Source organism: Streptomyces gottesmaniae (genome assembly GCF_031845845.1).
GTDB classification, from domain to species: Bacteria; Actinomycetota; Actinomycetes; order Streptomycetales; family Streptomycetaceae; genus Streptomyces; species Streptomyces akebiae.
The window spans coordinates 1-56,299 of sequence record NZ_JAVRFJ010000027.1 but is presented as its reverse complement, the minus strand read 5'-3'; the positions used below and the strand labels follow the sequence as shown (position 1 = coordinate 56,299).

Annotated in this window: 51 protein-coding genes, 1 other RNA gene and 2 pseudogenes (1 of these 54 cut by a window edge); 25 read left to right on the top strand and 29 right to left on the bottom strand. The window is 71.8% G+C overall.

Annotated elements, in window-relative coordinates; translation table 11 throughout:
• Nucleotides 1–422: the 5' portion of a MerR family transcriptional regulator gene (locus RM704_RS27825; RefSeq protein WP_033527357.1), read on the bottom strand. Its footprint begins 364 nt before the window's first position; the window shows 422 of its 786 coding nt (coding positions 1–422); it begins with the start codon at nt 420–422; the stop codon falls past the left edge of the window.
• A gap of 146 nt (nt 423–568) precedes the next feature.
• Here RM704_RS27825 and RM704_RS27820 point away from each other — a divergent pair, with 146 nt between their 5' ends.
• From RM704_RS27820 to RM704_RS27805, 4 genes and pseudogenes are all read left to right on the top strand, one after another.
• Entirely contained in the window at nt 569–1,393 is an 825-nt protein-coding gene (locus RM704_RS27820; RefSeq protein WP_033527358.1) for a helix-turn-helix domain-containing protein, read from the top strand.
• A gap of 19 nt (nt 1,394–1,412) precedes the next feature.
• Nucleotides 1,413–2,192, top strand: a pseudogene (locus RM704_RS45205) (DMT family transporter); the annotation flags it as partial.
• Nucleotides 2,193–2,319: 127 nt separating this feature from the next.
• An RNA gene (gene rnpB, locus RM704_RS27810) (RNase P RNA component class A) lies at nt 2,320–2,734 on the top strand.
• A 468-nt stretch (nt 2,735–3,202) separates the two neighbouring features.
• Nucleotides 3,203–4,453 carry a hypothetical protein gene (locus RM704_RS27805; protein ID WP_033527360.1) on the top strand — a complete coding sequence of 417 codons (1,251 nt, stop codon included), beginning with the start codon at nt 3,203–3,205 and terminating at the stop codon, nt 4,451–4,453.
• Between the two features lie 358 nt (nt 4,454–4,811).
• Here the strand turns inward: RM704_RS27805 and RM704_RS27800 are convergent, their stop codons facing one another.
• From RM704_RS27800 to RM704_RS45640, 3 genes are all read right to left on the bottom strand, one after another.
• The gene (locus tag RM704_RS27800; RefSeq protein WP_078937116.1) at nt 4,812–6,764 is read right to left on the bottom strand and encodes a DUF2075 domain-containing protein; all 1,953 of its coding nucleotides are present in this window, start codon (nt 6,762–6,764) and stop codon (nt 4,812–4,814) included.
• Nucleotides 6,765–6,896: 132 nt separating this feature from the next.
• On the bottom strand, nt 6,897–7,127 hold the full coding sequence (locus RM704_RS27795) for a hypothetical protein (protein WP_033527362.1): 231 nt from the start codon (nt 7,125–7,127) through the stop codon (nt 6,897–6,899).
• On the bottom strand, nt 7,124–7,270 hold the full coding sequence (locus RM704_RS45640) for a hypothetical protein (RefSeq protein WP_438828957.1): 147 nt from the start codon (nt 7,268–7,270) through the stop codon (nt 7,124–7,126). Before RM704_RS45640 ends, RM704_RS27795 begins: the two co-directional genes overlap by 4 nt.
• A gap of 294 nt (nt 7,271–7,564) precedes the next feature.
• On the opposite strand from RM704_RS45640, the gene RM704_RS27785 reads away from it, so the two are divergent.
• A complete protein-coding gene (locus RM704_RS27785; RefSeq protein ID WP_157856694.1) occupies nt 7,565–7,777 on the top strand; it encodes a hypothetical protein in 213 nt (70 codons plus the stop codon).
• A gap of 16 nt (nt 7,778–7,793) precedes the next feature.
• Here RM704_RS27785 and RM704_RS27780 read toward each other — a convergent pair whose 3' ends face one another.
• Nucleotides 7,794–8,453 (bottom strand): maleylpyruvate isomerase N-terminal domain-containing protein, encoded by a 660-nt coding sequence (locus tag RM704_RS27780; RefSeq protein WP_033527501.1) that lies wholly within the window; start codon nt 8,451–8,453, stop codon nt 7,794–7,796.
• 183 nt (nt 8,454–8,636) lie between these two features.
• On the opposite strand from RM704_RS27780, the gene RM704_RS27775 reads away from it, so the two are divergent.
• Entirely contained in the window at nt 8,637–9,944 is a 1,308-nt protein-coding gene (locus tag RM704_RS27775; protein WP_311591344.1) for a TolB family protein, read from the top strand.
• A 207-nt stretch (nt 9,945–10,151) separates the two neighbouring features.
• Nucleotides 10,152–10,757, top strand: a complete 606-nt coding sequence (locus RM704_RS27770; protein WP_033527503.1) for a response regulator transcription factor — start codon at nt 10,152–10,154, stop codon at nt 10,755–10,757.
• Between the two features lie 40 nt (nt 10,758–10,797).
• On the opposite strand, the gene RM704_RS27765 is transcribed toward RM704_RS27770, so the two are convergent.
• From RM704_RS27765 to lanKC, 4 genes are all read right to left on the bottom strand, one after another.
• Entirely contained in the window at nt 10,798–12,957 is a 2,160-nt protein-coding gene (locus RM704_RS27765; protein WP_078937122.1) for an ATP-binding cassette domain-containing protein, read from the bottom strand.
• Complete coding sequence (locus tag RM704_RS27760) at nt 12,954–15,068, bottom strand: ABC transporter ATP-binding protein (RefSeq protein ID WP_311591343.1); 2,115 nt, start codon at nt 15,066–15,068, stop codon at nt 12,954–12,956. The genes RM704_RS27765 and RM704_RS27760 overlap by 4 nt, the downstream gene beginning before the upstream one ends.
• Before the next feature lie 84 nt (nt 15,069–15,152).
• Nucleotides 15,153–15,284, bottom strand: coding sequence for a SapB/AmfS family lanthipeptide (locus RM704_RS27755; protein WP_086799122.1), 132 nt, complete (start codon nt 15,282–15,284; stop codon nt 15,153–15,155).
• Nucleotides 15,285–15,290: 6 nt separating this feature from the next.
• Complete coding sequence (lanKC, locus tag RM704_RS27750) at nt 15,291–17,930, bottom strand: class III lanthionine synthetase LanKC (protein ID WP_033527365.1); 2,640 nt, start codon at nt 17,928–17,930, stop codon at nt 15,291–15,293.
• Nucleotides 17,931–18,318: 388 nt separating this feature from the next.
• Between lanKC and RM704_RS27745 the strand changes: the two genes are divergently transcribed.
• On the top strand, nt 18,319–19,800 hold the full coding sequence (locus RM704_RS27745; protein WP_052146024.1) for a family 43 glycosylhydrolase: 1,482 nt from the start codon (nt 18,319–18,321) through the stop codon (nt 19,798–19,800).
• A 22-nt stretch (nt 19,801–19,822) separates the two neighbouring features.
• Nucleotides 19,823–21,271, top strand: coding sequence for a family 43 glycosylhydrolase (locus tag RM704_RS27740; protein WP_033527367.1), 1,449 nt, complete (start codon nt 19,823–19,825; stop codon nt 21,269–21,271).
• Nucleotides 21,272–21,332: 61 nt separating this feature from the next.
• On the opposite strand, the gene RM704_RS27735 is transcribed toward RM704_RS27740, so the two are convergent.
• From RM704_RS27735 to RM704_RS27710, 6 genes are all read right to left on the bottom strand, one after another.
• Nucleotides 21,333–22,010 (bottom strand): response regulator transcription factor, encoded by a 678-nt coding sequence (locus RM704_RS27735; protein WP_033527368.1) that lies wholly within the window; start codon nt 22,008–22,010, stop codon nt 21,333–21,335.
• Nucleotides 22,011–22,019: 9 nt separating this feature from the next.
• Nucleotides 22,020–23,300: a histidine kinase gene (locus tag RM704_RS27730; RefSeq protein WP_033527369.1), complete on the bottom strand. Its 1,281-nt coding sequence runs from the start codon at nt 23,298–23,300 to the stop codon at nt 22,020–22,022.
• Between the two features lie 118 nt (nt 23,301–23,418).
• Nucleotides 23,419–25,629: an MMPL family transporter gene (locus RM704_RS27725; protein ID WP_033527370.1), complete on the bottom strand. Its 2,211-nt coding sequence runs from the start codon at nt 25,627–25,629 to the stop codon at nt 23,419–23,421.
• Nucleotides 25,630–25,818: 189 nt separating this feature from the next.
• Nucleotides 25,819–26,352, bottom strand: coding sequence for a hypothetical protein (locus tag RM704_RS27720; protein WP_033527371.1), 534 nt, complete (start codon nt 26,350–26,352; stop codon nt 25,819–25,821).
• Nucleotides 26,345–26,689 carry a MazG-like family protein gene (locus RM704_RS27715; protein WP_033527372.1) on the bottom strand — a complete coding sequence of 115 codons (345 nt, stop codon included), beginning with the start codon at nt 26,687–26,689 and terminating at the stop codon, nt 26,345–26,347. Before RM704_RS27715 ends, RM704_RS27720 begins: the two co-directional genes overlap by 8 nt.
• A gap of 58 nt (nt 26,690–26,747) precedes the next feature.
• Nucleotides 26,748–27,293, bottom strand: a complete 546-nt coding sequence (locus RM704_RS27710; RefSeq protein ID WP_033527373.1) for a DoxX family membrane protein — start codon at nt 27,291–27,293, stop codon at nt 26,748–26,750.
• 160 nt (nt 27,294–27,453) lie between these two features.
• Between RM704_RS27710 and RM704_RS27705 the strand changes: the two genes are divergently transcribed.
• Together RM704_RS27705 and RM704_RS27700 are read left to right on the top strand one after the other, a co-directional pair.
• On the top strand, nt 27,454–27,780 hold the full coding sequence (locus RM704_RS27705; RefSeq protein WP_033527505.1) for a nuclear transport factor 2-like protein: 327 nt from the start codon (nt 27,454–27,456) through the stop codon (nt 27,778–27,780).
• A gap of 61 nt (nt 27,781–27,841) precedes the next feature.
• Nucleotides 27,842–28,855, top strand: coding sequence for an aldo/keto reductase (locus tag RM704_RS27700; RefSeq protein ID WP_033527374.1), 1,014 nt, complete (start codon nt 27,842–27,844; stop codon nt 28,853–28,855).
• Between the two features lie 1,002 nt (nt 28,856–29,857).
• On the opposite strand, the gene RM704_RS27695 is transcribed toward RM704_RS27700, so the two are convergent.
• Nucleotides 29,858–30,610, bottom strand: a complete 753-nt coding sequence (locus RM704_RS27695) for an SDR family oxidoreductase (RefSeq protein ID WP_033527376.1) — start codon at nt 30,608–30,610, stop codon at nt 29,858–29,860.
• 159 nt (nt 30,611–30,769) lie between these two features.
• Here RM704_RS27695 and RM704_RS27690 point away from each other — a divergent pair, with 159 nt between their 5' ends.
• On the top strand, nt 30,770–32,449 hold the full coding sequence (locus RM704_RS27690) for an alkaline phosphatase D family protein (protein ID WP_033527377.1): 1,680 nt from the start codon (nt 30,770–30,772) through the stop codon (nt 32,447–32,449).
• Here RM704_RS27690 and RM704_RS27685 read toward each other — a convergent pair.
• Nucleotides 32,436–33,473, bottom strand: coding sequence for a Gfo/Idh/MocA family protein (locus RM704_RS27685; RefSeq protein WP_033527378.1), 1,038 nt, complete (start codon nt 33,471–33,473; stop codon nt 32,436–32,438). The two genes, RM704_RS27690 and RM704_RS27685, sit on opposite strands and share 14 nt — an antisense overlap.
• Nucleotides 33,474–33,572: 99 nt before the next feature.
• Between RM704_RS27685 and RM704_RS27680 the strand changes: the two genes are divergently transcribed.
• Both RM704_RS27680 and RM704_RS27675 read left to right on the top strand, forming a co-directional pair.
• Nucleotides 33,573–35,045 carry a multidrug effflux MFS transporter gene (locus RM704_RS27680; protein WP_033527379.1) on the top strand — a complete coding sequence of 491 codons (1,473 nt, stop codon included), beginning with the start codon at nt 33,573–33,575 and terminating at the stop codon, nt 35,043–35,045.
• On the top strand, nt 34,973–36,175 hold the full coding sequence (locus RM704_RS27675) for a serine hydrolase domain-containing protein (protein ID WP_438828956.1): 1,203 nt from the start codon (nt 34,973–34,975) through the stop codon (nt 36,173–36,175). Before RM704_RS27680 ends, RM704_RS27675 begins: the two co-directional genes overlap by 73 nt.
• 59 nt (nt 36,176–36,234) lie before the next feature.
• Here the strand turns inward: RM704_RS27675 and RM704_RS27670 are convergent, their stop codons facing one another.
• On the bottom strand, nt 36,235–37,176 hold the full coding sequence (locus tag RM704_RS27670; protein ID WP_033527380.1) for an aminoglycoside phosphotransferase family protein: 942 nt from the start codon (nt 37,174–37,176) through the stop codon (nt 36,235–36,237).
• A gap of 83 nt (nt 37,177–37,259) precedes the next feature.
• On the opposite strand from RM704_RS27670, the gene RM704_RS27665 reads away from it, so the two are divergent.
• From RM704_RS27665 to RM704_RS27655, 3 genes are all read left to right on the top strand, one after another.
• Nucleotides 37,260–38,276 carry a small ribosomal subunit Rsm22 family protein gene (locus RM704_RS27665; protein ID WP_033527381.1) on the top strand — a complete coding sequence of 339 codons (1,017 nt, stop codon included), beginning with the start codon at nt 37,260–37,262 and terminating at the stop codon, nt 38,274–38,276.
• Nucleotides 38,277–38,538: 262 nt separating this feature from the next.
• A complete protein-coding gene (locus tag RM704_RS27660; RefSeq protein ID WP_033527382.1) occupies nt 38,539–39,027 on the top strand; it encodes a GNAT family N-acetyltransferase in 489 nt (162 codons plus the stop codon).
• Nucleotides 39,024–39,758, top strand: a complete 735-nt coding sequence (locus RM704_RS27655; protein WP_033527383.1) for a VOC family protein — start codon at nt 39,024–39,026, stop codon at nt 39,756–39,758. Before RM704_RS27660 ends, RM704_RS27655 begins: the two co-directional genes overlap by 4 nt.
• Before the next feature lie 22 nt (nt 39,759–39,780).
• Here the strand turns inward: RM704_RS27655 and RM704_RS27650 are convergent, their stop codons facing one another.
• Nucleotides 39,781–39,981 (bottom strand): DUF6243 family protein, encoded by a 201-nt coding sequence (locus RM704_RS27650; protein WP_033527384.1) that lies wholly within the window; start codon nt 39,979–39,981, stop codon nt 39,781–39,783.
• Between the two features lie 132 nt (nt 39,982–40,113).
• Between RM704_RS27650 and RM704_RS27645 the strand changes: the two genes are divergently transcribed.
• The gene (locus tag RM704_RS27645; protein ID WP_033527385.1) at nt 40,114–40,749 is read left to right on the top strand and encodes a TetR/AcrR family transcriptional regulator; all 636 of its coding nucleotides are present in this window, start codon (nt 40,114–40,116) and stop codon (nt 40,747–40,749) included.
• Nucleotides 40,750–40,979: 230 nt separating this feature from the next.
• Nucleotides 40,980–41,732 carry a bifunctional DNA primase/polymerase gene (locus RM704_RS27640; RefSeq protein WP_033527386.1) on the top strand — a complete coding sequence of 251 codons (753 nt, stop codon included), beginning with the start codon at nt 40,980–40,982 and terminating at the stop codon, nt 41,730–41,732.
• A 37-nt stretch (nt 41,733–41,769) separates the two neighbouring features.
• Here the strand turns inward: RM704_RS27640 and RM704_RS27635 are convergent, their stop codons facing one another.
• The 6 genes from RM704_RS27635 to RM704_RS27610 form a co-directional block, all read right to left on the bottom strand.
• Nucleotides 41,770–42,846, bottom strand: coding sequence for an SCO2278 family lipoprotein (locus tag RM704_RS27635; protein WP_033527387.1), 1,077 nt, complete (start codon nt 42,844–42,846; stop codon nt 41,770–41,772).
• On the bottom strand, nt 42,803–43,678 hold the full coding sequence (efeU, locus tag RM704_RS27630; RefSeq protein ID WP_033527388.1) for an iron uptake transporter permease EfeU: 876 nt from the start codon (nt 43,676–43,678) through the stop codon (nt 42,803–42,805). The genes RM704_RS27635 and efeU overlap by 44 nt, the downstream gene beginning before the upstream one ends.
• A 3-nt stretch (nt 43,679–43,681) precedes the next feature.
• Nucleotides 43,682–44,959, bottom strand: coding sequence for an iron uptake transporter deferrochelatase/peroxidase subunit (efeB, locus tag RM704_RS27625; protein ID WP_033527389.1), 1,278 nt, complete (start codon nt 44,957–44,959; stop codon nt 43,682–43,684).
• A gap of 24 nt (nt 44,960–44,983) precedes the next feature.
• Nucleotides 44,984–46,147 carry an iron uptake system protein EfeO gene (gene efeO, locus RM704_RS27620; RefSeq protein WP_033527390.1) on the bottom strand — a complete coding sequence of 388 codons (1,164 nt, stop codon included), beginning with the start codon at nt 46,145–46,147 and terminating at the stop codon, nt 44,984–44,986.
• Nucleotides 46,148–46,343: 196 nt separating this feature from the next.
• Nucleotides 46,344–47,261 (bottom strand): heme ABC transporter ATP-binding protein, encoded by a 918-nt coding sequence (locus RM704_RS27615; RefSeq protein WP_311591341.1) that lies wholly within the window; start codon nt 47,259–47,261, stop codon nt 46,344–46,346.
• Nucleotides 47,258–48,274: a FecCD family ABC transporter permease gene (locus tag RM704_RS27610; RefSeq protein WP_033527508.1), complete on the bottom strand. Its 1,017-nt coding sequence runs from the start codon at nt 48,272–48,274 to the stop codon at nt 47,258–47,260. Before RM704_RS27610 ends, RM704_RS27615 begins: the two co-directional genes overlap by 4 nt.
• Before the next feature lie 260 nt (nt 48,275–48,534).
• Here RM704_RS27610 and RM704_RS27605 point away from each other — a divergent pair, with 260 nt between their 5' ends.
• Nucleotides 48,535–49,179: a PhzF family phenazine biosynthesis protein gene (locus RM704_RS27605; RefSeq protein WP_033527391.1), complete on the top strand. Its 645-nt coding sequence runs from the start codon at nt 48,535–48,537 to the stop codon at nt 49,177–49,179.
• A 135-nt stretch (nt 49,180–49,314) separates the two neighbouring features.
• Here the strand turns inward: RM704_RS27605 and RM704_RS27600 are convergent, their stop codons facing one another.
• Nucleotides 49,315–49,983 (bottom strand): biliverdin-producing heme oxygenase, encoded by a 669-nt coding sequence (locus RM704_RS27600; RefSeq protein ID WP_033527392.1) that lies wholly within the window; start codon nt 49,981–49,983, stop codon nt 49,315–49,317.
• A 218-nt stretch (nt 49,984–50,201) separates the two neighbouring features.
• Nucleotides 50,202–51,059, bottom strand: a complete 858-nt coding sequence (map, locus tag RM704_RS27595) for a type I methionyl aminopeptidase (protein WP_033527393.1) — start codon at nt 51,057–51,059, stop codon at nt 50,202–50,204.
• 67 nt (nt 51,060–51,126) lie between these two features.
• Here map and RM704_RS27590 point away from each other — a divergent pair, with 67 nt between their 5' ends.
• Nucleotides 51,127–51,357, top strand: coding sequence for a hypothetical protein (locus tag RM704_RS27590; protein ID WP_033527394.1), 231 nt, complete (start codon nt 51,127–51,129; stop codon nt 51,355–51,357).
• Nucleotides 51,358–51,449: 92 nt separating this feature from the next.
• On the opposite strand, the pseudogene RM704_RS27585 reads toward RM704_RS27590, so the two are convergent.
• Nucleotides 51,450–52,015 (bottom strand): annotated as a pseudogene (locus RM704_RS27585) (hypothetical protein).
• Nucleotides 52,016–52,182: 167 nt separating this feature from the next.
• On the opposite strand from RM704_RS27585, the gene RM704_RS27580 reads away from it, so the two are divergent.
• The 3 genes from RM704_RS27580 to RM704_RS27570 all read left to right on the top strand — a co-directional run bounded on the left by RM704_RS27580 (nt 52,183) and on the right by RM704_RS27570 (nt 54,320).
• Complete coding sequence (locus RM704_RS27580) at nt 52,183–53,265, top strand: sialidase family protein (protein WP_033527395.1); 1,083 nt, start codon at nt 52,183–52,185, stop codon at nt 53,263–53,265.
• 51 nt (nt 53,266–53,316) lie between these two features.
• Nucleotides 53,317–54,045: an NADPH-dependent F420 reductase gene (npdG, locus tag RM704_RS27575; RefSeq protein WP_033527396.1), complete on the top strand. Its 729-nt coding sequence runs from the start codon at nt 53,317–53,319 to the stop codon at nt 54,043–54,045.
• A 95-nt stretch (nt 54,046–54,140) separates the two neighbouring features.
• Nucleotides 54,141–54,320, top strand: a complete 180-nt coding sequence (locus RM704_RS27570) for a hypothetical protein (RefSeq protein WP_033527397.1) — start codon at nt 54,141–54,143, stop codon at nt 54,318–54,320.
• 11 nt (nt 54,321–54,331) lie between these two features.
• Here the strand turns inward: RM704_RS27570 and RM704_RS27565 are convergent, their stop codons facing one another.
• Complete coding sequence (locus tag RM704_RS27565; RefSeq protein WP_033527398.1) at nt 54,332–55,132, bottom strand: site-2 protease family protein; 801 nt, start codon at nt 55,130–55,132, stop codon at nt 54,332–54,334.
• Nucleotides 55,133–55,388: 256 nt separating this feature from the next.
• Here RM704_RS27565 and RM704_RS27560 point away from each other — a divergent pair.
• Nucleotides 55,389–56,299 (top strand): AfsR/SARP family transcriptional regulator (locus RM704_RS27560; protein ID WP_311591340.1); only part of this gene is annotated, 911 nt, incomplete at its 3' end.

Here is a 56,299-nt window from a genome sequence, read left to right as displayed (position 1 = left end):
TCCTTGGCGGCCATGGGAGAGTGCGGCGCGGGCCCGAACTTGCCGAAGAGAGCGGCGAGTTCAGGTGAGACGGGCCCCTCGGCAGGCAGCCGCCCGGCGCGCGCCTCCTCCATCAGGACACGCAACCGCCCCCGCCGCTCCCGGATCTCGTCCTCCTGCCGGGCCAGATCCTCGTCCAACTCGCCCAACACCTCGACGAGTTCACGCCCGGCGTCGTCCGCCAGCACGTCTCGTACCTCGGCCAGCCCGAGCCCCAGCTCCGTCAGCCGCCGGATCCGCGCGAGCACGACCATGTGCCGCAACGTGTAGTCCCGATACCCGTTGGCCCGCCGTTCCGGCTCCGGCAACAGGCCGAGGTGGTGGTAGTGCCGCACGGCACGCGGCGTGACACCGACGGCCGCGGCGAGTTCTCCGATCCGCATACGACCAGTAGAAACGTTGACGCTGCGGCAGGGTCAAGCCTCGGGCCGGGTGACTGACGGTGACCGGGATCATGTGCCCTGGAGACCTCGGACTTCCTCTGACCCCGCCGGGCGTAGCCTGGGGGCCGACGACGGGGGAGGCCGAGGTGAGCACACACGGTGAGACTCGCTGGACCCGCACCACCCTCGGCCGCCCCGACCACCCCTTGGACCTCCTCACCGCCCGCTTCGACCGCCACCGCTACGCCCCGCACACCCACGAGGAATTCAGCATCGGCATCTGCGTCCAGGGCGCCTCGTGCATCGACTACCGGGGCGGTGCCCTCACGGTGGGGGAGGGATCGATCGTCGTCCTGGCCCCAGGCGAGGTCCACACCGGCGAATCGGCATTCGGCACCTACGCCTACCGCGCCCTCTACCCGGCCCCCGCACTCCTCGCCGACGGCATCCTCGGCGGCACCCCGCACTTCCGCGACCCCCTCCTGCACGACCCCGAACTCGCCGCCGCCCTGCGCACCGCCCACACCGAGCTGAGCACCTGCCCCGACCCGCTGGAGTCCGAGTCCCGCCTCCCCTGGCTGCTCACGGCCCTGGCGCGCCGGCACTCGACGTCCCGCCTCACCTCGGACAGACTCCCCGGCGCCCACAAGATCGCCCTCGCCGTACGCGACCGCCTGGCGGACGAACTCCTCGCCCCGCCCTCCCTCGCCGACCTGGCCACCGACCTGGGGCTCTCCCGCTACCAGCTCCTGAGAGCCTTCCGCACGACGATGGGCATGCCCCCGTACGCGTGGCTGGCCCAGCACCGGGTGAGCCGGGCCCGAGGCCTGCTGGAGGCGGGCGCCCGCCCGGCGGACGTGGCGGGGCAGGTGGGCTTCGCGGACCAGGCGCACATGACGCGGTGGTTCAGGAAGGTGCTGGGGGTCACCCCGGCGGCGTACCGCAACAGCGTTCAAGACGCACACCGCTGACCTGCCCGAGACTCACCGCATGACTGCACGCGGCTGGTTCCTCTTCTCCCTGATGGGAGTCCTCTGGGGCATCCCCTACCTGATGATCAAAGTGGCTGTGGACGAGGTCTCCCCGTCCACGGTCGTCTTCGTACGCTGTGCCCTGGGCGCGGCCCTCCTGCTCCCGTTCGCCATCCGCCAGGGAGACCTGACCCGCGTAGTCCGACAGCACTGGCGCCCGATGCTCGCCTTCGCCGTGATCGAGGTCATCGGCCCCTGGTGGACCCTGACCGACGCGGAGCGCCACCTCTCCAGCTCCACGGCCGGCCTCCTGATCGCGGGCGTCCCGATCGTGAGCGTGCTGCTGGCCCGCTTCTTCGGCGACGCGGAACGGCTGGGAGCCCGCCGGATGACGGGCCTGGGCCTCGGCCTGGGAGGCGTGGCGGTCCTCACGGTCCCCCACCTCACCGGCGGGAACGTCCTCTCCCTCACCGAGGTCCTGATCACGGTGATCGGCTACGCGACCGCTCCCCTGATCATGGCCCGCCACCTGAAGCAGGTCCCGACGCTCCAGCTGATAGCCCCGGTCCTGCTCCTGGCGGCGCTGGTCTACGCCCCCGCGGCGGCCGTGACCCGCCCGCCCACCCTCCCGTCGACCCCGGCCCTGATCTCCCTGGCCGCCCTGGGAGTGATCTGCACGGCCCTGGCCTTCGTGGCGTTCCTGGAACTGATCCGGGAGGTGGGCCCGACCCGGGCGACGGTCTTCACGTACGTCAACCCGGCGGTGGCGGTGGCGGCGGGAGCGCTGTTCCTGGACGAGCGCCTCACTCCCGCGATCGCCGTCTCCTTCGCCCTGATCCTGGCGGGCTCGTTCCTGGCGACGGCGGCGTCGGGGCCATCGGGACCGAGGACCGGCGGGCGCCCGGTAGCATGGTCCACACGGCAGACGAGCCGGGCGGACGGCCGCGTGGAGTCCCCCTAGGGGGCTTCCCGAGGAACGTCCGGGCTCCACAGGGCAGGGTGGTGGCTAACGGCCACCCGGGGTGACCCGCGGGACAGTGCCACAGAAAACAAACCGCCGGGGACCGTATCCGTACGGGCCTCGGTAAGGGTGAAACGGTGGTGTAAGAGACCACCAGTGCCCAGGGTGACCTGGGCAGCTAGGTAAACCCCACCCGGAGCAAGGTCAAGAGGGGCCGCCGTAAGAAGCGACCCTGCGCGGACGTTCGAGGGCTGCCCGCCCGAGTCCGCGGGTAGACCGCACGAGGCCGGTGGCAACGCCGGCCCTAGATGGATGGCCGTCTCCCGGCCGACCGCGAGGTCGACCGGCGACAGAACCCGGCGTACAGCCCGACTCGTCTGCCGCTGCTTGCGGCTGTGGAAAGGGCCTCTCGTCTGGGAGGTCCCGTTCCAGTCTTGAGGGGACTTGCCGTGTCAGGCGGCGAAACGGCCCTCAGGCAGAGCGAAGAGTCCCTGACGTCCTGCTGGTGCAGTGTCTCCTTGGCGCCGGGCCGGTGCGCTCGCGATGCGTAGGCCTCGGGCTCGAATCCCGAAGGCGGCTCTTTTTCGACCCAAGTCGAAACAGTCGTTGACCTGGGTCTATCGCTTTGCGAGAACGGGTCTCGCTGCGTCTGACCGGGCCGAGGGCGCCGCTCAGGGGAGTCGGTGGACAACCGGTGGACGAGTGCTCTCACGGAAACCGGCCCTTCGCGCCGAAGGCGCGGGGCAGTGGGTCTGTGTCTCGCCGGGGGAGGGACTGTCGGCAGCAACGCTGCTGGGGCTTCCGCAAATCGGTCGGGCTGAGCCAGCGACTGGTGAAGAATCGGCCGGGTGGACAACGAGATTCAGCTGATCAGCGACGGTGACGGACTGACGGTCATCGGGCATGAGACGGATGTCGAACGTTTCCTCGTCTCGGAAGGGCTGTCGTCGAAGGACGTCGGATTGCGACAGCTCAAGTTCGTCGCCGGTGCCGGGGCTGTGACAGCGCAGGCGGGTTCGGATATTGCGGCCGAATCCGCTTGCTGGGTGAAGCTGACCCGGGAGTCGGCGCAGATCGTCGAGAAGTACGGGCTGAGGGAAAGCTCGAAGACAGGGCTCAGCACTGGTGTGGTGAAGGGGCCGAAGGGCCAGATCAAGGGATTCGTGGAGTTCGCGAGCGGGCCCCGATCGCTTCTGGGTAACCCGGCGGTTCTCGCTCGCGCTGCGGGGATCATGGCGCAGCTCGCGATGCAGCAGACCATGGACGAGATCACCGACTATCTCGCCACGATCGACGAGAAGGTCGACGACGTGCTCCGCGCCCAGGAGGACGCCGCGGTGGCGAACATGATCGGAGCGGAGTTCGTGATCGAGGAGGCCATGGCCATCCGGGAGCAGGTGGGCCGGGTTTCAGAGATCACGTGGTCGAAAGCGCAGGCTACGCCGGGGACGATCGCGACGACCCAGGTGTACGCGTTGCGTCGACTCGACGCACTCGCGGAGAAAATGGAGCGCAAGGCCAAGATCGGTGATCTGGCCGAGGCGGCCAGGGAAGCCGAGTCCAAGGCTCAGGAGTGGCTCGCCGTTCTGGCTCGTTGCTTCCAACTGCAGGACGCGATCGCCGTGCTCGAGCTCGACCGGGTGCTGGACGCGGCTCCGGAGGAGCTGGACCGGCATCGCCTCGGGATTCGGGTTGCCCGGCAGAATCGGCTGGACCTCATCTCGCGGAGCACCGAGCGTCTGGTAGCCCGGATGAACGCGGCTGCCGAAGCGGCCAACGCGAAGGTGCTGCTGCACCCGACCAAGTCCCCGGCCGTGGTCCAGTCGAGCAACCATGTCCTGGCTGGTGTCGACGACTTCCACGGGCGGCTCGGGATCGAGTCCGGTCGCCGGCCGTCGGAGACGAGACGATGGGCGGTTGCGGCGGTGGAGGTGAGGGACAAGGCGCTTGAGGCCGGCGCGAAGGGCGTCGATGCCGTCAGAAGCCTCGGCAACGAGACCTTCGACCGGGCCAGCTCGGCAAAGGGCAAGCTGGCCAGCGGGATCGCCGAGCGAGCGCGCCGTCGACGTGGGGACGAGGAGGAACGCGACGAGGAGTGAGCAGACGCTTTCCTGCACGTTCCAGTCCGCTGCCGGTGGAGGTGGCCGCCCCACCGCTACGTTTCCATTGCCGAGGGCCGACACGACTGGGGCAGGACGTGGCATGGCCTGCACTGGCCAGTTCCGGGCCGCGGTTGTCGCCTCTGGTGATGTGGCACGCGGGGAGGGCAGAACCCGATTCTCCATGGCGAACCATTTCCTTGCGGCGAGCAGGTTCCCGCGTGAGCAGGGAACGTCACAGCCTCACCCAGAAGACGCCGGACATCCCGCTCCCTGCTGCTGGCTGCGCGCGCGTCAGCTGGACGCGCATGGGTCCCAGAAGATCGCCGGTGGAGTCCCGTGGCCGACACAGGCCTGACTACGCGAGGGCGGGTGCCTCAGCACCCTTCTCCGCACCGGACCTCGGATGCACGAGCGAGCGCAGCTTGTCGCGCGTTTCCTGGTCCGTCGAGTAGATGATCGTGCCGACCATGCCCCGCGTCAGCAGCACCTTGTAGGTGTTGCGGATCAGCCGGTCGATCTCGCTGTCCGGAGTGGCCTTCGTGAAGATCGGATCCTTGGACGCCGTGCGATCGACGACCCAGCGGTCCGTCCGCCACACCAGGTCGGGGCCGATGATGACGCCGGACCAGTCGTACTCGAAGCCCTGCGCGGTGTAGACGCAGCCGACCTGGCCGAAGCCGCCCGGGTCGGTGGCCCACAGGGGCGAGGGCGGTGCGCCGAGGACGGACCGGTCGCCGTACACGTTCCAGGGGCGGGCCCACTGCCCGATGACGACGTCGGCGGGCAGCTCGGCCATGTCCCGGGTGATCTCCCTGGTCCACTTCCAGCAGTAGCCGGCCGACATCCGAGCTCCGTACCCCTCCGCCCGCCGGGCGACGAGGAAGTCCTCCAACTCCTGCGGGCTCTCGGCGGTCCGCAGCTCCAGCTTGCCGTCCGGCTCCCAGAGGCTGGGCGTGCCGCCCTCCAGACCGAGGAGGTCGACGACCCACTTCTCGTACGCGTCACTGCCGCCGCACCGGAACTGGCCGTCCAGCTCAACGACTGTGCACTCGAGTCCCTGCGCGGCGGCGGCCCGCTGGATCTCAGCCTTGGTGCCCATCTCGCCGGGCCGCACCACCTGGTGCTGATCCAGCAGAAACACGGGTACGCGGGCCGCGTCGATCAGCTCGGCCACCTGAGGCCGCCCGGTGCGCAGTTCCGCCTTGGTGTAGCGGTTGGCGGAGGTCTTGCGCAGCCGGTGGGCCTCGTCGCAGATCAGTACGTCGAGGTCGTTCGGCTCGGCGTCCATGAAGCTGTTGAAGTACTTGAACAACTGCTGTACGGCGGGCTTCCGCGCGCCGGCGACCTTGCGCATCGTCTTGGTGAACGACGCGGACCCGGTGGCGTGCAGTGCCGTCACCCCACGCCGGTACAGCTCACCCAGGATCGAAAGCGCGACGACGCTCTTACCGGAGCCGGGTCCGCCGGTCACGACGATGACCTGCTTGTGGTTGGACCGCTTGGCCTTGCGGACGGCGGACAGGACCTTCTCGTACGCGACCCGCTGCTCGGCGATGAGTACGAACTGCTCGCGGTCACGGATCTCGGCCGCCGCGACGGCCATCAACTGCTTCGACGGCCGGATCTTGCCGCCGAGCAGCACGTCCGCCGCCTCGGCGCCAGGCTTCGCGGCGAGCCGCGAGCGCAGGAAGTCGATGAAGGCGCCGCGCTGGTCACCGGTGTACAGGCGGCCGTGCGGGTCCTCCTTGACGCTTCGCAGGTCCCCGATCCGGGATTCGGTCGCGTTGTGCAGGAACGCCACGCCGGCGAGGGCCCTCGGCATCCGCTCCAGCGCGCCGTTGAACGACAACAGGTACTCGCAGTAGCCCCTGACCTGCTCGATCGGGTTGAGTACGGGGGCCGGATACGCATCGATCCGGCACAGCAGCGGCTCGTCCTCCTCCGGGTAGGCCGCGCTCCACTGCTTCAGCTCGACAATCACGTACGACGGCTCGCCCGTGGTCGGATGTGCACCCGCGAGTACGGCGTCGGCGCGCTTGCTGGTGAGGGGCAGACCGTACTCGATGAGGACCTCGACATCGCCGAGTCCTGCGTCCATGAGGGCGTTGACGAGCGCCGGGAGGCTGCGTTCCCAGGACTTTATTTCCGACTGTCCGGCGTTCCGGCCATGCAGATGACGGAAGTTCTCGGTCAGATGCAGCGCCAGCGATCCTTCCAGGATGCGAGCGGCCACGGACGACGCGGACTCACGGAACAGCAAGAACTTGCCCCCAGGCAGCACGAAGAAGACTCGTGCGGGTGGGGGCATGTCCTCCGGTGTCCACCGCGCGCTCAAGCGAGGCGGATCAGGAAGCCCGTCGGGCCGCTGAGATGGTTCTGGTCATCCTAGGCGAGGGTGTCGATCAAGGGGAGGGGACGCGTGCACCCGAGGATGCCGCTGTCACCTCGGCTGTCTGCTGCGGGCGTTCGCTGTGGCGACGCGGGTGCTGAGCAGCTCTGACGGGGTGAGGGGGCGGAAGTGCTTCGGGTCGGCGTCCCATTCGCGTCCGCCGGACAGTGGGCGGAGTTGGACGTAGGGGCCCTCGTGGCTCATGACCTGCCCGATGCGGTCGTGGGTCGTGCCATGGACGGTCTCGCTGGCGGTAAGGGTTCCGTCGGCGTGGTTTGTCATCCGGCGGCTCCCTTCGTGATCACGTCGGCGAGCAGGAGGGGGACGGGGGCGGAGCAGACGCCGAGGGGGACGAGGGCGGACCGGGGGTCACTGTTGTAGGCGTCCTCCTCGTGGTCGTCCGCCCAGGGAGTGCGGACGTGCATCGCGGGGAGCTGGATGTCGGCCCGGGTGAGTGCGGTGGCGAGGGTGTCCCGGGCGTCGAGGGCGTCCTGGATCTTGGTGGCGTATACGGAGAACGCGCTCTGCGGTGACCTGATCGAAGACAGCGCGGCGATCGAGAAGCTGCAAGGTGCTGACGATGCGCCATGCCGAGGGCTCCAGCCCCAGCAACCTCACCATGTACCCGAAACTCGGCGAGTGCACGGAGAAGTGGCGCCCACTCGGTTACGGCGACGTGCGTGGCCTGCGCAGCCCCTTCTTGCCGCGCAGGAGAGCAGTTGCGACGACAGGGTGACGTGTCCTCGTCGGAATCCGCTGACGCGCGGTCGTTCACCACGTTTCGCATTGAGGAACTCGACGCGGGGGCGGCCATCGCCATGAAGGACACCCCTGCCAACCCCGACCGCGAGGACGGGCTCCACCTGTATGTGCTGCAACAGGACGGCGGCCGCCCGGAGAAGGCGAAGGAGTTCCTTGGCGCGTGGAGTTGAGCCGGCTCCCCTCGCCTCAGCCGAGTACCAGCGGCAACTTCGCTTCCAGAGAGCCCAGTTCGGCACGCTGACCGGCCGTCGGCGCCCTGCGGCCCGTGCCCGTCAGCAGGGCCTGCTCGTCCGTGAAGGACGCGGGGAACGTGCCGCCCGCGATCCTTTCCAGCGCCCTTCGGGAGTGGGACAGGCTCTGCGGGGACGGGCCGGGGGCGGTCGGGAGGTGGGCCGTCAGGTCCAGGTGGTGGAGGGTCCATTCCAGGACGTACGCCGTGAGGTAGTCGGCGACCGTGAGGATCTTGTCCTGGGTGCTCACCCGGGCCGTGGGGTCCGCGAGTCGGGCCGCGCGGCCGGCCGCCGAGCCCACGTCGTCCAGGTGGAACTTGAGGAGGGCCGGGTCCTCGTACGCGGCCGCCAGGCGGACCGTCAGGGCGGCGAGGGGGTCCTCGCCGGTCGGGGGCTCGTGCGTGGCCTGCCAGTACGTCACCGCGTCGGCCGTCGGTGGCGCGGTGCCGGCGGGGGTGGCCAGCGTGATCAGGACGTCCTGTGCGTCGATGACCAGGTGGCAGACGAGGTCCCGTACGAGCCAGCCGGCGCAGCCCGACGGCTGCTCGAAGTCCTGGGCGTCGAGGTCGGCGACCGTCGCGCGCAGGGCCGACCAGGAGTGTGAGAAGAGGTCCACCACCGCACGGTAGTGCACAGGGAATGCACGGTGGTGCGAAGGGAAGCGAGGTGGTCGCAGGCATTGACCCCGCACCGGTTGCACGCTTTCATCGCCTGCATCCTCGTGGGTCCTCTGCGCCGGGCCGGGGGCGACGGGGTACGGGGGACGGCTGGGGTCGTCCTCGGTCGAAGGGGGAGCAAGTTGAAGAGACCTTCCTTACGCGCCCACCGCGCCCACCGCGCCCTGCGCGCCCACCGCACCCTGCGCACCCACCGAACCCTGCGCACGCTCGCGAACGCCGTCGTGGTCGCGGGCGTTGTCATGTGCTCCGTCTGGCCCGCCCAGGCCGCCGGTCAGGACGAGGCGCCGGCCGTCGTGCCGGGTACCGAGCGGATCAGCGTGGCCCCCGACGGCGTCACCGGCGGCAACGGCCACTCCACCGACCCCGTCGTCAGCGCGGACGGGCGGGTCGTGGCCTTCATGTCGTCCGCGACCAACCTGGGGCCGGGGACCGATGTGCGCAACAGCGTCTACTACCGGACGGGGCCCGGGGAGCCGTTGCAGCGTGTGGTGGTGCCGGGGGAGACGACCTCCACGCCTCAACTGTCGGAGTCCGGGCGGTACTTGACCTTCGGGTCGTACTCCACCGCGACCGCCACCTCCTCCGTTCATGTCATGGACCTGAGCACCGGCACCATCGAGCGCCTGACGCCCGCGACGGTCGACGGCTACCAGCTGTCGTACGGCATCGCGCCGGTCAGCGCCGACGGGCGGTACGTCGCCTTCGTCGCCCGGTACGCCGCCGAGCCGCAGGGGGCGTACCCGTGTCGGATCATGTTGCTCGACCGGAAGACGCAGGAGGTGCGGCGGGTCAGTCGGGAGTCCGACGGCTCCAAGACCTCCTATCGGTGCGAGCAGGTCGCGATGAGCGCGGACGGGCGCAAGGTCGCCTACCTGGAGGGATACACCGGGCCCGGCAGCGGTGATCAGGGCGACATTCTGGTCTACGACCGGCGCAGCGGGCGTACCGTCCACGCCGACGCCACCCACGACGGGTCGCCCGCGAGCACCTCGTCCTTCGCTCCCGTGCTCAGCGGCGACGGCTCCAAGGTCGGGTTCAACTCGGCGGCCGTCAACCTGGTCCCGGACGCCGACACCAACAACGGCGTGAACGCCTTCGTCCGTGATCTGCGGACCGGTGAGCTCCAGCGGTACGACGGCCACGCCCCCACCGATCTCACGCTGCTGTCCGACCTGTCCGCCGACGGCTCGAAGCTGTTGCTCAACACGGCGGACGCGAACCGTACGTCCCTCGGGCTCATCCTGCGCGACCTGTGCACCGGGACCGAGGAGCTGTTGTCGCCGGGGCAGGACGGCAAGCCCGTCACCGTGGGGGACGCGGCGCTGAGCGGGGACGAGTCGACGGTCGTGTTCGAGTCGTACCACCCCGGGCTCGTGCCCGAGGACAACAACCTGATCGGGGACGTCTTCGTTCGCGGCGTGGGGTGACGGCGTGCGGTGACGGCGTGCGGTTCGTCCGGGGGCTTGACCTGAGCCATCGTTCTGCTCACGCCCCCGACGAACCGCCGCAAGCCTGGAGCAAGCCCGTAATACCGGCAATAAGTGAGAAGCAGGGCGATACGTCGTACGGTGTTGTCCCGGTCCCGGAGGCACGGTGGGTGCGATGGGGGCCGCTGACGACCGGCGGGAGCGATGGTGATCCGGGTGCTTCTTGTCGAGGAGACGGACCTGGTACGTGGGGCGCTCGCCGCCTTGCTGGCCCGTGAGGAGGACATCGAGGTGGTCGCGGCGTTGCCGGGGCACGAGCAGACGGTGACGCGGGCGCTGGCCCACCGGCCCGATGTCGTCGTCATCGACAGTGACGGTGGGGAGAGCGGAGCGCTCGATACGTCGCGGGAGCTGGCCCTGCGGCTGCCGGAGTGCCGGACGCTGTTGGTGACCCACTCGGCGACCGCCGGGTTCCTCCGACAGGCGCTGGCGTGGCGGGTCGCGGGCCTCGTCGGCAAGAACGGGCCCAGTGACCTCCTGGCGGAGGGAGTGCGCAAGGTGGCCGCGGGGGAGAGGTTCCTCGACCCGGAACTCGCCCTGCTCGCGCTCCTGTCGGCGGAGAACCCGTTGACCGCCAGGGAACTCGAAGTGCTGCGGCTGGCGGCCGACGGCGCGCCGACGCGGGAGATCGCCCAGCGGCTGTCCTTGTCGGTGGGGACGGTCCGCAATCATCTGAACGCCGTCTCGCGGAAGACCGGGGCGCGCAACCGGATCGACGCGATCCGGATCGCCCGGGAGTCGGGGTGGCTGTGAGGAGCACGGCACCCTCTTCCCGCGGAGGCGTCGGCTGTGGTCAGGACCGGACACCCGTCGCACCGGTCGTGCTGCCGGTTGCGGCAGGCGTGCCGTCCGTGCCGCCGGTCGTGCCGTCCGTGTCGGTCGTGTCGTCCGTGTCGGTCGTGTCGCGGTGCGCGTCGTTCGCGTCGAGGGTCATGGGGTCCCAGTGGCCGATCAGGTCGCGGTAGAGGGCGCAGTCGGCCATCAGGTGGTCGTGGGTGCCCAAGTGGTGGCGGGGGCCGTCCAGGACGAGGACCAGGTCGGCGCGGAGGGCGGAGCTGATCCGGTGGGCGCAGACGATCAGGGTGGCGGGGCGGGCGGCGAAGGCGCGCTCGGCGACCGCCTCCGCGGCCGGGTCGAGGTGGCAGGTCGCCTCGTCCAGCAGGACCAGCCGGGCGGGAGGCAGCACGGCGCGGACCAGGGCGATCAGCTGGCGCTCCCCGGCGGAGAGCAGGGCTGGGTCCACCATGGCGTCGTAGCCGCCCAGGCGTTCGGTGAGCAGGGTCGCGCCGATGGCGTCGACCGCCGAGTCGAGGGCGGCGGGGGTGGCCGTGGGGTGGAGATAGGTGAGGTTCTCGCGGAGCGTGCCGGTGAAGACGTACGCCTCCTGCGGGATCAGTACGCGCGATCGTGACAACCGGCCCGGATCCGGGGCGGGGCCCGGCTCCGGGCTCGGGGAGCGGACCGGTGCCCCGCCCAGCCGGATCCGGCCCGTCTGCGGCTCCAGCACGCCGGCGATGAGCGCGGCGAGGGTGGACTTTCCGGCGCCGCTGGGTCCGACCACCGCCAGATGGGTGCCGGGCGCGAGGGTGAGATCGAGGTCGCGGACGACCGGTTCGGCGGAGCGCGCGTAACCGAAGGTGACATCGCGAAGCTCGACCGCGCCGTCCAGGACCCCGTCGCCCTCGGCCCCGCCACCGCCGGGCCTGCCGCTCTCGGTCTCGCCACCGCCGGACCTGTCACCGCCGGCCCTGCCACCTTCGGCCCTGCCACCCTCGACCCCGCCACCGCCGGGCTCACCGTCCTCGGGCCTGCCGTCCCGGACCCCGCCGTTCCCGGCCCCGCCATCCTCCGCCCACGGCTCCCGATGCGCATGGGGTGTCTCCGGCGTGGCTTCGGTCGGCAGGGCAGCGGCTCCGGACCTTCCGGATGCCGCTGCCGTCGGGGACGCGGGCACCGTCGGGGACGCGGGCGCCGTCGGGGGCGCTTCCGTCCGCGTACGCCCGGCCGTCGTCGTCTCCAGGATGCGAGCGGTGGTGACCAGGAGCCACAGGCCGCTGCCGCCGATTCCCCGGACGAAGTTCTGCAGGGCCGGTTGGAGGCTCTGGGAGAGATAGGTCAGGGCGCCCAGGATCGCGCCCGTCGTCACTCCGCCCCGCAGCAGCCAGGGGGCGCCGGCCAGGATGAGGACGAAGGGCAGCCAGCCGCCGATGCCCAGGGCGGCGGTGCGCAGGGCGGTGAGGCGGGCCAGGGCGCGCGCGGCCCCGGCCGCCGTGTCGATGCGGGCGTCGACCCGGTCGCGTACGACGTGCTCCGCGCCGCAGGCCGTGACGTCCCTCAGCGCCTCGGCCACCGCGCCCGCCTGCTGGGCGATCGCCTCGTCGGCGAGCACGACGGCCCGCTGCCGGGCCGCCATGGCGCGCAGGGCCACGAGGAAGAGCGTGAGACCGACCGCGAGGGGCGGTACGACGAACAGGAGGAGCGCGGGGTCGAGCGCCGTCAGACCGAACAGCACGCTCACGGCCGTCACCGCGAAGGTCTGCACGAACATCACGACCGCCCCGTACGACTCCCGGGCGATCTCCACCTGCTCGGTCAGCCGGGCCACGCCGGCCGTGTCGGGGGGCCGGCCGAGGCGGGCGGAGCGGCGCAGAGTGCCGTGGGTGACGAGGGCGACCAGGTCGTCGCGGAAGGGTTCGACGACGTCGGCCAGCCGGAGCGTGGTCTGCCGGGTGCCCCAGGCGCCGATCAGGGTGGCGACGGCCAGCAGCGCGAGCCAGCCGAGGCCTACGGGGACCCGGTCGGCGAGGAACCCGTCGTCGACGGCCCGGGCGACCAGGAGGCCGGACAGCAGAGCGGGCACGGCCTGGACCATCGACCAGCCGGCCAGCCGGACGAACTGACGGCGCCGCGTGCGGAGGGTGGAGCGGAGCAGGCCACGCGCCTCCCTGTTCACCGCGTGCCTCCGTGCTGCCGTGACGGCGGGTGCGCGAGGTCGGCGGCTGCCTCCGGGACGCGGTCGGGGTGCGCCGTGGGGAAGGGATTCCGCTGTTCTCCGGGAGGCGGAGGCGGAGTGGAAGGAGGAGTGGGAGGCGGAGTGGGAGGCGGAGTGGGAGGGGGAGCTGGTGCGGGGTGGCGCGTCTGGTCGCCGCCCGGCACCGCGCCCGGACGCGTTCCCTCGCCGCCGTCCGTGCGGAAGACGGCCCGGTAGCCCGGATCCCTCCACAGCACCCGGTGGGTGCCTCGGCGGCGGACGCGGCCGTCGTCGAGCCAGACGACGAGGTCGGCGCGGGCGGCGGTGGAGGCGCGGTGGGTGACGACGAGCCGGGTGCGTCCGGCGAGGGGGCCGGATCCGGTGAGGACCTGGGTGATGTGGTGCTCGGTGACGGTGTCGAGGCTGGCGGTGACGTCGTCGAGGACGAGGAGACGGCCGCCCCGGCCGGACTGGGCGAACGCGCGGGCCAGGCCCACCCGTTGGGTCTCGCCGCCGGACAGCGGCGCGGTGGCGAGGGCGGTGTCGTAGCCGTCGGGCATGGTGCGCAGGAAGGTGTCCGCGCGGGCGATGGCCCCGGCCTCCCGTACCGCTTCGGCCGGCAGCCGCTCCGCCGAAGGACCGAAGGCGATCGCCTCGGTGAAGGTCTCGCCCAGCAGTGCGGGCCGTTCGAAGCCGTAGGCGACGGCCCGCCGCAGGTCCGTGCGGGTCAGGTCGCGCAGCGGCACCCCGTCGAGCCGTACCTCGCCGTCGTCGGGGTCGGTGAGCCGGCCGGCCAGCGCGGCCAGCAGGGACTTGCCCGAGCCGGAGCGGCCCACCACGGCCGTCAGGGTGCCTTCCGGGATCTCCAGGTCGACGCCGTCCAGGACCGAGGTTCCCTCGGGAGCGCGGACGGTGACGCGGCGGAATTCCAGCCGCCCGCCGCCGCGCACGGGCAGCCGGGCCCGGCCGTACGTCAGCGGGGGCTGGTCCAGGATCTCGCAGACCCGCCCCGCGGTCGCCCGGGCGAGGGCGAGTTTGCCGACGGAGGCGACCAGGGAGCTGACGCCGGTGGCCAGGACGACGTATTCGGTGGCGGCCAGCAGTTGACCGGGTGTGATGCGGCCCCGGGCGAGTTCCAGTCCGGCCACGGCCAGGACGGCGATCTCCAGCAGGGGGACGACCACGGCGTCCCGGGTGGAGACCCGGGAGAGGGCGTGCCACGTCCCCCGGCCGTGGCGGTGCAGTTCCGGCAGCGGGGCGAGGACGCGTTCGGCCTCGCGGGCCGTGGTCCCGGCGGCGGTGATGGTGCGGATTCCCGTGACGGCGTCCGCGAGCCGGGTGGCGATACGGCCCTGGGTCGCGAAGTAGCGGTCGTTGACGTCGGACACGTCGCGGGCGAAGGCCTGGACCATCAGGACGATCAGCGGAAGTCCCGCGAGGAAGGTGAGGCACAGCCAGGGATCGATGAGGGCCAGCGCCACCACTGCCCCGATCGGTGGGATCAGTTCGGTCACCGCCCACACCAGACCGGAAGGAGCACTGCCGGCCCGGCTGGTGTTGCCCACCAGACGCGCGGTCAGGTCGCCGGGGGTGTGGCGGCGGGTCGCCCGGGGGCCCATGTCGAGGACGTGCCCGAACAGTGAGTGCCGCAGCCAGGCGGTGGAGCGGGCGTTGGCGACGGCGCCGGCGTAGTCGTCCAGCGCGTCGCACACGATGAGCAGCGCGACGGCGACGACGGACAGCGTCAGCCACAGGGCGGTGTCACCGGAGCCCAGTACGGCGTCGACGGTACGGCCCATGAGGGCCGGCAGGGCGACGTAGATCCCGGCGAGCAGCAGGGACGTGGCGGCCAGGACGGCACCCCAGACGCCGCCCCGCCGGACCACCGTCAGCAGCAGACGGTCCGCCGCGCGCCGGTCTCCCGGGGTATCGCTCCGGTCTCCCGAGGCGTCGCGCCGGTCGGCGGAGGTGTCGCGCCGGTCCCCGGACGGTCCCTGGCGTTCCTGCGGCGGCTCCTGTGGTTCCTGCGAATCTTCCTGGACGGGACCCCCCGACGGCTTCCGTCGGTCCTCCGGCCGTTCACGTCGGTCCACGGCCGCTCCCCTCACAGTCGGTTTCGGCGGAGGGGGCGGGGGCACCGGAGGTGCCCCCGCCGTCGTGGTCGGAGTCACCGGCCGCTAGCAGAAGAGGAGGCTGAAGATGCTTCCTCCTCCTCCGACGATGCAGCCCTTGCTTGCCCGGCTGCCCGGCGGCGGCTTCAGACCGGTTTCCGACTCGATGGTCAGGCCCTGAAGTTCGAGCAGTGACATACGTGCTCACCTCCCTTCGCGTACGTGGTCGGGGACGGGAATGTCCGGTGCGGACCGGCCCGGTGTCAGGAAGGGCAGTCCGGTGGGTGTGCCGTGACAGGCGGCGCCCAGGGCGAGCGCGACACCCGCGCCGCCGGTCGCCAGGTCCATGGACAGCCGCATCAACTGTTCGCCGGGGAAGGCGAGTCGGCCGTCCAGGAGGCAGGCGTGGCGGGCCAGTCGGCGTATGTGGGCGGCGACCACGGGGTCGCGTGCGGCGGCCGTGCCGGGCGGGTGGGCGCGGGCGCGGTGGAGGATCATCCCGGCGACGCCGTCGAACAGCCCGGGTTCGATGTAGAACGACGCCCGGGAGGCCTCGCGGATCGCGTGGGCGGCGGTCGCGAACTCCTCGTCCGCGCGGAGGGCCAGACAGTCGTCCAGGACCATGCCGATGCCCACGCTGCCGTCGGCGAGGTACGGCATGGTGCGGAACCCCTCGTTCACCTCCATCGAGCCCTCCTCCCGCACCACGCAGCGCCGCAGGTCCTGGCGCAGGGCGGTGGCGGCGAGGTCGAGGTGCGCCGGATCGCCGTCGTGCTCGTGGAGGCGCAGGAACAGCAGCGCGGGGCCGGACGAGCCGTACATCAGCCCTGCTCTCGGGTGGGCGCCGCCGCTGGTCTCCGGTACGCCGTCGGCGGGGCCCAGCCGGTCGGCGACGGTCTCCGCCACCCGCTGCGCGGCGGCGCGATGGGCGGCGTCGCCGGTGGCGTCCGCGAAGTGCAGCAGGGCGAGACCGATGCCGGACAGTCCGCCCTTGAGGTCGAGGGCCAGGTTCTCCCAGCGTTCGCCGAGGCACATGTCGAGGACCTTGACGGCCTCCTCGCGGTGGCCGAGGTGGTCCAGGACGAACGCGACGCCGTGCAGGCCGTCGTAGAGGCCGAGGCGGGTGCCGGGCGGCGGGTGGAGAGCGTGCCGGATCAGCCAGTCCTCGTGGTCGGGGTGTCGTCCGGCGCCCGTCACGTCCAGCGCGTACAGCACCCCGGCCGCGCCGTGGGCCATGCCGAGGCCGCCGCCGGGAGCTGCGAACTGCTCGATGTCGCCGGGGAAGAGGCGGTCGTCGCGGTCGGGGGTGGCGGAGGCGAGGATCGCGGACGTGATCGACTCGCGGGCGCGCAGCCAGCCGGCGTGGTCGGGTTCGAAGCGGGGTTCGTCGTCGTTCACGCTGGTCCTCGCGGTCCGCGTCCCGACGGTCGTCCCCTCGCCCCCGGTGATCGTGCGCACGGCCTCGTCGAAAAGGCCGTCGGGGACCGGGAACAGCCGGGCGGCCTCCCGGGCGAGCCGGCCCGCCTTGCCGCGATCGAGTTCGATCAGTCCGGTCAGCGGCAGGAACAGGCAGATCTCCAGGCAGGCCAGCGCGTACCGGTCGATGTCGAAACCGGTCGCGGTGCTCGGGGCGTGGAATCCGGGGGCCGCGAGGACCTGGTGGTGGGCGTGTGCCACGTCCGAGGCGCCCTCGAAGTCGATCAGGACCACGGTGTCGTCGGGACGGACCATGACGTTGAAGGTGTGCACATCACCGATGACGATGTCCCGCTCATGGACCGCCGTGACGGCGTCACGCACCCGGCCGAGCACGTCCAGGGCCCAGGCGGTGTACTCGGGGAAGGCGGCCGGGTCCGGGTCCAGGGCCGCGAGCGGACTGCGCTCGACGATCAGCTGGTGCAGGGGCTTGCCCTCGATGAAGTCCTCGACGAGGAAGCGGTGCCCGCCCAGTTCGAAGTGGTCGCGGAGGGCCGGGACGCAGCGCAGGCCGCGCAGTCGCTCAAGGGCCTCCCGCTCGCGTTCCAGCCGCGTGACGGCGTCCGCGCCGTCCGGGGTGAGCCCGGCGTACGGTCGGGCCTCCTTGAGCACGACACGCTCCTCCGTACGCCGGTCCACCCCGGCGTACAGGCCGCCGCCGTTGGAGAAGTGCAGTGCCTTGTCGATCCGGTAGGGCAGGTCGGCGACGGTGGTGCTGCGGCTCGCGGCCAGGTGGGGTTCGAGGAAGCCGGGGAGGTCCACCCATTCCGGTACCCGGAAGGTGGGGCCGCGCACATCGGGAACCAGGCGCCCGGAGGGGTCCGCCACCGCCTGTTCCACCACTCCGTCGGCCGACACGCAGTACCGGTCGGCGAAGGCTCCGTACCTGACGTGGAGCGGGCCGTCCCTCCAGCGCAGATCGCTGAGGATGTACGGTCCGGGGCGGCCGCCGAGGACACGGTCCAGCTCGGTGAGGAGGCGCTCGCACTCGGCCTCGTCCCTCGGGTAGACGGTCACGAACTTCCCGCTGGACCCCCGGTGGGCGTACTTGGCGTTGGCGAGGAACAGCGTCTCCAGGTCCGGGAGGAACTTGAAGGCGACACCGCGCGGTACGCAGTGGTCCCAGACGTCGTCCAGGATCGACTGGGCGTTGTCCAGGCAGGCCGAGACGTGGATCTTCCAGCCCTGTGGGGGAAGCCGAACGCCGTCCGGGCGGCAGGCCAGCCAGTCGCCGACCCTCTCGCGCGTCCACGACGCGGGGAGCGGGCCTCGGGCCTGGCGGAACCGACCGTGTGCCCCTCCGTGGGACGAAGGGGCGTCGTAGAAGTGCGGATCGGTGAGGCAGTAGACCTCGTACCGCTTGTCCACGGGGACCTCCCGAGCGGGTCGTCATCCCTGCGGGTGTCCTGGCCTTCCTTCCCACCATGGCAGAGCACGGCGGCCGGGACATCGAACGTCTGTCATCGGCCCGGCGTGAGATGCGCATGGGTGGGTCCGTGCGCAACGCACAGCCGACCCCTTCGCTTTCGCGGTCGTCCGGCGGCAACCTCCCGCGCAGCTGCGACGACGAAAATCTGTCACATCCATTGACGTCTCTCCCGCCTCAGCTTTACCTTCTGGCCGAAGTTACGCACAGTGTTCGCAATGTCGAACATCCGGGCAGGTCAGGAAGCCCGGCAACGAGCCGCTCTCCCGGAAGGGACTTGTCGTGTTCCCCACCCGCGCCCGTCGCTGGTCGACGCCTCGCCGCAGTGTGATGCTGACGATGGCGCTACTGGCCCTCTTCGCCTCGCTTCTCTCCGTGCAGACCGTCCACACCGCCCAGTCGGCCGCCGCGGCCGACGGCAAGCCGTACACCAACCCGGTCAAGTCGCAGAAGGGCGCCGACCCGTGGCTGGAGTACTACAACGGCAACTACTACCTGGTGACGACCTCGTTCACCGGTGAGCTGACCATGCGCAAGTCGCCCACGCTGGCCGGGCTCAGCACGGCGCCCAGTGTGCAGGTGTGGTCGGACACCACCTCCACCCGCAACTGGAACATGTGGGCCCCCGAGATCCACTTCGTCGACGGCAAGTGGTACCTCTACTACTCCGCCGGGCCGCGCGCCTCCGCCTGCTGCGACGACCAGCGCACCTACGTACTGGAGAGCGCCGGGTCCGACCCCATGGGGCCGTACACCTTCAAGAACCAGCTCGCCGGGTCCAACCTCAACCCGGGCGGCTGGCTGATCGACGCCAGCGTGCTCAAGCACAACAACAAGCTGTACCTGCTCGGCAGCGGTTCGGCGGGCGGCAGCAAGCAGAGCCTGGTCATCGCGCCGCTGAGCAACCCGTACACCCTCGCCAGCTCCACCTTCACCGTCATCTCCAGCCCGACCCTGAGCTGGGAGACCCAGAGCGGTGAGGTGAACGAAGGTCCCGAGCCGCTCTACCGCAACGGCCGTACGTTCCTGATCTACTCCGCCAGCGCCTGCTGGGGCCCCGACTACAAGCTCGGGCAGCTGGAGCTGACCGGGTCCGACCCGCTGCTCGCCTCCTCCTGGACGAAGAAGCAGACGCCGGTCTTCCAGCGCAGTGACGCCAACAGTGTGTACGCGCCCGGCCACAACGGCTTCTTCACCTCGCCCGACGGCACCGAGAACTGGATCGTCTACCACGCCAACGACGCGGCGAGCGACGGGTGCGACAACGGCCGTACGACCCGCGCGCAGAAGTTCACCTGGAACGCCGACGGCACCCCGAACTTCGGCACCCCGGTCGCCCTCGGGACCACCATCGCCGGCCCCTCCGGCGAGACCGCGACGACCCCGACCGCGTACACCATCGTCAACCGCAACAGCGGCAAGTGCCTGGACGTCACCGGCGGCAACGCGGCCGACGGCACCAACATCGCCCAGTGGACCTGCAACGGCGGGGCCAACCAGAAGTGGCGGATCGAGGACCGCGCCGACGACACCAGCCGCCTGGTGAACGTCGCCACCGGCAAGGTCGCCGACGTCACCGACTGCGCGAGCGCCGACGGAACCGACATCAGGCAGTGGTCCTGGCTGAACAACGACTGCCAGAAGTTCCGCATGGTCTACCTCGGCAACGACTACGTCCGGATCGTCAACGCGGCCACCGGCAAGGTCATGGACGTCACCGACTGCGGCACCGCCAACGGCACCGACGTCCGCCAGTGGTCCTGGCTGAACAACAACTGCCAGCAGTGGCGCCTCGTCCCCACCACCGCCTGATCCCGAAAGGCCCGGACAGAACATGAGACACCTCGTCAGACGGGTCGTCGTGGCCGCGGCAGCCGCGTTCGCCGTGCTCACCACCGTGACCACCCCCGCCCAGGCGGCCGCCCCGGCATCCCCGGCCGTCACCTTCACCAACCCGATAGCCGAGCAGCGGGCCGACCCGCACATCTACAAGCACACCGACGGCTACTACTACTTCACGGCCACCGTCCCGGCGTACGACAAGATCGTGATGCGCCGTTCCACCACCCTCCAGGGCCTCGCCACGGCCGCGGAGACCACGATCTGGACCAAGCACGCCAGCGGTGACATGGGCGCCCACATCTGGGCGCCGGAGATCCACTTCATCGACGGCAAGTGGTACGTGTACTTCGCGGCCGGTGCCTCCAACGACATCTGGAAGATCCGCCCGTACGTCCTGGAGAGCAGCGCGGCCAACCCCCTCACCGGCACGTGGACCGAGAAGGGCCGGATCGCGCTGCCGCTGGACACCTTCTCGTTGGACGCCACCACCTTCACGCACAACGGCACCCGCTACCTCAGCTGGGCGCAGAACGACCCGGCGGTCGGCACCGGCACCAACCTGTACCTGGCGAGGATGTCCAACCCCTGGACCATCAGCGGCAGCCCGGTGATGATCTCCAAGCCCGAGTACTCCTGGGAGACGATCGGCCACCGCGTCAACGAGGGCCCGGCCGTCATCCAGAAGAACGGCAAGGTCTTCATGAGCTACTCGGCCAGCGCCACCGACGCCAACTACTGCCTCGGTCTGCTGACCGCCTCGTCCACGGCGGACCTGATGAACCCCGCCTCCTGGGCGAAGACCACGACCCCCGTCTTCACCAGCAACGCCGCCACCGGCCAGTACGGCCCCGGCCACAACACCTTCACCACGTCCGAGGACGGAAAGTCGGACGTCCTCGTCTACCACGACCGCAACTACAAGGACATCAGCGGCGACCCGCTCAACGACCCCAACCGCCGTACCCGCTACCAGAAGCTGTACTGGAACGCCGACGGCACGCCCAACTTCGGCATCCCCGTCGCCGACGGCGCGACCCCGGTCCGGCTCTCCTCGTTCAACTACCCGGGCAAGTTCATCCGGCACTGGGAGTACCGCGCCAAGCTGGAGAGCAACGTCACCAACCTCGCCGACTCGCAGTTCCGGATCGTCACCGGGCTGACGGGCAGCGGCACGGTCTCGCTGGAGTCGGCGAACTTCCCCGGCTACTACCTCCGCCACAAGAACAACGAACTGTGGGTGGAGAAGGACGACGGCACGGCCCTGTTCGACGCGGACGCCTCGTTCCACCAGCGGGCCGGTCTCGCCGACACCGCGGCCGGCGTCTCCTACGAGTCGTACAACTTCCCCGGCCGGTACATCCGGCACTACAACAACCTGCTCTACACCCAGCCGGTCAGCACCACCCTCGACCGGCAGGACGCCACGTTCTACAAGGAGTAGGAGCCAAGCAGTAGGAGGAGCTGAGCAGTAGGAGTCGTGGAGTAGGGGGACGCGCGTCCCCCTACTCCGGCGGGGTGACCCGCACCAGGCCCGACTGGTACGCCATGACGACCAGTTGGGCCCGGTCGCGGGCGCCCAGTTTCGTCATCGCCCGGTGGACGTGGGTCCGTACCGTCAGCGGGCTCACGTACAGCTTCTCGGCGATCTCGTCGTTGGAGTGGCCCTCGGCGGCCAGGGACATGACCTCGCGTTCGCGGGTGGTGAGGATGGTCAGCCGGTCGGGGGCGGCGAGACGGCTGCCGGGGGTGGGGGTGGCGAGGAAGCGGGTGATGAGGGTCCGGGTGGCGGCGGGGGAGAGCAGCGTGTCGCCGGCGGCCACCGTGCGGATGCCGTCGAGGAGCACGTCGGCGGTGACGTCCTTGCCGAGGAAGCCGCTGGCGCCGGAGCGCAGCGCCTGGGCCACGTACTCGTCGATCTCGAAGGTCGTGAGGATCAGCACGCGGATGTCGGCCAGTTCCTCGTCGGCACAGATCACGGCCGTGGCGGTGAGCCCATCGGTGCCGGGCATCCGGATGTCCATGAGGACCACGTCGGGGCGGTGGACGCGGACGAGGTCGACCGCCTCCTGACCGTCGGTGGCCTCGGCGACCACCTCCATGTCCGGACAGGAGTCGATCAGGATCCGGAAAGTGGCCCGCAGCAGGGCCTGGTCGTCGGCGAGCAGGACGCGAATGGTCATGGTGCTGTTCTACTTCCGCTGATCATGGGCCGTTTCCGGGCCCGCGTTCGGCACCGGTGCGGTGGGGCGAGAGGCGTACGGCCGCAGCGGCAGGTCGGTGGTGACCTCGAAGCCGCCGCCGGGACGGTGGCCGGCGCTCAGACAGCCTCCGACGGACTGGGCGCGCTCGCGCATGCCGATGAGGCCGAAACCGCGGCCGGGCACGGAGGTCTCCCGCGGGCGGGGTGTTCCGTCGTCGGTGACCGTGATCGTCAGACGCCCTTCCTCGTACACCAGGCGGACCCGCGCGGCGTCCACGGCGGCGTGCTTGCTGACGTTGGTGAGGGCTTCCTGCACGATCCTGAACGCGGTCAGGTCCACGCCGGGGTCCAGCGGCCCGGGGACACCGTCGGTGGTGACGGTGACCGCGAGACCGGCGGACTCGCACGCCGCCGTCAGCTCCGGGAGCTGGTGGAGTCCGGGGGTGGGGGCCAGCGGCGCCTCGGGGTCGTCGGGCCTGCGCAGCACCCCGACCGTGCCCTTCAGCTCGCGCAGCGCCGACGACGTGGTGGCCGTCAGGTCGGTGAGGATGCGGTGGGCCTGTTCGGGATCGGTACGGGTGAGGTGCGCGGCGGTGCCCGCCTGGGCGTTGGCGAGGGCCAGGTGGTGGGCGACCACGTCGTGCAGATCGCGGGCTATGCGCATCCGCTCCTCGGCGACCCGGAGGCGTGCCTCCTCCTCCCGGGTGCGCTCGGCGTGCTCGGCGCGGGCATGCACCGACTTCAGGTAGGCGCGGCGCACCTGGGTCCCCCGTCCGGCGACGAGCGGCAGCAGCAGCCAGAAGACCGGGCCGATCGTCCTGAGCAGCAGCGACAGATGGTCCATCGAGTCGGAGACCACGGCCGCGAGCGTCATCGCCGTGATGGTGGTGCAGCCGTAGGCGCGGGTGGTCCTGCGGTCGGTGAGCGCGGCCAGCCAGTAGAGCGCCGCCATGATCGGTGCCAGCAGCAGAGGGGTGAGCAGATAGCCCAGGGCGACCGCGACGACCGTGCAGATCGCGGTCACGACGAGGGCGGCGCGCGGGTGGGTGCGGTGCTTCAGCAGCGCGAGACAGGACACGCCCATGAGAGCCATCCCGACCCGGTCCTGGTCCGGGGGCCGGGCGCCGGGCAGGGTGAGCGCGCTGCCGAGGGAGGCGCAGCCCAGCAGCGCCGAGACCAGCACCAGGTCGACGAGGAAGTGGTGGCGGTCGGAGAACTCCTCCAGCCGGTCCGCGTAGCGCCGTTCCCGGCTGGGGCTGCTGAGGGTCATGGGTGACTCCGGTCGGTGGACTGGGACCAATCGTGGTCGACGCGGGGGGAAAAAAACGCCCCGAGGGCCGTCCGTGTCCTTCGCCACGGACGGCTCCCGGTGGGGATGGGCGGGTGGATCAGGCGCGCGTCACCTCCAGCTCGGCGGTCTCGGCCGGAGCCGGATCCGCCTCGGCGCGGCGGGTCAGGGCCTCACCCTCCACATCGACGTGGGGCAGCGTCCGGTCCAGCCACTTCGGCAGCCACCACGCCTTGTCGCCGAGCAGCGCGAGCACGGCCGGCACGATCGCCATCCGTACGACGAACGCGTCGAACAGGACCGCCGAGGCCAGCCCGAACCCGATCATCTTGATCATGGAGTCGCTCTCGCCGATGAACCCGGCGAACACCGCGATCATGATCAGGGCGGCGGCCGCCACCACCCGGGCACTGTGCCGGAAGCCACTGGTGATCGCCTCGTCGGCCGAGTCGCCGTGGACGTACGCCTCGCGCATCCGCGAGACCAGGAACACCTCGTAGTCCATGGCCAGACCGAACACGATGCCCACCAGGAAGATCGGCATCAGGCTCATGATCGGGCCGGTCTGCTCCACGCCCAGCAGCTCCGCGCCGTGGCCCTGCTGGAAGACCAGGACGACCACACCGAGCGAGGCGAGCACCGACAGCAGGAAGCCGACGGCCGCCTTGAGCGGGACCAGCAGGGAGCGGAAGACGACCAGCAGCAGGACGACGGCCAGGCCGACCACGACCAGCAGGTACGGGACCAGCGCGGACTGCACCTTGTCGGAGACGTCGATGTTCAGCGCGGTGGTGCCGGTGACCTCGATCGTGGCCCCCGTCTCGGACTCGATGCCGGGCCGCTCGTCCCGGATGGTGGTCACCAGGTCCTTGGTCTTCTCGTCGGTCGGCGCGGTGGCGGGCACCACCGTGAAGACGGCCGTGTCACCGGCCTCGTTGAAGCGCGCGGGGGAGACGGACACGACGCCCTCGGTGGCGCCGATCTCCTTCGCGATCGCGTCGGCGGCGCCCTTCGCGTCGTCGGTGCCCTTGGCGTCGACCACGATCGTCAGCGGCCCGTTGAAGCCGGGCCCGAAACCCTCGGCGAGCGCGTCGTAGGCCCGCCGCTCGGTGGTCGAGGTCGACTTGGCCTCGTCGCCGGGCATGCCCAGCTGGAGGTCGGTCATCGGGATCGCGAGCGCGCCGAGGCCGACGACGCCGAGGAGGAGCACCGGCACCGGGCGGCGCAGCACGAACCGGGACCACCGGGTGCCGCCGTTGTCCTTGACGTCGCCCTCGATACGGCCGCTCCCGCGGGCCTTGCGCGAGAGCACGGCGTTCGGCCAGCAGCCGAGGACCGCCGGGACCAGGGTCAGCGCGATCAGCACGGCCACGACGACCGCGCCCGCCGCGGCCAGCCCCATCTTCGTCAGCATGGGGATGCCGACCACGGACAGTCCGGCGAGCGCGATGACGACGGTGAGCCCGGCGAACACGACCGCCGACCCGGCCGTGCCGGTGGCGAGGGCGGTGGCCTCCTCGGGCGTACGGCCGCCCGCGCGCTCCTCGCGGTAGCGGGAGACGACGAACAGGGCGTAGTCGATGCCGACCGCGAGGCCCAGCATCATCGCGAGGGTGCCCGTCGTGGTGGACAGCCCGAACGCGTCGGACAGGGCGAGGATCGCGGCCATGCTGAGGCCGACACCGACCAGCGCGGTCAGCAGCGGCAGTCCGGCGGCGGCCAGCGACCCGAAGGTGATCAGCAGCACGACGGAGGCTATGGCGACACCGATCACCTCGGCCATGCCGCCCGCGCCGCCCTGCTCCTCCATCGCGGTCCCGCCGGCCTCGACGGTCAGCCCGGAGCCCTGCGCCGCGTGGAGCACGTCCTCCAGGTGGGCCCTGCTGGCGTCGGTGAGGTCGTTCGCGGCGACCTTGTAGGTGACGGTCGCGTACGCCGTCGAGCCGTCCTCGCTCACCGCCCGGGCCCGGAACGGGTCGACGGCGCTCGCCACCTGCGAGCCGTCCGCCAGATCGGCCACGGTCTCCTCGACGGCCTTCTTGTTCTCGGCGGCGGTGACCTTCTCGCCGTTCGGGGCGACGAAGACGACCCGGGCGGTGGCGCCGTCCGCCGTGACCCCGGGGAAGCGCTGCTCCAGCAGGTCGAACGCCTTCTGGGACTCGATGCCCGGCATGGCGAACCCCTCGTCGGAGGCTCCCGGGGCCTTGAGGGCGCCGGCACCGACGGCGCCCAGGACCGCCAGCCACATCAGGATGACGTACCAGCGTTTGCGGAAGGCCAGCCGGCCCAGCCGATGAAGGAAGGTTGCCATGGGTCGCAGGTCTCCACGTCAGAAGTCTCGGATGTCCGCCAAGACTCCCCTCGCGGGCCCCGTCCCGTCGTCGTGCGGCTGCCGACAATCGCGCGTACTCAGAACGCAGTACACCGTCACCGCCGGGTCAGCCGGGGGGATGACCGGGAAGCGGCCGGGGGGGCGGCCCGGGGTGGGGCACCCCGTCGGCTACATGGTGTGCAGGGTGTCGCGGGAGGCGTTGATGAAGACCTTCAGCGCGTCCCAGAACGGCGTGTAGCAGGCGTCGAAGCGCGCCACGGCACCGGCGTCCCCCTCGATCATCGCCTCGATCGCCTTGTGGAAGGGGCTCGTCGCCCGCCGGACGGTGTTGGCGAGGTCCGCGACCTCCTCGGGGCCTTCCAGCGAGACGATCCAGGTGAGATTGCGCAGCGTGGCGTACTCGTCGCGCTGGAGCTCCCGCAACTCCCGCAGCTCCTCCACCTGTTCCGGTCCGAGCCCGCCCTCGGCGCCCCGGACCACGTCGGACACCTTCCAGTGCACGTCGTTCAGCCGCTGCGCCTGCTCGATGAACCCCGCGTACGCCGTCCGCCGCGCCTCCCGCAGCCGCTCCACCCGCTGCGCGCCCGCCGTCGTGTCCGCCTGTATGCGCGCCGCCCGCGCCGTGCCCCTGCTCGTCACCCAACTCGCCAGCACGGCCGTGCCGGCGGTGAGCGCGGCGATCCAGAACGCGTTGTCAGCCATGGCGGGAGCCCAGCGAGCGTGCGGTGACCCCGGCCAGATGGGCCGCGAAGACCGCGCGGGCGTCGGGGGTCAGGGTGCGCAGCGCCACCAGAGCCGTGATGACGACATCGCACAGCTCCGACCCGACGTCGTCCCAGGTGTGGGTGGTGCCCTTGCGCGGGTTCTGCCCGGTCGCGCCGATCACCGCCTGCGCGACCTCGCCGACCTCCTCCTGGAGCTTCAACATCCGCAGCAACAGGCCCTCTTGGCCGCCGTGCGGCTGCTCGGCCTCCAGCCAGGCGTGCAGGAGGGCGACGGACTGCCAGAGGTCGTCGGGGGAGTGGGTCTGCTCGCTCATGGGCGCAGCTTGCCACGCCCCTGTGACAACGACGGCGGATCCGCCGCGACGGCGGCGCTCACTCCTCGAACAACGCCTCCTGCTCGCCCTCCTTCTCCTTGCGCACCCGCTGGTTGCGCAGACCCACGACCACCGCCGTGACCGCGGCCGTACCGGCGAGCGCCGCCGGGACCATCCAGCCCCGGTCGACGACATGGTGGAACGCGTGGTCGAGGGAGAGCCGGCCGGGCCCGGCGACGGCGAGGCCGGCGGCGGCCAGGCCCAGCGACGCGGCGTACTCGTAGCCGCCCTCGGCGTTGAAGAACCCGTTGGGCGCGTGGATCGCGGTCGCGCCGCCCATCGCGCCCGCCGCGGCGGCACCGGCCGCGGGTGTCGCGAGGCCCAGCGCGAGCAGTGCGCCGCCGCCCGTCTCGGCGAGGCCGGCGGCGGTGGCGCTGGCCTTGCCGGGGGTGTACCCGACGGACTCCATGAACGCGCCGGTGCCCTTGAGGCCGTGTCCGCCGAACCAGCCGAACAGTTTCTGCGTCCCGTGCGCGGCGAGCACACCGCCCGTGCCCAGCCGTAGGAGCAGCAGTCCCAGATCACGTCGGTCGAATGAGGTCATGAGCTCTCCCGGGCAGCCGGTGCGTCGAGTCCCCTCCCGCGTATCCACCGTCGCACCGATCACACCTGCCCGACCCGCGCCGGACCGCCGTTCGGGTGGCCCCGCGTGCGGGGTGCGCCTCCGGTGGCGCACCCCGGGCAACGGTGTGAGGCTGGCCGCCATGACGATCGCACCCGCCAAACTCAGCGACCCGGCCGTCCGGGCCTTCGTCGCCGCGGTGAACGCCCATGACGAGGACGCGTTCTTCGCGCTCCTCACGGAGGACGCGACGATGTCGGACGACGGCTCCGACCGTGACGTCGCCGACTGGACCGACCGGGAGATCTTCTCCTCCCACGGCCACATCGAGGTCCAGCGCGAATCCGCGGGCGGGCGTGCCCTGGTCGCCAACTACCGCAACGACACCTGGGGCGAGATGCGCACCGCGTGGCGCTTCACCGTGTCGGACGACGGCAGGATCAGCCGGTTCGAGACGGGCCAGGCCTGAACGACGGGTTCGCCCCCGGGGCTTGCCCTAGTGTGCACTCCAACTCCTAACGTCCGTGGTCATGCAGACGAACTCGCACACGAGCACGCAGCCGTACACCCGCACCCTCGGCCGCAGCGGCATCCAGGTCAGCGCCCTCGGCTTCGGCTGCTGGGCCATCGGCGGCGAGTGGCAGGACACCGACGGACAGCCGCTGGGCTGGGGCAAGGTGGACGACGAGGAGTCCGTACGAGCGGTCCACCGCGCCCTCGACCTCGGCGTCACCTTCTTCGACACGGCCGACACCTACGGCGCCGGCCACAGCGAACGCGTCCTCGGCCGGGCTCTCGGCAAGCGCCGTGCGGACGTCGTCGTGGCCACCAAGTGGGGCAACCTCTTCGACGAGGCCACCCGCACCCGCACCGGGCAGGACGACACCCCGGCCCACGCCCGCCGCGCCCTCACCGCCTCCCTCGACCGTCTCGGCACCGACCACGTCGACCTGTACCAGCTGCACATCTCCGACGCCGACCCCGAGCGGGCCGCCGAACTCCGTGACACCTGCGAGGAGTTCGTACGGGAGGGCCTGATCCGGGCGTACGCGTGGAGCACCGACGACCCGGACCGTGCGGCCGTGTTCGCCGAGGGCCCGCACTGCGCGGCCGTGCAGCACCGGCTGAACATCCTCCAGGACGCCCCCGAACTCCTCGCGCTGTGCGCGGAGTCGAACCTCGCGAGCATCAACCGCAGCCCCCTGGCCATGGGTCTGCTCACCGGCAAGCACACCGGCGGGCGCGCCCTGGAGGCCGGTGACATCCGCAGCACCCCGCCCGCCTGGCTGCCCGGCTTCCACGCGGACGGCGGCGCCGACCCGGAGTGGCTCGGCCGGGTCGAGGCGCTGCGCGAGATCCTCACCGGCGAGGGCCGTACGCTCGCGCAGGGCGCCCTCGCGTGGATCTGGGCCCGCAGCCCCCACACCGTGCCCATCCCCGGCTTCCGCTCGGTCGCCCAGGCCGAGGAGAACGCGGGCGCCCTCGCGAAGGGGCCGCTCCCCGCGGAGCGCATGGCCGAGATCGACCTGATCCTGGGGCGGTGAGCGGCCCGGACGACGGCGCCCGGGGCAGACCTCGGCCCGGGCGGCTGTCGCGCTCCCGCTTCGTGAGCGTCGGCCGTCAGTCGCCCGGCCTCGATGGTGGTGGGCCGGGATGCCTGTGGGGCGATCGACGAGCAGCGCGTGACCAGGACGTAGGGGAGCGAGCCCTGTTCGCGGTTCAGGCCCACGAGCAGGGCCATGATCTCGCCGCGGGTGCCCTCGTCGAGGTTGCCGGCGGGCGCGTCGGCCGAGGAGCACCTTCGGCCGCCTGACCAGGGCGCGGACGATCGCGACTCGCTGCCGCCGCGACAGTCGGACAGTTCGGACGGGGCGTGGGTGAGGCGTTCGCCCGGCCCGCTCGCGTCGCCCGGCCCGCTCGCGTCGTCCGGCCCGCTTGACGCCGAGCGGGACGAGGGCGGTCTCGACCTTCTCCCGCGCGGTGAGCGTGGGGACGAGGTGGAGCGCCGGGAGGACGAAGCCGACCCGCTCGGCGCGCAGCCGGGTCGGTCCGGCCCACTGGTGGAGGCGCGGTCGGCGCCGTCACGCGGGTGAACCCGTACCTGGGTCGCTTCGTGGGTCTCCGTGAAGGGGGCGTGGGTCGGTTCACGCTGCGCAGGGGCGTCGACCGGCCGCATCCGGGAGGCGCGCCGACCGCCATGACCCCCGGCGATCTGATCGCCGGCGGCGCTGCCCGCGCCGGAACAGCCGCCCTGCCAGGAGAAGCGGCTCGGACACCGCCCGGACAAGGGACATGTGGTGGCAGCCGTTCCGTGCTCCGGTGCTTACCTCGCGGTCCCACGCGAGGTCCGCCCCCTTCCGGAACGCGGAACGGCTGCCGCCTCCCCCTCGGGTTGGCCACGGAAGCCGTCGCCTCCAAGTGTGAAGCTCTCGTGGAGACGAGTCCTGAGCATATGCCTGTCACGTGCTCCTATGGACCGGAGCATCAGTTTCCGTTTGTGTAGGTTGAGCCGTGGACGAGTGCCGTGTGTAACCGTTTCGGCTGCCTCAGCCCCGCCCCACGTACGGCATCGTCGTCGCCATCACCGTCGCGAACTGCACATTCGCCTCCAGTGGCAACTCCGCCATGTGCCGCACGGTCCGGGCCACGTCGGCGACGTCCATCACGGGCTCCGGCACGAGCTGCCCGTTCGCCTGGAGGACGCCGTTCGCCATGCGCTCGGTCATGTCCGTCGCCGCGTTGCCGATGTCGATCTGGCCGACCGCGATGCCGTACGACCGCCCGTCCAGCGAGAGGGACTTGGTGAGGCCGGTCAGGGCGTGCTTGGTCGCGGTGTAGGCGACGGAGTGCGGGCGGGGCGTGTGCGCGGAGATGGAGCCGTTGTTGATGATCCGCCCGCCCCGCGGGTCCTGCTCCTTCATCTGCCGGTACGCCGCCTGCGCGCACAGGAACGCCCCGTTGAGGTTGGTGTCCACGACGTGCCGCCAAGCCGCGTAGTCCAGCTCCTCCACCGGCACCCCGCCCGGACCGAACGTGCCCGCGTTGTTGAACAGCAGGTCCAGCCGCCCGAACCGGTCGCGCACGGCGGCGAGGAGCGCGTCCACGTCACCGGGGCGGGAGACGTCCGTACGGACGCACAGCGCCTCCGGGGCGCCGGCCGCGGTCTCGGCGAGCTTGTCCTCGCGGCGGCCCGCGAGCGCCACCGACCAGCCGGTGCGCAGCAGCTCCACCGCCACGGCGCGGCCGATGCCGGAGCCCGCACCCGTCACGATCGCGATCTTGGTTCGCATAGCGTTCATGGCCCCGCAGCGTAAAGGAGGGGGCGCGCCGGGCCGCGCAGAAAGCGCCCGCCATGCGGAACTCATTCGTCCGCCATCTGGGTGTTGTGTACGTGACAGAAGATCGTCGAACCTGGCCACTCCAATGCCAAGAGACAACTCCCGTCAGACGAGGGCCAGATGACACCCACAGCCCAGAACGCCCGCAACTCCCAGGGGCCGACGCCGTCCCGTTCGTCCCACGCGTCCGAACTCCGCGCCGCCGCCCGCCACTTCGACCGCCGCCGCTTCCTCACCGTCACGGGGGCCGCCGCCGCGCTCGCCTTCGCCACCAACCTCCCCGCGGCCGGCGCCGCGGCCGCCGCCACGCTCGACGCGCGGCGGATCACCGAGGACCCCTTCACCCTCGGCGTGGCCTCCGGCGACCCGCTGTCCACCTCCGTGCTCCTGTGGACCCGGCTCGCCCCGGCCCCCTACCAGCCGGACGGCGGACTGCCCGCCGAACGCGTCGCCGTGCGGTGGGAGTTGGCCCACGACGACAGATTCCGACGGATCGTCAGACGCGGCACCGCCACCGCCCACCCCGAGTTCCACCACACCGTCCACGTCGAGGTCGGCCACCTCGCCCCGGGGCGCGTCTACTACTACCGCTTCCGCGCCGGCACCTGGATCAGCGAGACCGGCCGCACCCGCACCGCCCCCGGCCGCGCCCACCTGACCGGCGCCACCGGCCTCTCCTTCGCCGCGGTCTCCTGCCAGCGCTACGACCAGGGCTACTACACCGCCTACCGGCACCTGGCCGAAGAGGACATCGATGTCGTCTTCCACCTCGGGGACTACCTCTACGAGTACGCCGTGAACTCCGTCGGCGGCGCCCGCAACTACACCGACCGCGTCCTGCCCGACCTCTTCAACCACGAGACGGTCACCCTGGAGGACTACCGACTGCGGTACGCCCTCCACAAGACCGACCCCGACCAGCGCGCCGCCCACGCCGCGCACCCCTTCGTCGTCACCTGGGACGACCACGAGACCGAGAACAACTATGCCGGCGACCACCCCGACGGCGGCGAGCCCTCCGAGGAGTTCCTGCTGCGCCGCGCCGCCGCCTACCGCGCGTACTGGGAGAACCAGCCGCTGCGCCGCCCCCAGCGCCCCGACGGGCCCGACATGAGGCTCTACCGCCGCTTCCGGTGGGGCCGCCTCGCCCAGTTCGACATACTCGACACCCGCCAGTACCGCTCCAACCAGGCCCAGGGCGACGGCTGGCAGATCCCCGGCCCGGAGTCGGCCGACCCCGCGCGCACCATGACGGGCGCCACGCAGGAGCGCTGGCTCCTGGACGGCTGGGCCGCGTCCGACGCCGTCTGGAACGTCGTCCCCCAGCAGGTCACCTTCTCCCAGCGCCGCAACGCCGTCGGTGACGTCTACCGAGTGTCCATGGACTCCTGGGACGGCTACCCGGCCTCCCGCGAACGCCTCCTCGCCGGCGCGGAAGCCACCGGGATCGAGAACCTGATGGTCCTCACCGGCGACGTCCACGTCGGCTACGCCTTCGACATCAAGCGCGACTTCGACGACCGCTCGTCGCGGACCGTCGGCACGGAGCTCGTCGCCACCTCCGTCAGCAGCGGCGGCAACGGCTCCGACAAGCCCGCGAACTGGGACACCTACATGACCGCCAACCCCCACATGCGCTTCTACCACGGCCGTCGGGGGTACCTCACGGTCGCTCTCGACCGCGAGGCCGCGCGCGCCGACTTCAAGGCCGTGCCGTACGTGACGACGACCGGCGCCGGGATCTCCACGGTGGCGTCGTTCGCGGTGGAGGCGGGCCGGCCCGGACTCACACCGGCGTAGTCACCAGCGCGTCGCCCCGACGGTCGTCCTCGCCGGGATAGCGCACCCCGATACGGTCGCGGATCGCGTCCAGGGTGCGCATCACGGCGAGGGTGCCGTCGAGCGGGACGAGCGGGGACTCCGTCTCGCCGGCGCGCAGGGCCCGCATGACCTCCCGGGCCTCGTGACGCAAGCTGTTGCGGGGCCCGTCGGCCGGGTCCGCGGCGAAGGTCTCCGGCTCGCGGCCCACGCGGTGCAGGACGAAACGGTCCGCGAAGAAGAAGCCGTCCGGGATGTCGATCCGGCCCTCGGAGCCGGTGACCGACGCGGTGGTGGCGGTGCCGCCGACGATGGAGCAGTGCACCGACGCGAGGGCACCGCTCTCCCAGGAGAGCAGCGCGCCCGTCTGGAGATCGACGCCCTCCTTCGAGAGCACCGCCTTCGCCGTCACGTCCGAGGGCTCGCCGAGCAGCAGATGAGCGAAGGAGATCGGGTACACACCCAGGTCGAGCAGCGCGCCCCCGCCCTGCGCCGGGTCCCGCAGCCGGTGCGACGGCGCGACCGGCCCGAGGATGCCGAAGTCGGCGTGCACCGTGCGCACCTCACCGATCGCGCCGTCCCGCACCATCGCCGCGAGCCGGCGCACCACCGGATTGCAGTACGTCCACATGGCCTCCATCAGGAACCGCCCGCGCTCCCGCGCCAGCGCGACCAACTCCTCCGCCTCGCGCACGTTCAGCGTGAACGGCTTCTCGCACAGCACGTTCCGCCCGGCCTCCAGGCACATCCCGGCGGCCGTCCGGTGCGCCGAGTGCGGCGTGGCGACGTACACCACGTCCACGTCCGTGTCCTCGGCGAGGGCGCGCCAGTCGCCGTACGCCCTCGGTATCCCGAAGCGTTCCGCGAAGGCGTTCGCGGAGTCCTCGCTGCGTGAGGCCACCGCCACGACCTCGGCGTCCGGCAGGTCGACGAGGTCGGCCGTGAAGGCCGCGGCGATCCCTCCGGTCGCCAGGATTCCCCACCGCACACGTCCGTCGTTCGACATCGCCACCCCTGTCCTCGGCCCCGGGGCGGGGCTGTGACCCCACCCACGTCGTACGAGCTGAGAGCATAGGTGGCGGAACGAACGGCGAGGGAGGGGCACATGCCCGAGGGGCACATACCCGGCTCGGCATCGGCCGAGTCGAACACGGTGGCGTCGATGGGGGAGCACACGGGGCCGGACACGGCGGCGGGACAGCGGTCGGCGGAACGGCCGGCACCGTCGGAACGGCCGGGACCGTCGGGACGGCCCGGTGCCGCGGGACAGCCCGGTGCCGCGGGACGGCCCGGTACGCCACGACGGGCGCGGTCGAAGCCGAACTCCACCGCCCTGCGCCGCACCGGCCTCCTCGTCACCCTCATCCTCGGCGGGCTCACCGCCACCCCGCCCCTGGCGATGGACATGTACCTCCCGGCCCTGCCGGAGGTCACCACCTCGCTGCACGCCCCCGCCACCACGGTCCAGCTCACCCTCACCGCCTGCCTCGCCGGCATGGCGCTCGGACAGCTGCTGATCGGCCCGATGAGCGACCGCTGGGGCCGCAGACGGCCCCTCCTGCTCGGCCTCGCCGTCTACATCGTCGCCACCGCCCTGTGCGCCCTCGCCCCCACCATCGAGACCCTCATCGCCTTCCGCCTGGTGCAGGGCCTCGCCGGTTCGGCCGGGATCGTGATCGCGCGGGCGGTGGTCCGCGACCTGTACGACGGCGACGCGATGGCCCGGTTCTTCTCCACGCTGATGCTGATCTCCGGGGTGGCCCCGGTCGTCGCGCCGCTGATCGGCGGCCAGATCCTCCGCGTCACGGACTGGCGCGGGGTCTTCGTCGTCCTCACGGCCATCGGCATCGCCCTGCTCGCGGTCGTCTGGGCCAAGCTCCCCGAGACGCTCGCCCCCGCCGAACGCCACAGCGGCGGCATCGGCGAGACGCTGCACGCCATGCGCGGCCTGCTCACCGACCGGGTCTTCATGGGCTACACGCTCGCCGGCGGCTTCGCCTTCGCCGCCCTCTTCGCGTACATCAGCGCCTCCCCGTTCGTGATCCAGGAGATCTACGGCGCCTCCCCGCAGACCTTCAGCCTGCTCTTCGGCGTCAACTCCGTCGGCCTCGTCGTCGTCGGCCAGATCAACGGCAAGATCCTGGTCGGCCGGGTCAGCCTGGACAAGGTGTTCGTCGTCGGCCTCACCGTCGTCGCCGTCTCCGCGACCGCGCTGCTGCTGATGTCCCTGGGCGTCTTCGGCGAGGTCGGCCTCGGCCCGGTCTCGGTGGCCCTGTTCGTGCTGATGTCCGCGATGGGCGTCACCCTTCCCAACACCCAGGCGCTCGCCCTGATGCGGGTACGCCACGCGGCGGGTTCCGCGTCGGCCCTGCTGGGTACCTCGTCCTTCCTGATCGGCGCGATAGCGTCCCCCCTGGTCGGCGTCGCGGGCGAGGACACGGCCGTCCCCATGGCCGTCGTCCAACTGACCGCGACACTGGTGGCCGCGGTCTGCTTCGTGGCACTGTGCCGTCCTTGGAACAGGCGTACGACAGTGGGTACTTCGACGAGTACGACGGTGGAGGGAGCGGAGAGCTGAGCGCGCCGAGACTGCGCACGGACACCCCGGAACGAGCCGGACTGGACCCCGAGGAACTGCGCCATCTCGGCCGAGAGGTGCGCGCGCTGACGGAAGGCGACAGCCCCCGGGCCCCCGCCGCCGTGGTCCTCGCCGGCCGCGGCCCCGTCATCGCCGTGGAGGAGGCCGCGGGCTGGGCCGTCCGCTACGAGGCCTACGACGAACGCGCCGACACCGGAGTGGAGCTGCCGCCCGGCTCCCGCGTCCCGGTGCGGCCGGACACCCCCTTCGACCTGGCCTCCCTCACCAAGCTCTTCACCGCCGTGGCCGCCGTCCAGCAGCTGGAGCGCGGCACCCTCGGCATCGACGCGAAGGTGGCGGCGTACCTCCCCGACTTCACGGGCGCCGCCGCGCACGGCCTCACCGTCCGCCACCTCCTCACCCACACCTCCGGGCTCCGCCCGGAACTCCCGCTGTACGACTGCCCGTCACCGGCCGCCCGGCTGGCGATGCTCCGCTCGGAGGCCCCGGCGGCGGCCCCCGGCACCGCCCACGTCTACTCCGACCTGAACCTCCTGCTGCTGCAGCACGTCCTGGAACGCCTCACCGGCCGGACCCTCGACGTGCTGATCCGCGACGGCATCACCCACCCCCTGGGCATGGTGTCGACGACGTTCGGCCCCTGCCCGGCCGCCGCGGCGACGGAGGACCAGCGCCGCCCCTGGGCGAAGGCGGACCGGGGCATGATCCGCGGCCGGGTCCACGACGAGAACGCCTGGTCCCTCGGCGGTGTCGCCGGCCACGCGGGGCTCTTCTCCACCGCCCGCGACCTGGCCGTCTTCTGCCGCACCCTGCTGGCCGGCGGCAGTTACGGTCCCGCGCGCATACTCGGCCCCGACTTCGTCGAGCTGATGCTGACGCCGCCGGGCCTCGGTTTCGCCCTGGACCAGCGCTGGTTCATGGGCGAGCTGGCGGGCCGGGGAGCGGCCGGCCACACGGGCTTCACGGGCACGTCCCTGGTCCTGGACCAGGCGACGGACACCTTCCTCATCCTCCTCACCAACGCGGTCCACCCCCGCCGCCGGGACCCGATCAACAGGGCGCGGGCGGCAGCGGGGACCCGGTTGGCCCGGGCGGTACGGGGGATGTGACCGGCCGCTGCCCCGCGGACGGCCCCGGGCGCCGCGGGATGAGCGCGGCCCGTCGTGGCTCAGCGGGGGCGGGCCGGGTCGGTCAGGTGCTCCGCCAGGCGGTCCACGAACGCGATGAGCCATTCCAGGCGTGGTCCGCCGCGAGCCACCCGGAACCCGTGCCGACGGGCGTGGAACGCGGCCCGGACGGCCTCCACCTGGGCCCAGCGCCGCAGCCGCCCCATGTCGATCTCGGCGGCCTCCGCGAAGACGTCCAGCACCCGGTGGACGGCCGCGCCGAGGTCGTCCGCCGCGAGGAGGCTCAACGCCCGTGACTTCAGCAGCGTGCCGCCGTCGTAGGCGCGGTCCCCCGCCAGCCCCTTGGGGTCGACGGCCAGCCACGGCTCACGCTCGGCCCGCAGGATGTTCCTGGCGTGGAGATCGCCGTGCACGACGGTGTCCGGCTGGTCCGGGCCCAGCTCCCGCAGTGTGGCCAGCGCGGCGTCGACCGTGCGGCGGGGCAGCGCGTGCGGCAGTTCCGTCGCGTCCGCGCGCAGTTCCTCCGCCCAGGCGCCGGTCCGCTCCCGCAGCCGGGGCAGCCCGGCCGGCGCGGGCACGGCCAGCCGCCGGCTGAGTCGCCCGGCGACCCGCACGATCTCGTCCTCGTCGCCGAGCTCCGCCAGCGTGGACGTCCGGACCCGCTCCAGTAGCATCGCGAATCGCTCGTCGTCCCGCCGGTACAGCCGTACGGCCCCGCACCCGCCCCACGTCTCGAACGCGTCCGGCTCATGGACGTTGCCGGGATGCGGGAACGACACCTTCAGGACCGCGCCGGGCTCCCCCCGCCTCGCCACCGGGACGATCACCCCGACCCCGCCGTGCACGACCTCACCGTCCGGCTCGCACCCCCACCGGTCCAGCAACTCCGCCACGATCCGCGGCAGTTCGGCGAGCCACACCGCCCCCGGCTCGCCCTCCCGCTCGACCGTGCTCCGTACGAACGCGTCGGGTACCTCGATCATCCCGGCACCCTACGCGCCGACCCGGACGGGGGGCCGGAGCCGAGGCGGCCGACGCGCTCACGCCCCCTCGTAGAATCGGCCCCGTGAAAGCCCCCGCCTCCCCTCCGGCCTCCTCGGCCGACACCCTCCGCACCGCCCTCGCCGGTCTGCTCGACGGGCTGCCGCCGAAGTCGGCCACGCAGGCGGTCGAGCGGCTGATCGCGAACTACCGGGGGCGGACGCCGACGCACGCGCCCGTGCTGCGGGACCGGTCGGACGTCGTGGCGTACGCGGCGTACCGGATGCCGGCGACGTTCGAGGCGGTGTGCTCGGCGCTGGAGGCGTTCGCGGCGGCGGTGCCCGGGTGGGTGCCCGGCGGCCATGTGGACGTCGGCGGGGGCACGGGCGCGGCGACCTGGGCGGTGAACGCCACCTGGGAGGGCGTGCGGCCGGTCACGGTGCTCGACTGGGCGGAGCCGGCGCTCGCGCTCGGACGGGAGATCGCCGCGGCGAACCCGGAACTGAAGAGCGTCGAGTGGCAGCGCTCCCGCATCGGATCGGCGCTCACCATCGAGAGCACCGATCTCGTCACCGTCTCGTACGTCCTGGGCGAGCTGACCACGGCCGACCGCGCGGCCGTCGTCGAGTCGGCCGCGACCGCCGCGCGGGCCGTCGTGATCATCGAGCCCGGCACCCCCGACGGCTACGCCCGGGTCATCGAGGCACGCGACCGTCTGATCGCCGCCGGCTTCCACATCGCCGCCCCCTGCCCGCACAGCGCCGCCTGCCCCATCGTCCCCGGCGAGGACTGGTGCCACTTCTCGGCCCGGGTCAGCCGCTCCTCCCTGCACCGCCAGGTCAAGGGCGGCTCCCTGCCGTACGAGGACGAGAAGTTCAGCTACGTCGCCGCCACCCGGGTCCCCCCGGCCCCGGCCCCCCACCGCATCGTCCGCAGACCCCAGATCCGCAAGGGCCAGGTCCTCCTGGACCTCTGCGAACCCGAGCCGGCCCTCACCCGCACTACCGTCACCAAGCGCCACGGCCTCCTCTACCGGGCGGCCCGCGACGCGGAGTGGGGCGACGCCTGGCCGCCGCCCGCGGACGACGACGGGGCGCCCTGACGCCGGCCACCGAGGGGCCGCGATCGCCGACGGGACGCCGCACGGACGCCATGGCCGGACCGGGAGCCCCCGACCCTCACCGCGCGACCCGCAGCACCTCGCCCGGCGACGGCTCATCGGACACCGGTGGGCGCACCTCGGCTCGGGAGAGCCTCCCGGCGTAGGCGGTCGAGCCATCCCGCCCGGACGGCGCACAGCGTCGACCCGATCGGCTCGAAATCCGGTTGCGCCGCCCACCCGGTCTCCGGCTATCTCATCGATCATGTCCCTCACACCGCACCTGGCCGAGATATCCCCCGCCAACCTCGACGCCGCGCTCGGCGTACGCGTCCGCCCCGATCAGGAACACCTCGTGGAGCCGGTCGTGCAGTCGCTGGCCGAGGCGTACGTCCACCCCGGGGTCGCCTGGCCCCGGCTCATCATGGACGGGGAGCGTGCGGTCGGGTTTCTGATGGCCTTCCTCGACATCGACTGGAAGGGCGACGGTTCGGGCACCGACATCCGTTCCGGGCTCTGGCGGCTCAACATCGCCGCCGACGAGCAGGGCAGGGGCTACGGCCGCTTCGCCGTCGAGTCCGTGGCCGCCGAGATCCGCCGCCGAGGGGGAGACCGCCTCTTCGTCACCTGGCACCCCGGCCCCGACGGCCCGGAGGCCTTCTACCTCGGCCTCGGCTTCCGTACGACGGGGGAGACCAGCGGCGGCCAGACGGTCGGCGTGCTGGAGCCGATCGGACCGGGGCCGACCGGATGACGGCCCGCCTCGGTTCCCCGGGCGAGTTCTGCTGGATGGACGTCAAGACCCGCGATCTGCCCGGCATCGCCGCCTTCTTCGCCGCCACCCTCGGCTGGCACCTCACGGTGGACGAGGAGGACCCGCGCCGGTCCACGAAGATCACCACGGGGGACGGCCATCGCGTCGGTGGGGCGAGCGACCTGGCGCATCCCCTCTACTCGCCGAAGACCCCGGCCCACATCGCCTTCTACCTGGCCGTCGACGACGTCGACCGCCGCACCGCCACGGCGGTGGCGAACGGGGCGCGGCTGGTCGTCCCGCCGTTCGACGCCGGGGACCAGGGGCGCGTGGCCACGCTGGTCGACCCGGTGGGTGCCGCCGTCTCCCTGTGGCAGCCCCACCGGTTCAGTGGATGGGCGTTCTCTCCGGGCGCCCCCGGCGCCCCGCACCGCATGGTCCTGACCTGTCGACAGCCGGACAGGGCAAGGGAGTTCTACCGGGAGGTGACCGGCACGGACCTCGTCCACGCCGACTTCCTCGCCGGCGTCCCCCACGCCGACCTCGTCGAAGGCGGAGCGGCGCGGTGGGACGTCGTGGTCGGCGTCGACGACGTGGAGACGGTCGCCGCCCGAGCCCACGGCCGGGTCGCGTGGTCGGCGGACGGCGGCCGCCCGGCGCTGCGGCTGGCCGGCCCGGAAGGGCTCACCCTCCGGGTGGTCCAGCTCCACCACCGCCTCGGGGACCGCTGAGACGGCGGTCCCCCTCGCCGGTTCACGACGACTCGTCGGCCGTACGGCCCTCCGTCGTCCGCCCCTCCGCCGTCCGCCCTTCCTGCCGCTTCTCCTGCAGCTTGCGCAGCAGCTCCCGCTTCTGGGCCCGGGGGTCGAGGCCGCCGCCGACGCGGCCGCTCGCGGAGCCGCCGCGCAGGGCCTCGCGGCCGAGGTTCCGGCGGGCGCCGCCCACTCCCAGCATGTTTCCTGCTCCACCTCGGGTCATGACTGGCTCCCTTCCTGTGGCCAGACAGCAGACGAGACGGTTCGTCTCGTCGATGTTCTCCACCATGAGGCGAGACGTACCGTCTTGTCAACCTGATAGGTTCGGAGCATGGCCAACAAGACCGTCCCTGATTCCGCCCGGCGCAGCGAGAAGTCGCGTCGCGCCATCTACGATGCCGCCCTCGCCCTCGTCGGTGAGGTCGGATACCAGAAGACGACCATCGAGGGCATCGCCGCCCGCGCCGGCGTCGGCAAGCAGACGATCTACCGGTGGTGGTCCTCGAAGGCCGAGGTGCTGCTGGAGGCGTTCCTCGATCTGAGCGCCCAGGCGGCGGAGGCCACCGCACCGGCCGAGACGGTCGGGGAAGGGGCCGAGTACGGGATCCCGGACACCGGGGACCTCGAAGCCGACCTCAAGGCGGTCCTGCGCGCCACCGTCGACGAACTCCTCGACCCCAAGTTCGAGATCCCCTCCCGCGCCCTGGCCGCCGAGGGAGTGGTCAACCGGGAGCTGGGTGTCGAGTTCGTCGGCAAACTGCTCGAACCCCAGCTGCAGTTGTATGTGAAGCGTCTGCGCGCGGCCCAGGAGCAGGGCGCCGTACGCCCCGACATCGACCCGCGGATCGCCCTGGAACTCTTCGTCTCCCCGCTCGCCCAGCGCTGGCTGCAGTACACGGGCCCCATCTCGCACGAGTACACGGACGCCCTGGTCGAGTACGCCCTGTACGGCCTCGCGCCCCGCTGACCCGGTCGACCCGACCCACCCGGTCGAGTGTGACCAAGACGACCCGGTGACGATCGAGCGGGGCCGGACTGTGGGCGGTAAATCCCCTCAAAACACGGGATAGACCGCCATCCCTGTCCGCACCCCGGCATCGCCCCACCTACCCCGGATGTGGGCTCCGGCCACCCTCGGCGCAGGATGGTGGGACCATGGGGACATGCTGTCCGCACCACAGCGAGGCGAGGCGATAGATGAGCGCGACGTTCGGCGGCCGGACCGGTCGGCAGGGCAGGTTCTCCGAGTGGCTGCGTGCCCGTCGTACCGGCCGCCCGCTCGACCCGGCCGCCGACGAAACCGGCCGTGAGGAACTGCTGCTCGCCGCGGCCGCCGCCGGACTCCCGCTCGCGCCCGCCGCGTACCCCTCGGGCTACCGGTGTTCGTGCGACCGCGTCGGCTGTCCCACCCCCGCCCGGCACCCGGTGTCGTTCGCCTGGCAGACGCAGTCCACCACCGACCGCGGCCAGATCGAGCGCTGGGCCCGGCACCAGCCGCAGGCCAACTTCATCACCGCGACCGGCATGGTCCACGACGTGCTGGACGTCCCGCTCGCCGCCGGACGTGAGGCCCTGGAGCGGCTGCTCGCCTCCGGGATCGAGGTGGGCCCCGTCGCGGAGTTCGAGTCCGAGTCCGACAACGGACGGCTCCTCTTCTTCACCCTCACCCGGGGCACCCCCGAGGACGAGGACGAGTGGTGGCCCTGCGAGCTGGACTGCCACCCCGAGACCATGGACGAGCACCCGGGCCTGCGCTGGCACTGCCGGGGGTCCTACGTCCTCGTGCCGCCGGCCCGGCTCCCCGGTGACCTCGGCGTCCACTGGGTACGCGGCCCCGAGCACCCGCTGCCGGACCCCCTGACCCTGCTGGAGATCCTCACCGACGCCTGCTCACGCCACGTGGGCGAGCAGTCGGACCACGCGCATTCGGCCTGGCCCTCCCGAGGCTGATCCCGCGCTCCCGGCGCGTCGCCCGACGCCCGGGGCGTCACTCGCCCTTGGCGCCCGTCAGGCCGCCCACCTGGCTCACGACCCGCACCTGCTGGTCGGACTGCGTCTTCGCCGGGTCGAGGACCGCCTGGTTGTTCACGAACTCCAGGGTCAGCGACTGCTTCGGCTCGCCCGTCATCAGGGCGCGCACGGCCGCGTCGTTCACGGGGATGCTCACCCCCGGCGCGGCGGTCTGCTTCTGGTAGTGGCGGGTGGTGAAGAAGACCAGCGCCCCGCCGTCCGTGGTGCGCAGCCCCACCGGCGCGTAGTCGCCGTTGGTGAGGGCCTCGTCGACGTACTGCCGGGCCAGACCCGGCTTCTCCGCGTTCCGCTGGCGCCGCGCGCGCTCCTCGGAGGTGTACGGGCCGTCCGCGAAGAGGGCGCTGTCCTCCTTCAGGTACGTCACGTACCGGTCGGGCAACTGCGCGGGCTCCACGGAGAGTTCGGCGTCGTCGGGCTGCACCACCTGGGCGTGGCCGTCCTCGTCCTTCTTGAACTCGGGCATGTCGGCGGCGGGCACGATGGTGAGGAAGGAGACCTCCCACAGGTCGGTCAGCCCGTCACGGGTGAAGACGAACAGCCAACGGTCCGTCTTGTTGCCCTTGTTGGCGGTGGCGTCGGCGACGAACCAGCGTGGCCACGCCGCCTTCTCCGGGATCGTGTAGGTGACGTCGGCCAGCTTGAGCGGCACATGGTTCGGATTGCCGCTCGGGTTGATCTTCGCGCCCGAGCGGAGCTTGCCGCCGTCGATGTCGGCGAGCGCGCCGGTGACCCGGGAGGCGTCCTGGGACTGGTCGTTCGCCTTGTCCGCCCTGTTGTACGCGGTGGTGAAGTCCTGCAGCGCGCGCTCCGCCTCCGCCTGGGTCGCCGTGGGAAGGACCTCCAGGTCGCCCCGGACCACCACGCACCCGCTCGCCGTCAACGACAGCGCGGTGACCGCCGTGGTCACCAGCGCGCCACGCCCGTACGCGCGAAGCCCGCCCCGGCGACGAAGCCCGAGGAACCCCCCGCCTGTACGAACCGGACGAACCTCACGAAGCCTTCGTGGGCTCCGAACCCCGCGCACCCTGCTCATCAGGAATCTTCACCTTCCCCTTCCCGGAGGCGAACCCTACCGGGGCGAGGAACAGCGCGAGCGTCGGGATCAGATAGAGGCCCCAGACCGTGACTTGGAGGACCGTCGGGTCGGGCTGGAAGTTGAACACACCCTTCAAAAGGGTGCCGTACCAGCTGTCCGGCGGGATCGTCCCGGAGATGTCGAACGCCTTGTCCGTCAGGCCGGGCACGAAGTCGGCCTCCTGCAGGTCGTGGAAGCCGTACGCGAGGACACCGGCCGCGACCACGACCAGCATGCCGCCGGTCCAGGTGAAGAACTTCGCGAGGTTGATGCGCAGCGCGCCCCGGTAGAACAGCCAGCCGAGCACCACCGCCGTCGCCAGGCCCAGCAGGACGCCGGCCAACGGGCCCTCGGTGCCGTCGCTCGACGCCCTCACCGACGTCCACACGAACAGCGAGGTCTCCAGGCCCTCCCGGCCCACCGCCAGGAACGCGGTGGCCACCAGCGCGCCCGTGCCCATCCGCAGGGCCGCGTCGAGCTTGCCGTGCAGGTCGGCCTTCAGATGACGGGCGGTGCGCCGCATCCAGAAGACCATCCACGTCACCAGGCCCACCGCGATGATCGACAGGGAGCCGCCGAGCGCCTCCTGCGCCTGGAAGGTCAGCTCCTGGGAGCCGAATTCGAGGACGCAGCCGAAGGCGAGCGCCAGCCCGACGGCGACCCCGATACCGATCCAGATCGGCTTCAGCGCGTCCCGGCGGTCCGTCTTCACCAGATAGGCGATGAGGATGCAGACGACGAGACTGGCCTCCAGGCCCTCCCGCAGACCGATCAGATAGTTCGCGAACACGGCCTAGGCCCCCTTCGAAGGCGTCTCGGACGCCGCCTCGAACAGCGCCCGCCCCCACCAGTCGTCCGCGTCCCGGACGCCCGGCGGAACGGCGAAGACCGCCGAACCCACGTGCTGGATGTACTCGTTGAGCGCGTCCGTGGCGAGATTGCGCTGCACCGGGATGAATCCCGTGCGGACATCACGCTGGTACGCGAGGAAGAACAGGCCCGCGTCCAGCCGGCCGAGGCCGTCCGTGCCGTCGGTGAAGGAGTAGCCGCGCCGCAGGAGCGTCGCCCCGTCGTTGGAGTCGGGGTGCGCGAGCCGCACGTGCGCGTCCGGCAGCATCGCCTTCAGGAACGGCTCGTCCCGCTCCTTCGCCTTCCCCACGGGCGCGCCCTCGCCCTTGTCGCGGCCGAAGATGTCCTCCTGCTCCCGCAGGGAGGTCCGGTCCCAGGTCTCGATGTGCATCCGGATGCGGCGGGCGACGAGATACGAGCCGCCGGTCATCCAGGCGGAGTCCGCGTCGACGTCCTTCTCGCCCACCCACACGAACTTCCGCAGCCGGTCCGTCTCGGTGCCCGCGATGTTGCGGGTGCCGTCCTTGAAACCCATGAGGTTGCGCGGGGTCTGCGCCTCGGGGGTGGTCGAGGAGGTCTTGCCGAACCCGAGCTGAGACCAGCGCACCGACACCTTGCCGAAACCGATGCGGGCGAGGTTGCGGACGGCGTGCACGGCCACCTGCGGGTCGTCCGCGCAGGCCTGGACACACAGGTCCCCGCCGCTGCGGGCCTGGTCGAGATTGTCGCCGGCGAACTGCGGCAGGTCCACGAGGGCCTCGGGGCGCCGCCCCGCCAGACCGAACTTCTCGAACAGCGACGGTCCGAACCCGATCGTCAGCGTCAGCCGGGACGGCTTCAGGCCCAACGCCTCCCCGGTGTCGTCCGGCGGGGCCTCCGGCAGACCGCCGTAGGCGCCGTCGCCGACCGCCTTTCCGGCCGTCATCCGGCGAGCCGCGGTCGTCCAGTCCTTGAGCATCGCCACGAACGCGTCGCGGTCCTCCGTCTTCACGTCGAACGCGGCGAAGTGCAGCCGGTCCTGCACGGGCGTGGCGATCCCGGCCTGGTGGGCGCCGTGGAAGGCGACGGCCGCCCCGGCCGCCGGGGCCGCCACGTCGTCGCCGGTGCGCGCCACGGCGACCGCGCCGCCGGCCGCGGCGGCACCGAGGGCGAGCCCGGCACCGCCCCAGCCGATCAGCGCGCGCCGGGTGGGCGGCTGGGCGTTGCTGTCCGCTTCCGTCATCAGCTGACTCCCGTGCTCACCCGGTTACTTGACGACCGCGGCGGCGAGCCGCGACAGGGGCTCGGCGAGCGCGTTCACCGCGTCCGACAGCTCCTTGCGCTCCGCGTCGCCGACCTTGTCGTAGGAGACGAAGTCGTACCCCGTCTTGTCCGCCCGGTACTTGTCGAGGAGCGTGTTCAGTGCCGCGAACTGCTGGTCGAGTTCCTTCGTCAGCTCCGGGTCGTTCTCGGCGGCGACGGACTTCAGCAGCTCGTACGACTCCTCGGCGCCCTCGACGTTGGCCTTGAAGTCGACGAGGTCGGTGTGCGAGTAGCGCTCCTCCTCACCGGTGACCTTGCCGGTGGCGACCTCGTCGAGGAGTTCCTTGGCGCCGTTGGCCATGGAGGTCGGGGTGATCTCCGCCTTGCCGACCCGCTTCCGCCAGTCCTCCAGATCGGTCACCAGCTGGTCGGCCAGTGCGGAGTCGCGGTCGGTGAGTTTGCCGTCCTGCCACAGCGAGCGCTCCAGGCGGTGCCAGCCCGTCCAGTCCTTCTCCGGGTCCTGGCCCTCCTCCAGACCGTCCTCGCGCACATCCACCTTCGGGTCGATGTCACCGAAGGACTCGGCGACCGGCTCGGTGCGCTCCCAGCCGATACGGGACGGCGCGTACGCCTTCTTCGCGGCCTCGACGTCCCCGTCCTTGACGGCCTCGGCGAACACCTTCACCAGCGGAATGGTCTCGTCGGCCTGCTCCTGCGCGTACTTGCGGTACGAGGCGACCGCCTTGTCGAGCCTCGGATCGCGCTCGGCGATCTTTCCGCTGCCGGTGGCCGTGACGGCCTGCCGTATGCCGTCGCCCTTCATGCCGGGCTTGCAGGCGATCTGGTACTCGCCCTCCTTCACCTCGGCGGTGACCTTCTGCTTGGTGCCGGGGCCGATGTTCTCCCGCTCGGTCACCACCCGGTCGTCCGGGAACAGGATGTAGACCTCGGTGACCTTGGAGCCCTTGTTCTCGATGTCCAGCTCGACGTGGCCCGCCGGGAACTCCTTCTTCGACACCTCGCACGCGGTGTCGGTCGCGGTCACCGCGATGACCCCGTCCGCGCCCGCGCTGCTCTTCTCGGTGCAGCCGGTGACGGCGGTCAGGGCCGCCACGGTCGTGGCGGCGGTCACGACGGAGAGTCTGAAGGGGCGTCTGAGGGGGCGCATTTCGGCTCCAAGGAAGGGCACAGGGGACACACAGAGAAGGTGAGGCGGGCCCCTAGTTATCTGAGGCTTACCTCACCAATCGCTGTGTTCCCAGTGAAGCCCTCTCCTCGGGGCCGTACGAGCACGGCCCGATCACGGTGGCTCAAAACAGCCCCCATAGTCCGGTCAAGGGTGGTTCAAGAGACCCATTTCGCGGTCAAGAACCCCGTTTCGGTGTGATCAGGACATCACCCGTCCGCGGATGCGGGAACACCTCCACCGGCTGCCGGTACACCTCCGACAGCAACCCCTCCTCGAAGACCTCGGCCGGCGGCCCGTCCGCCGCGATCCGACCGTCGCGCAGCACGGCCACCCGGTCCGCGTACGCCGCCGCCAGCCCGAGATCGTGCAGGACGACGACCACCGCGTCCCCGGCCCGCGCCCGTTGACGGCACACCCGCAGCACCAGCTCCTGATGCCTGAGGTCCAGCGCGGCCGTCGGCTCGTCCAGCATCAGCAGCGGCGCCCGCTGCGCGAGCACCCGCGCCAGCGCAACCCGGGCGCGCTCGCCCCCGCTCAGCGCGGAGAAGGGCCGGGCCGCGAACCCCGTCACCTCCGTCACCGCCATCGCCTCCGCCACGGCCACGTCGTCGGAGTCCGCCCCGCCGTCCCCGTCCGGCTGCCGCGCCCAGGGTGCCCGCCCCATCCGTACGACCTCCTCCACGGTGAAGGGGAACGACAGGGTGGCGGACTGCGGCAACACGGCCCGCCGCAGCGCCAGTTCGGAAGCCGACCACTCACCCACAGGCCGCCCGTGCACCCGTACGACCCCGCCGGCCACCGGCAGATCCGCCGCCAGCGCGCCCAGCAGCGTCGACTTGCCCGCGCCGTTGGGCCCGCCCAGCGCCAGCACCTGACCCGCGCGCGCCGCGACGGACACGCCGTGGAGGACCTCGCGCGCGCCGAGGCGGACGGTGACGCCGTCGGCCTCGGCGAGGACGTCACCGGGGTCGGACGGGGCCGGGGGAGTGGGAGCTCCCGAGCCGAGACGTCCCCGGAGGAGCCCGCGCAGGGACCCCGTGCCCGATGTGGACCTGGTGCCCGTCGTGGTCCTGGTGCCCGATGTGGACCTCATGCCCAGCCTCCCTGCTTGCGACGGGTCCTGCGCAGCAGCCAGAAGAAGAACGGGCTGCCGATCAGGGCGGTGAGGACTCCCAGGGGCAGCTCGGCCGGCTGGACGATCGTGCGGGCCGCGAGGTCCGCCGCCAGCAGGACGACCGCCCCGGCGAGCGCGCTGCCAGGGATCAGGAACCGGTGCCCCGGCCCGGCCGCCATCCGCAGCAGATGCGGGACGACGAGCCCCACGAACCCGATGACACCCGACACGCTCACGGCGGCGGCGGTCAGCAGCGCGACGACCAGGATCAGCACGACCCGCAGCCGCTCCACGTCCACCCCGAGATGCCGCGCACCGCGCTCGCCCAGCGCGAGCAGGTCCAGCTTGCGCGCGTAGAACGGCGCCACGGCCAGCCCGATCACCGCGCACGGCAGCACGGCCAGCACCTTCGGCCACGTCGACTGCGCCAGCGAGCCCAACTGCCAGAACGTGATCTGGTTGACGGCCGCCGTGTCCTCCGCGAGGAAGATGAACAGCCCGATCGTGGCGCCGGCGAAGGCGTTCACCGCGATCCCGGTGAGAATCAGCGTCACGACCTCGGTCCGGCCGCCCGACCGCGACATCGCGTACACCACGAACACGGTGATCAGCCCGGCCACGAACGCGAGGACCGAGACCGTCCAGTTCCCGAGGAACGTGATCCCGAACGCGATCGCCGCGACCGCGCCCACCGCCGCGCCCAGCGAGACCCCGATGACACTCGGCTCCGCCAGCGGGTTCCCGAAGACGCCCTGCATCAGCGCCCCCGCACACCCGAGCGACGCCCCGATCAGCAACGCCAGCACGATCCTCGGGAACCGCACGTTCCACAGCACCGACTCGGGAACGCGTTCCAGCTCCGCCCCGCCGAGCCCGATCCGATGCGCGACCGAGGAGACCACGTCACCGGTGGGGATCGGATAGGCCCCGAGCCCACCGGCGACCGGTATCAGGACGAACAGCGCGACGATCAGACCGACGGTGAGCAGCAGCGGGGCACGACGACGCCCGGAACCGGAGGGCTGCCGACCGCTCTTCCCCGCGCCTTCCACGGCCGCGCTCGCCCCGCCGGTCCCGTCCGCCCCGTCCGCCCCGCCGGTCCCGTCGGATCCGTCGGCCCTCTCCGGCTCAACCGGCTTGTCCAGTACGGTCACTTGGTCCTCTCACGGATGGGGTCGGCCCGGCCCGGTCGGTCACCGGCGGTGCGGTGACCTGGTGCGACCCGGGGCCTGGTTGATGTTTCAATGCGGGGGTGACCGACTTCGATGTGCTGCGGGTGTTCTGCGGGCCCCGCGGCGGATACGGCAACGAACTGGGCGTCGTCCGCGAGGGCTCCGTCATGCCCGACCGCGCCGAGCGCCAGGACTTCGCGGCCAAACTGGGCTTCAGCGAGACCGTGTTCGTGGACGACCCCGAGCGCGGTGTCATCGACATCTACACCCCCTCGCTGCGCCTGCCCTTCGCCGGACACCCCTGCGTGGGCGCCGCCTGGCTGCTCGACGTACCCGAACTGGTCACCCCGGCCGGAGTCGTAGGGGCCCGGCTGGACGGCGAGTTCAGCTGGATCGAGGCCCTGCCGGAGTGGGCCCCGCCCCGCACGTTCCGCCAGTACGCCTCCGCCGCCGAGGTCGACGACCTGCCGGTGCCGCCGCCCGGCGAGTGGATCTACGCCTGGGCTTGGGAGGACGAGGCCGCCGGCCGGGTCCGTGCCCGGGCGTTCCCCGGCCGCGACGACGGCATCGACGAGGACGAGGCCACCGGCGCGGCCGCCCTGCAACTGACCGCTCTACTGGGCCGTGCCCTGAACATCACCCAGGGCACCGGCTCCCAACTCCTGACGGCACCGCAGCCGCACGGCTGGGTGGAGGTCGGGGGCAGGGTGTTCCTGGAGAGGTGAGAGCGCCTTGGTAGCAAAGGCGCTCTTCTCAGGGGCGCGGGGAACGGCGCGACCAGCCCGACCAGCCCCCACGAACCCGCACCGGGCACACGACCTCAGCGGCCCCGAAACCCCCCGCCCCGGCGAGCGCGGCGGCTACGCGCTCAGGGGGAACTCCTCGCCCAGAGCGAGGAAGACCGCGGTGTTGAGCGAGAACGCCCGCTTGCACTCGCTCACGATCCGCTGCTTCTCCAGATCGTCGGCCCGCACCCGGTCCAGCAACTCCCGGTACCCCCGCTTGAACGCGGCCGGGTTGGTGATCTCCTCGAAGACGTAGAACCGCACCCCGTCGCCCTTCTTGGCGAAGCCCCACGTCTTCTCGGCCCGGTCCCGGATGATCTGCCCGCCGGAGAGGTCGCCGAGGTAGCGCGTGTAGTGGTGGGCCACATAGCCGCCGGCCCAGGTACGCGCGCACTCCGCGACCCGCTCCGCGTACTCCTCGGTCGCCGGCAGCGCCCTGAGCGTCGCCCGCCAGCCGGGGCCGCGCAGATGCTCCAGGTCCCGCTCCAGCGCGCCGAGCCGCATCAGCTCGGGCCGCACGAACGGCCCCGCGACCGGGTCGTCGGCCAGCCCCGGGGCGGCGCTCTCCAGGGCCTCGTACACGAACCACAGCTGCTCGGTGTACCGCGTGTACGCCTCGACGCCGAGTTTCCCGCCCAGCATGTCGCCCATGAACGTCGTGGTCTCCGCCTCCGTGTGCTGCTCGTGCGAGGCGGTGCGGATGAGCGTGGAGAACGCCGTGTCCGAGGTGACCGACGCGTTCATGGAGGCCTCCGGTGCCGATGAGAGGTGGACGAGAACCTGCTGCCATTTTCTATAGTTAGGCTTACCTAAGTCAACAGGTTCCCGACTCCCTGTCGGTAAAAACGGTACCCCGGATCACCACCACTTCCCCAGGGAATCCACGCACGAAAGAACCCGCCGCCGGCCCGAGGCCGGCGGCGGGTTGCGACGAGGCGGAGCCGCGACAGGGGCGGGCGGACCTACGGCAGCGTGAGGATCTCCGCGCCGGTCTCCGTGACCACCAGCGTGTGCTCGAACTGCGCCGTCCGCTTGCGGTCCTTCGTCACGACCGTCCAGCCGTCGTCCCACATGTCGTAGTCGTACGACCCGAGCGTGAGCATCGGCTCGATCGTGAAGGTCATCCCGGGCTGGATCATGGTCGTGGCGTGCGGGGAGTCGTAGTGCGGGACGATCAGCCCCGAGTGGAACGACGAGTTGATGCCGTGCCCGGTGAAGTCGCGCACGACCCCGTACCCGAACCGCTTCGCGTACGACTCGATGACGCGCCCGATGATGTTGATCTGCCGCCCCGGCTTGACGGCCTTGATGGCGCGGGCGAGCGACTCCCGGGTCCGCTCGACGAGCAGCCTCGACTCCTCGTCGACCTCCCCCACCAGGTAGGTGGCGTTGTTGTCGCCGTGGACACCGCCGATGTACGCCGTCACGTCCAGGTTGACGATGTCGCCGTCGTTCAGCACGGTCGAGTCGGGGATGCCGTGGCAGATGACCTCGTTGACCGAGGTGCACAACGACTTGGGGAAACCGCGGTAGCCGAGCGTCGAGGGATAGGCCCCGTGGTCGCACATGTACTCGTGCGCGACCCGGTCCAGCTCGTCCGTGGTGACCCCGGGCGCGATGTGCTTGGCCGCCTCGGCCATCGCCCGGGCCGCGATCCGGCCGGCGATCCGCATCGCCTCGATCGTCTCCGGGGTCTGCACCTCCGGCCCGGTGTACGGAGTCGGGGCGGGCTTGCCCACGTACTCGGGACGACGGATGTTCCCCGGTACGGGGCGGACGGGGGAGAGCTTCCCCGGTGCGAGCAGCGACTGGCCAGACATGCCAGCGAGTTTAACCAGCGGTGGTGGGGGACCATGTCGGTGACGACTGCCGAAGGGAACTCAGGTCATGCCCCTGTTCAAACGGCGTACCGCCGGCAAGCCCGGTGAATGGTTCTACTGCCTGGAACACAAGAAGGTCGAAGAGGGCCCCGACTGCCCCGGCAAGGACCGCATGGGCCCCTATGCCTCCCGCCAGGACGCCCACCGGGCCATGGAGACGGCCCAGGAACGCAACGCGGAGTGGGAGAACGACCCTCGCTGGCACGACACCCCCACCCCGAACGGCAACCCCGACTGACCTCCCCCGACGACCCGGGCACCGCCTCTCCCCTCCGGCCGGGGGCGGTGCGGCCGACGGGTCGCCGCTGAGGCCGCCGAGGACGCATGCGGTCACCAGCGGGTCTGGGGTGGCGAGGGCAGGTGGTCCGTCAGTCGGGAGGGGGAGATGCGGTCGCGGTAACGCCGGAGCCCCCGCTCACCGGCGGCCGCGCCGACCGGACGCTGGACAGTGTCGAGGTGGACGTCGGACGCGGCCGACGCCGCCAGAGCCTCATGGGCCGGCGCGACGAGTTCCCGGTCGCCGCTGGTCGACGAGAGCACCGTCACCCCCGCCCGCCGCGCGTCGTGCACCCGCTCCGACAGGTCGGCGCCCGGCGCGGACGGCGCCACCACGAGCAGGGTCTCGCCCCGCCGGGCCGCCGACACCCGGCCGAGCCCGCCCGCGAGATGCGCCGGATCCGAGGCCCGCGCGCGGTGCCGGACGAGCGTGGGTGAGGCACCCGGCGTACCGGACCAGACCGCCTCGTCGACCAGACGCGCCGCGAGATGCCACGGCTCGTACTCGGCCCTACCGACGAGCAGCAGCCCACCGCCGTACGACACCACGCATCCCCGCAACGCCCCGCGAACCATCACGTGGCCCCCGGCCACACCTTCCCGGCCGGCACCTCACGCACCCACGCGAGCCGTACGGCGCCCCCGCGCCCGCGTCCTGCCGCAACCGGACACTCGTGACCCGGTGTTCACCCCGAATTGGCCCGGGCCGGGCACGCAGGCCGAACAGCCACACCCACGTCACCGCACCGTCGCGCCCACGAGCCGCGCCCACCCCCAGGAGCCCCCCATGCCCCCCACGCCCCAGTCCAGCGTCCCCTTCCGGGCCGGCCGCGAAGGCTACGCCAGCTTCCGGATCCCGGCGGTCGTCGTCACCCCCTCCGGCACCCTGCTCGCCTTCTGCGAGGGACGGGTCGGCGGGCGGGAGGACTTCGGGAACATCGACATCGTGGTGAAGCGGTCGACGGACGGCGGCCGGACCTGGGGCCCGCTCCAGGTCGCCGCCAAGAACGGTGACGCCCTCGCCGGCAACCCCGCCCCCGTCGTCCTCGACACGGGCCGGATCCTGCTGGTCCACGTCCGCAACGCCGCCCACGCCACGGAGGACGCCATCCGCCGCGGCGAGGTCACCGCGGCGGACGGCCGTCGCGTCTGGGTGCAGCACAGCGACGACGAGGGGCAGACCTGGTCCAACCCCAGGGAGATCACCCAGCAGACCAAGAAGCCGCAGTGGCGGTGGTACGCCACCACCCCCGGCCACGCGCTCCAGCTCACCACCGGCCGCGTCGTCGTCCCCGCCAACCACTCCCTCCCGCCCGCCGGCGCGGACAACGGCACGGAGGCCAAGTACAACGGCGGACACTGCCTGCTGAGCGACGACGCGGGCGCCACCTGGCGCATCGGATACGTCGACGACAACACCGACGGCTACATCAACGCCAACGAGACCACCGCCACCGAACTCCCCGACGGCCGGCTCTACTTCAACACCCGCAACGACTCCCCGTCCCCCGGCACCCGCGCCGACGCCCACTCCACCGACGGCGGCGAGAGCCTGGTCAAGCCGTTCCGGCCGCAGGCGGGCATCGTCGGCCCGGTCGTCGAGGGCAGCGTCCTCCAGCTCCGCGACCCCGACCTGCTCCTTTACTCCGGCCCCGCCGACCCCGGCTTCCGCGCCCTGATGACCGTCCGCGCCAGCACCGACCACGGCGTCACCTGGCGCCCCGTCCACACCGTCGACGGCCTGCCCGCCGCGTACTCCGACCTCGTGCGCGTCGACCGGGACACCGTCGGACTGCTCTACGAGACAGGCGACTTCAGCGCCTACGAGACGATCACGTTCCGCCGCGTCCCCGTGACCCTGCTCGGCTGACAGCACTCACCTGAGCGTCGCGCGCGCCGGCCCCGCACGTAAAGTCGGCCCATGACCTCTACAGACAGTGCACAGCAGTCCGCCGCGAAGAGCCCCGCGAAGGCACCCGCCAAGGACCCCTGGGACCTGCCGGACGTCTCGGGGCTCGTCGTCGGCGTGCTCGGCGGCACCGGTCCGCAGGGCAAGGGCCTCGCCTACCGTCTTGCCAAGGCCGGCCAGAAGGTGATCATCGGGTCGCGGGCCGCCGACCGCGCGCAGGGCGTCGCCCAGGACCTCGGCCACGGTGTCGAGGGCGCCGACAACGCCGAGACCGCCCGCCGCAGCGACATCGTGATCGTCGCCGTGCCGTGGGACGGCCACGGCAAGACCCTCGAATCGCTGCGCGAGGAACTGGCCGGCAAGCTCGTCGTCGACTGCGTCAACCCGCTCGGCTTCGACAAGAAGGGCGCCTACGCACTGAAGCCGGAGGAGGGCAGCGCCGCCGAGCAGGCCGCCGCCCTGCTGCCGGACTCCCGCGTCACCGCCGCCTTCCACCACCTCTCCGCCGTCCTCCTGGAGGACCCGGAGATCGAGGAGATCGACACCGACGTGATGGTCCTCGGCGAGGAGCGCGCCGACGTCGAGATCGTGCAGGCGCTCGCGGGCCGCATCCCCGGCATGCGCGGCATCTTCGCCGGCCGGCTGCGCAACGCCCACCAGGTCGAGTCCCTGGTAGCCAACCTGATCTCCGTGAACCGCCGCTACAAGGCCCACGCGGGCATCCGGCTCACGGACGTATAGGCCCGGACGCGAGGCGACGTACGTACGCGTACGGGCATGGGGGACACTGGACGACGCACCACCTCGTCCGACCGCCTTCCCAGGAGCCGACCCCCATGCCCCGCCTCGCCGTCTACGCGCTCGTCGTCTGTCTCCTCGCGATCACCGCGGCCGTGGTCTCCTTCAGCCGGGGCAGCTGGCTGGGTGTCGTGTGGGTGCTGATGGCCGGCCTGTCCTCCAACATGACCTGGTACTACGTCCGGAAGGCGAAGCTGGAGCGCTCCGCCGCCGGCTGAGTAGGCGGCCGTCACATCCCCGTGAGGCAGATGTCGCTGTCCTCGCGCCAGAAGCGGTAGAGCCAGTAGCCGCAGTCGGACAGCCGGTCCTCGATCCCGAGGCCCCGCATGAACGCGTCGATCACGTCCCAGAACACGCCGTTCACCGCCGGGATCCACAGCACCGCGAAGACGAGCAGCAGCCCGAAGGGCGCCAACGGCTCCACCTGGCGACGGATCTTGTACGACAGCCAGGGCTCGATGACGCCGTAGCCGTCCAGGCCGGGCACCGGGAGGAAGTTCAGGATCGCCGCCGTGACCTGGAGCATCGCCAGGAAGGCCAGGGCGAAGAGGAAGGCGCGCGGGACGCCGTCGGTGACGCCCAGCCAGAAGGGCGCGGTGCAGACGGCCGCGAACAGCACGTTCGTCAGCGGGCCCGCCGCCGAGATCAGGCTGTGCTTCCAGCGGCCCTGGATCCGGCCCCGCTCGATGAACACCGCGCCACCGGGCAGACCGATCCCGCCCATGATCACGAACACGACGGGCAGCACGATGCTGAGCAGGGCGTGTGTGTACTTCAGCGGGTTCAGGGTGAGATAGCCCTTGGCGCCGATGGAGATGTCACCGCTGTGCAGGGCGGTACGGGCGTGCGCGTACTCGTGCAGACAGAGCGAGACGATCCACGCCGAGGTCACGAACAGGAAGACGGCCAGCCCGGGCTGCTCGGCGAACCCGGTCCACGTGGCCCATCCCGTGACCGCCATGACGGCCACGATCCCCACGAACACGGGGCTGATCCTCCGGTCGCTCCGGCGGGACGCGGCGGTGGTCATGGCACTCCTAGCTGGGTCGATGTCGACTCGATCACTCGTATGGACGCACCGACGGTACCGGGCGCACGGCGAAAACGTCTCGCGATCGCCTCCGAGTTCCTAGCAAGGTGGGGGAGTACGTGCCGGGACGGCCGCTCGGAGCGCCGACTCGACGCACCGGACACCGGAACCCGAGCATGACACCCGGCCCGAGCACCGGTACGGGCCCTGGCACGGCGGCCGGAACCCGAACCCGATTTCGATCCCGACAGAGACAATGGACCTCGTGCGCTACCGCATCCTCGGCACCACCCAGGCCCTGCAGTCCGACGGCACCCCCGTCCCCGTCGGGGGCGCACGCCTGCGCGCCCTGCTGACCGTGCTCGCGCTGCGACCGGGACGCACGGTGCCCGCGACCGTCCTCGTCGACGAGGTGTGGACCCACGACCCGCCCGCCGACGCGCCGGGCGCGCTCCAGGCGCTGGTCGGCCGGCTGCGCAGGGCGCTCGGCCCGGACGCGGTCGCCTCGGTGAACGGCGGCTACCGGCTCACGGCCACCCGGGACGACGTCGACCTGCACCGCTTCGAACGCCTCGCGGACGAGGGCGCCCGCGCGTTCGCCGACGGTGACCCGGCCAAGGCCGCGGACGTCCTCGACGACGCCCTCGCCCTCTGGCAGGGCCCGCCCCTCGCCGACCTCCCCGACCGTGCCGCCGAGGCCGCGCGCTGGGAGACCCGCCGCCTCGACGCCCACCGCACCTGCCTCGACGCCGCCCTCGCCCTGGGCCGTCCCGACGCCGCCCTCCCGGACCTCACCGCCCTCTGCGACACCCACCCCCTCGACGAACCCCTCCAGGCCCTCCGCCTCCGCGCCCTCCGCGACACCGGCCGCACGGCGGAGGCCCTGGCCGCCTACGAGCAGGTACGCCGCCTCCTGGCGGCCCGCCTGGGCACGAGCCCGGGCCCGGTCCTCAGCAGACTGCACTCAGAACTGCTGCGATCGAACGAAACCGCGCCCCGTCAGGGGCGCGGGGAACTGCGCGACCAGCACCCACCGGAGGGACGTCCGGGGGTCGAAGGGGCGCAGCCCCTTGAGGAAGGGACGGGAAGGGGCGGCGGGGGCGAGAAACCTCACCGGCACCCCCACCCCACCCGCCCCCCGGGCAACCTCCGCGCCCGCCTCACCTC

Excerpts from the sequence above, each read along its gene's own strand:
- RM704_RS27800 (WP_078937116.1), bottom strand. The coding sequence starts at position 6,764 with ATGCCCCCACCCGCACGAGTCTTCTTCGTGCTGCCTGGGGGCAAGTTC.
- RM704_RS45640 (WP_438828957.1), bottom strand. The coding sequence starts at position 7,270 with ATGCACGTCCGCACTCCCTGGGCGGACGACCACGAGGAGGACGCCTAC.
- RM704_RS27710 (WP_033527373.1), bottom strand. The coding sequence starts at position 27,293 with ATGACCTCATTCGACCGACGTGATCTGGGACTGCTGCTCCTACGGCTG.
- RM704_RS27640 (WP_033527386.1), top strand. The coding sequence starts at position 40,980 with ATGAGCGCGACGTTCGGCGGCCGGACCGGTCGGCAGGGCAGGTTCTCC.
- RM704_RS27565 (WP_033527398.1), bottom strand. The coding sequence starts at position 55,132 with ATGACCACCGCCGCGTCCCGCCGGAGCGACCGGAGGATCAGCCCCGTG.
- map (WP_033527393.1), bottom strand. The coding sequence starts at position 51,059 with ATGTCTGGCCAGTCGCTGCTCGCACCGGGGAAGCTCTCCCCCGTCCGC.
- RM704_RS27580 (WP_033527395.1), top strand. The coding sequence starts at position 52,183 with ATGCCCCCCACGCCCCAGTCCAGCGTCCCCTTCCGGGCCGGCCGCGAA.
- RM704_RS27660 (WP_033527382.1), top strand. The coding sequence starts at position 38,539 with ATGTCCCTCACACCGCACCTGGCCGAGATATCCCCCGCCAACCTCGAC.
- RM704_RS27745 (WP_052146024.1), top strand. The coding sequence starts at position 18,319 with ATGCTGACGATGGCGCTACTGGCCCTCTTCGCCTCGCTTCTCTCCGTG.
- RM704_RS27570 (WP_033527397.1), top strand. The coding sequence starts at position 54,141 with ATGCCCCGCCTCGCCGTCTACGCGCTCGTCGTCTGTCTCCTCGCGATC.
- RM704_RS27715 (WP_033527372.1), bottom strand. The coding sequence starts at position 26,689 with ATGAGCGAGCAGACCCACTCCCCCGACGACCTCTGGCAGTCCGTCGCC.
- npdG (WP_033527396.1), top strand. The coding sequence starts at position 53,317 with ATGACCTCTACAGACAGTGCACAGCAGTCCGCCGCGAAGAGCCCCGCG.
- RM704_RS27730 (WP_033527369.1), bottom strand. The coding sequence starts at position 23,300 with ATGACCCTCAGCAGCCCCAGCCGGGAACGGCGCTACGCGGACCGGCTG.
- RM704_RS27735 (WP_033527368.1), bottom strand. The coding sequence starts at position 22,010 with ATGACCATTCGCGTCCTGCTCGCCGACGACCAGGCCCTGCTGCGGGCC.
- RM704_RS27615 (WP_311591341.1), bottom strand. The coding sequence starts at position 47,261 with ATGAGGTCCACATCGGGCACCAGGACCACGACGGGCACCAGGTCCACA.
- RM704_RS27645 (WP_033527385.1), top strand. The coding sequence starts at position 40,114 with ATGGCCAACAAGACCGTCCCTGATTCCGCCCGGCGCAGCGAGAAGTCG.
- RM704_RS27680 (WP_033527379.1), top strand. The coding sequence starts at position 33,573 with ATGCCCGAGGGGCACATACCCGGCTCGGCATCGGCCGAGTCGAACACG.
- RM704_RS27705 (WP_033527505.1), top strand. The coding sequence starts at position 27,454 with ATGACGATCGCACCCGCCAAACTCAGCGACCCGGCCGTCCGGGCCTTC.
- RM704_RS27600 (WP_033527392.1), bottom strand. The coding sequence starts at position 49,983 with ATGAACGCGTCGGTCACCTCGGACACGGCGTTCTCCACGCTCATCCGC.
- RM704_RS27670 (WP_033527380.1), bottom strand. The coding sequence starts at position 37,176 with ATGATCGAGGTACCCGACGCGTTCGTACGGAGCACGGTCGAGCGGGAG.
- efeB (WP_033527389.1), bottom strand. The coding sequence starts at position 44,959 with ATGACGGAAGCGGACAGCAACGCCCAGCCGCCCACCCGGCGCGCGCTG.
- RM704_RS27795 (WP_033527362.1), bottom strand. The coding sequence starts at position 7,127 with ATGACAAACCACGCCGACGGAACCCTTACCGCCAGCGAGACCGTCCAT.
- RM704_RS27590 (WP_033527394.1), top strand. The coding sequence starts at position 51,127 with ATGCCCCTGTTCAAACGGCGTACCGCCGGCAAGCCCGGTGAATGGTTC.
- RM704_RS27755 (WP_086799122.1), bottom strand. The coding sequence starts at position 15,284 with ATGTCACTGCTCGAACTTCAGGGCCTGACCATCGAGTCGGAAACCGGT.
- RM704_RS27695 (WP_033527376.1), bottom strand. The coding sequence starts at position 30,610 with ATGAACGCTATGCGAACCAAGATCGCGATCGTGACGGGTGCGGGCTCC.
- RM704_RS27655 (WP_033527383.1), top strand. The coding sequence starts at position 39,024 with ATGACGGCCCGCCTCGGTTCCCCGGGCGAGTTCTGCTGGATGGACGTC.
- RM704_RS27700 (WP_033527374.1), top strand. The coding sequence starts at position 27,842 with ATGCAGACGAACTCGCACACGAGCACGCAGCCGTACACCCGCACCCTC.
- RM704_RS27690 (WP_033527377.1), top strand. The coding sequence starts at position 30,770 with ATGACACCCACAGCCCAGAACGCCCGCAACTCCCAGGGGCCGACGCCG.
- RM704_RS27725 (WP_033527370.1), bottom strand. The coding sequence starts at position 25,629 with ATGGCAACCTTCCTTCATCGGCTGGGCCGGCTGGCCTTCCGCAAACGC.
- efeO (WP_033527390.1), bottom strand. The coding sequence starts at position 46,147 with ATGCGCCCCCTCAGACGCCCCTTCAGACTCTCCGTCGTGACCGCCGCC.
- RM704_RS27635 (WP_033527387.1), bottom strand. The coding sequence starts at position 42,846 with ATGAGCAGGGTGCGCGGGGTTCGGAGCCCACGAAGGCTTCGTGAGGTT.
- RM704_RS27720 (WP_033527371.1), bottom strand. The coding sequence starts at position 26,352 with ATGGCTGACAACGCGTTCTGGATCGCCGCGCTCACCGCCGGCACGGCC.
- RM704_RS27740 (WP_033527367.1), top strand. The coding sequence starts at position 19,823 with ATGAGACACCTCGTCAGACGGGTCGTCGTGGCCGCGGCAGCCGCGTTC.
- RM704_RS27650 (WP_033527384.1), bottom strand. The coding sequence starts at position 39,981 with ATGCTGGGAGTGGGCGGCGCCCGCCGGAACCTCGGCCGCGAGGCCCTG.
- RM704_RS27685 (WP_033527378.1), bottom strand. The coding sequence starts at position 33,473 with ATGTCGAACGACGGACGTGTGCGGTGGGGAATCCTGGCGACCGGAGGG.